At 67.9% G+C, this 56,540-nt stretch carries 50 protein-coding genes and 3 tRNA genes (2 of these 53 running past the window's edge); 27 read left to right on the forward strand and 26 right to left on the reverse strand.

Annotated features, from left to right (window positions below; genetic code table 11):
• Nucleotides 1-227: the beginning of an ABATE domain-containing protein gene (locus XAN126_RS28720; protein WP_024278683.1), read on the reverse strand. It extends 349 nt beyond the left edge of the window; the window shows 227 of its 576 coding nt (coding positions 1-227); its start codon is at nt 225-227; its stop codon lies beyond the left edge, outside the window.
• Between the two features lie 198 nt (nt 228-425).
• Here XAN126_RS28720 and XAN126_RS0111190 point away from each other — a divergent pair, with 198 nt between their 5' ends.
• Nucleotides 426-1,328 carry an alpha/beta hydrolase gene (locus XAN126_RS0111190; protein ID WP_024278684.1) on the forward strand — a complete coding sequence of 301 codons (903 nt, stop codon included), beginning with the start codon at nt 426-428 and terminating at the stop codon, nt 1,326-1,328.
• Nucleotides 1,329-1,446: 118 nt separating this feature from the next.
• On the forward strand, nt 1,447-2,433 hold the full coding sequence (locus tag XAN126_RS0111195; protein WP_051460590.1) for an alpha/beta hydrolase: 987 nt from the start codon (nt 1,447-1,449) through the stop codon (nt 2,431-2,433).
• 59 nt (nt 2,434-2,492) lie between these two features.
• Here the strand turns inward: XAN126_RS0111195 and XAN126_RS27140 are convergent, their stop codons facing one another.
• A complete protein-coding gene (locus XAN126_RS27140) occupies nt 2,493-3,131 on the reverse strand; it encodes a DUF1109 domain-containing protein (RefSeq protein ID WP_024278686.1) in 639 nt (212 codons plus the stop codon).
• Entirely contained in the window at nt 3,128-3,679 is a 552-nt protein-coding gene (locus XAN126_RS0111205; protein WP_024278687.1) for a sigma-70 family RNA polymerase sigma factor, read from the reverse strand. Before XAN126_RS0111205 ends, XAN126_RS27140 begins: the two co-directional genes overlap by 4 nt.
• Before the next feature lie 247 nt (nt 3,680-3,926).
• On the opposite strand from XAN126_RS0111205, the gene XAN126_RS0111210 reads away from it, so the two are divergent.
• Entirely contained in the window at nt 3,927-4,196 is a 270-nt protein-coding gene (locus XAN126_RS0111210) for a hypothetical protein (protein ID WP_024278688.1), read from the forward strand.
• Between the two features lie 74 nt (nt 4,197-4,270).
• Here the strand turns inward: XAN126_RS0111210 and XAN126_RS0111215 are convergent, their stop codons facing one another.
• From XAN126_RS0111215 to XAN126_RS0111225, 3 genes are read right to left on the reverse strand one after another with little or no spacing between them, the layout of a single operon-like run.
• Nucleotides 4,271-6,295, reverse strand: a complete 2,025-nt coding sequence (locus XAN126_RS0111215; protein ID WP_024278689.1) for a hypothetical protein — start codon at nt 6,293-6,295, stop codon at nt 4,271-4,273.
• Between the two features lie 19 nt (nt 6,296-6,314).
• Complete coding sequence (locus tag XAN126_RS0111220; RefSeq protein ID WP_024278690.1) at nt 6,315-7,106, reverse strand: molybdopterin-dependent oxidoreductase; 792 nt, start codon at nt 7,104-7,106, stop codon at nt 6,315-6,317.
• A gap of 15 nt (nt 7,107-7,121) precedes the next feature.
• Nucleotides 7,122-7,763, reverse strand: a complete 642-nt coding sequence (locus tag XAN126_RS0111225; RefSeq protein ID WP_245272242.1) for a cytochrome b/b6 domain-containing protein — start codon at nt 7,761-7,763, stop codon at nt 7,122-7,124.
• 140 nt (nt 7,764-7,903) lie between these two features.
• On the opposite strand from XAN126_RS0111225, the gene XAN126_RS0111230 reads away from it, so the two are divergent.
• Entirely contained in the window at nt 7,904-8,374 is a 471-nt protein-coding gene (locus tag XAN126_RS0111230; protein WP_024278692.1) for a PRC-barrel domain-containing protein, read from the forward strand.
• Nucleotides 8,375-8,390: 16 nt separating this feature from the next.
• Here the strand turns inward: XAN126_RS0111230 and mtnK are convergent, their stop codons facing one another.
• From mtnK to XAN126_RS0111265, 7 genes are all read right to left on the reverse strand, one after another.
• The gene (gene mtnK / locus XAN126_RS0111235) at nt 8,391-9,653 is read right to left on the reverse strand and encodes an S-methyl-5-thioribose kinase (protein ID WP_024278693.1); all 1,263 of its coding nucleotides are present in this window, start codon (nt 9,651-9,653) and stop codon (nt 8,391-8,393) included.
• Nucleotides 9,654-9,666: 13 nt separating this feature from the next.
• Nucleotides 9,667-10,557, reverse strand: a complete 891-nt coding sequence (locus XAN126_RS0111240) for a nucleoside phosphorylase (protein ID WP_081762827.1) — start codon at nt 10,555-10,557, stop codon at nt 9,667-9,669.
• 9 nt (nt 10,558-10,566) lie between these two features.
• The gene (locus XAN126_RS0111245) at nt 10,567-11,295 is read right to left on the reverse strand and encodes a glycosyltransferase family 2 protein (protein WP_024278695.1); all 729 of its coding nucleotides are present in this window, start codon (nt 11,293-11,295) and stop codon (nt 10,567-10,569) included.
• Nucleotides 11,296-12,363 carry a radical SAM protein gene (locus XAN126_RS0111250; protein WP_024278696.1) on the reverse strand — a complete coding sequence of 356 codons (1,068 nt, stop codon included), beginning with the start codon at nt 12,361-12,363 and terminating at the stop codon, nt 11,296-11,298.
• A gap of 38 nt (nt 12,364-12,401) precedes the next feature.
• The gene (locus XAN126_RS0111255) at nt 12,402-13,220 is read right to left on the reverse strand and encodes a TIGR04282 family arsenosugar biosynthesis glycosyltransferase (protein WP_051460591.1); all 819 of its coding nucleotides are present in this window, start codon (nt 13,218-13,220) and stop codon (nt 12,402-12,404) included.
• Between the two features lie 98 nt (nt 13,221-13,318).
• Nucleotides 13,319-13,966, reverse strand: coding sequence for a pyridoxamine 5'-phosphate oxidase family protein (locus XAN126_RS0111260; protein ID WP_024278698.1), 648 nt, complete (start codon nt 13,964-13,966; stop codon nt 13,319-13,321).
• Nucleotides 13,967-14,105: 139 nt separating this feature from the next.
• Entirely contained in the window at nt 14,106-14,669 is a 564-nt protein-coding gene (locus XAN126_RS0111265) for a carboxymuconolactone decarboxylase family protein (RefSeq protein WP_024278699.1), read from the reverse strand.
• Between the two features lie 131 nt (nt 14,670-14,800).
• Here XAN126_RS0111265 and XAN126_RS0111270 point away from each other — a divergent pair, with 131 nt between their 5' ends.
• The 5 genes from XAN126_RS0111270 (at nt 14,801) to XAN126_RS0111290 (ending at nt 18,877) form a co-directional block, all read left to right on the forward strand.
• On the forward strand, nt 14,801-15,748 hold the full coding sequence (locus XAN126_RS0111270) for a LysR family transcriptional regulator (RefSeq protein ID WP_024278700.1): 948 nt from the start codon (nt 14,801-14,803) through the stop codon (nt 15,746-15,748).
• Nucleotides 15,749-15,876: 128 nt separating this feature from the next.
• Nucleotides 15,877-16,845, forward strand: coding sequence for a metallophosphoesterase (locus tag XAN126_RS0111275; RefSeq protein ID WP_024278701.1), 969 nt, complete (start codon nt 15,877-15,879; stop codon nt 16,843-16,845).
• Nucleotides 16,846-16,909: 64 nt separating this feature from the next.
• Nucleotides 16,910-17,257: a cupredoxin family copper-binding protein gene (locus tag XAN126_RS0111280; protein WP_024278702.1), complete on the forward strand. Its 348-nt coding sequence runs from the start codon at nt 16,910-16,912 to the stop codon at nt 17,255-17,257.
• Nucleotides 17,258-17,414: 157 nt separating this feature from the next.
• A complete protein-coding gene (locus tag XAN126_RS0111285; protein ID WP_245272243.1) occupies nt 17,415-18,050 on the forward strand; it encodes a sigma-70 family RNA polymerase sigma factor in 636 nt (211 codons plus the stop codon).
• Nucleotides 18,047-18,877 carry an anti-sigma factor gene (locus XAN126_RS0111290; protein WP_024278704.1) on the forward strand — a complete coding sequence of 277 codons (831 nt, stop codon included), beginning with the start codon at nt 18,047-18,049 and terminating at the stop codon, nt 18,875-18,877. Before XAN126_RS0111285 ends, XAN126_RS0111290 begins: the two co-directional genes overlap by 4 nt.
• 12 nt (nt 18,878-18,889) lie before the next feature.
• On the opposite strand, the gene XAN126_RS0111295 is transcribed toward XAN126_RS0111290, so the two are convergent.
• Together XAN126_RS0111295 and XAN126_RS0111300 are read right to left on the reverse strand one after the other, a co-directional pair.
• Entirely contained in the window at nt 18,890-19,477 is a 588-nt protein-coding gene (locus XAN126_RS0111295; RefSeq protein ID WP_024278705.1) for a TetR/AcrR family transcriptional regulator, read from the reverse strand.
• A gap of 78 nt (nt 19,478-19,555) precedes the next feature.
• Nucleotides 19,556-20,245, reverse strand: a complete 690-nt coding sequence (locus XAN126_RS0111300) for a glutathione binding-like protein (protein ID WP_024278706.1) — start codon at nt 20,243-20,245, stop codon at nt 19,556-19,558.
• Between the two features lie 163 nt (nt 20,246-20,408).
• On the opposite strand from XAN126_RS0111300, the gene XAN126_RS0111305 reads away from it, so the two are divergent.
• The 6 genes from XAN126_RS0111305 (at nt 20,409) to XAN126_RS0111330 (ending at nt 29,339) form a co-directional block, all read left to right on the forward strand.
• Entirely contained in the window at nt 20,409-21,116 is a 708-nt protein-coding gene (locus tag XAN126_RS0111305; RefSeq protein ID WP_024278707.1) for a glutathione S-transferase N-terminal domain-containing protein, read from the forward strand.
• Between the two features lie 16 nt (nt 21,117-21,132).
• Entirely contained in the window at nt 21,133-21,939 is an 807-nt protein-coding gene (locus XAN126_RS0111310; protein WP_024278708.1) for an SDR family oxidoreductase, read from the forward strand.
• A gap of 277 nt (nt 21,940-22,216) precedes the next feature.
• Complete coding sequence (gene recA / locus XAN126_RS0111315) at nt 22,217-23,302, forward strand: recombinase RecA (RefSeq protein WP_029558818.1); 1,086 nt, start codon at nt 22,217-22,219, stop codon at nt 23,300-23,302.
• Nucleotides 23,303-23,566: 264 nt separating this feature from the next.
• Entirely contained in the window at nt 23,567-26,218 is a 2,652-nt protein-coding gene (gene alaS / locus XAN126_RS0111320; RefSeq protein ID WP_024278710.1) for an alanine--tRNA ligase, read from the forward strand.
• Between the two features lie 207 nt (nt 26,219-26,425).
• Entirely contained in the window at nt 26,426-28,168 is a 1,743-nt protein-coding gene (locus tag XAN126_RS0111325; RefSeq protein ID WP_024278711.1) for a cation:proton antiporter, read from the forward strand.
• A gap of 7 nt (nt 28,169-28,175) precedes the next feature.
• Nucleotides 28,176-29,339: a cyclic nucleotide-gated ion channel gene (locus XAN126_RS0111330; protein WP_038225140.1), complete on the forward strand. Its 1,164-nt coding sequence runs from the start codon at nt 28,176-28,178 to the stop codon at nt 29,337-29,339.
• 88 nt (nt 29,340-29,427) lie between these two features.
• Here the strand turns inward: XAN126_RS0111330 and XAN126_RS0111335 are convergent, their stop codons facing one another.
• The gene (locus XAN126_RS0111335; protein ID WP_024278713.1) at nt 29,428-30,642 is read right to left on the reverse strand and encodes an NADP-dependent isocitrate dehydrogenase; all 1,215 of its coding nucleotides are present in this window, start codon (nt 30,640-30,642) and stop codon (nt 29,428-29,430) included.
• Between the two features lie 267 nt (nt 30,643-30,909).
• Here XAN126_RS0111335 and XAN126_RS0111340 point away from each other — a divergent pair, with 267 nt between their 5' ends.
• Nucleotides 30,910-31,761, forward strand: a complete 852-nt coding sequence (locus XAN126_RS0111340) for an RNA methyltransferase (protein WP_024278714.1) — start codon at nt 30,910-30,912, stop codon at nt 31,759-31,761.
• 78 nt (nt 31,762-31,839) lie between these two features.
• On the opposite strand, the gene glnA is transcribed toward XAN126_RS0111340, so the two are convergent.
• Together glnA and XAN126_RS0111350 are read right to left on the reverse strand one after the other, a co-directional pair.
• Complete coding sequence (gene glnA / locus XAN126_RS0111345; RefSeq protein ID WP_024278715.1) at nt 31,840-33,255, reverse strand: type I glutamate--ammonia ligase; 1,416 nt, start codon at nt 33,253-33,255, stop codon at nt 31,840-31,842.
• 61 nt (nt 33,256-33,316) lie between these two features.
• Nucleotides 33,317-33,655 (reverse strand): P-II family nitrogen regulator, encoded by a 339-nt coding sequence (locus XAN126_RS0111350; RefSeq protein WP_012115561.1) that lies wholly within the window; start codon nt 33,653-33,655, stop codon nt 33,317-33,319.
• Nucleotides 33,656-33,904: 249 nt separating this feature from the next.
• On the opposite strand from XAN126_RS0111350, the gene XAN126_RS0111355 reads away from it, so the two are divergent.
• Nucleotides 33,905-35,368, forward strand: coding sequence for a bifunctional ADP-dependent NAD(P)H-hydrate dehydratase/NAD(P)H-hydrate epimerase (locus XAN126_RS0111355; RefSeq protein WP_029877063.1), 1,464 nt, complete (start codon nt 33,905-33,907; stop codon nt 35,366-35,368).
• A 132-nt stretch (nt 35,369-35,500) separates the two neighbouring features.
• Here the strand turns inward: XAN126_RS0111355 and XAN126_RS0111360 are convergent, their stop codons facing one another.
• Nucleotides 35,501-36,742: a multicopper oxidase family protein gene (locus XAN126_RS0111360; protein WP_197024025.1), complete on the reverse strand. Its 1,242-nt coding sequence runs from the start codon at nt 36,740-36,742 to the stop codon at nt 35,501-35,503.
• Between the two features lie 457 nt (nt 36,743-37,199).
• On the opposite strand from XAN126_RS0111360, the gene XAN126_RS0111365 reads away from it, so the two are divergent.
• From XAN126_RS0111365 to XAN126_RS0111400, 8 genes are all read left to right on the forward strand, one after another.
• Nucleotides 37,200-37,284, forward strand: a tRNA-Leu gene (locus tag XAN126_RS0111365).
• Nucleotides 37,285-37,440: 156 nt separating this feature from the next.
• On the forward strand, nt 37,441-38,793 hold the full coding sequence (tig, locus tag XAN126_RS0111370; RefSeq protein ID WP_024278718.1) for a trigger factor: 1,353 nt from the start codon (nt 37,441-37,443) through the stop codon (nt 38,791-38,793).
• Nucleotides 38,794-38,892: 99 nt separating this feature from the next.
• Nucleotides 38,893-39,528 (forward strand): ATP-dependent Clp endopeptidase proteolytic subunit ClpP, encoded by a 636-nt coding sequence (gene clpP, locus XAN126_RS0111375; RefSeq protein WP_024278719.1) that lies wholly within the window; start codon nt 38,893-38,895, stop codon nt 39,526-39,528.
• A gap of 477 nt (nt 39,529-40,005) precedes the next feature.
• Entirely contained in the window at nt 40,006-41,274 is a 1,269-nt protein-coding gene (clpX, locus tag XAN126_RS0111380; protein ID WP_024278720.1) for an ATP-dependent Clp protease ATP-binding subunit ClpX, read from the forward strand.
• A gap of 417 nt (nt 41,275-41,691) precedes the next feature.
• Entirely contained in the window at nt 41,692-44,112 is a 2,421-nt protein-coding gene (gene lon / locus XAN126_RS0111385; protein ID WP_024278721.1) for an endopeptidase La, read from the forward strand.
• 325 nt (nt 44,113-44,437) lie between these two features.
• Nucleotides 44,438-44,716, forward strand: coding sequence for an HU family DNA-binding protein (locus tag XAN126_RS0111390; RefSeq protein WP_024278722.1), 279 nt, complete (start codon nt 44,438-44,440; stop codon nt 44,714-44,716).
• Nucleotides 44,717-45,073: 357 nt separating this feature from the next.
• Nucleotides 45,074-45,149 (forward strand) — tRNA-Val (locus XAN126_RS0111395).
• A gap of 268 nt (nt 45,150-45,417) precedes the next feature.
• Nucleotides 45,418-45,494 (forward strand) — tRNA-Asp (locus XAN126_RS0111400).
• 319 nt (nt 45,495-45,813) lie between these two features.
• Here the strand turns inward: XAN126_RS0111400 and XAN126_RS0111405 are convergent.
• From XAN126_RS0111405 to XAN126_RS0111435, 7 genes are all read right to left on the reverse strand, one after another.
• Complete coding sequence (locus XAN126_RS0111405) at nt 45,814-47,886, reverse strand: EAL domain-containing protein (protein ID WP_024278723.1); 2,073 nt, start codon at nt 47,884-47,886, stop codon at nt 45,814-45,816.
• A gap of 103 nt (nt 47,887-47,989) precedes the next feature.
• Nucleotides 47,990-49,540 (reverse strand): glycosyltransferase family 39 protein, encoded by a 1,551-nt coding sequence (locus XAN126_RS27145; protein WP_024278724.1) that lies wholly within the window; start codon nt 49,538-49,540, stop codon nt 47,990-47,992.
• Between the two features lie 8 nt (nt 49,541-49,548).
• Complete coding sequence (locus XAN126_RS0111415; protein ID WP_051460592.1) at nt 49,549-50,751, reverse strand: glycosyltransferase family 2 protein; 1,203 nt, start codon at nt 50,749-50,751, stop codon at nt 49,549-49,551.
• Nucleotides 50,752-51,068: 317 nt separating this feature from the next.
• Nucleotides 51,069-52,676 carry an acyl-CoA synthetase gene (locus XAN126_RS0111420; RefSeq protein ID WP_024278726.1) on the reverse strand — a complete coding sequence of 536 codons (1,608 nt, stop codon included), beginning with the start codon at nt 52,674-52,676 and terminating at the stop codon, nt 51,069-51,071.
• Between the two features lie 117 nt (nt 52,677-52,793).
• Nucleotides 52,794-53,783: a class 1 fructose-bisphosphatase gene (locus tag XAN126_RS0111425; protein WP_024278727.1), complete on the reverse strand. Its 990-nt coding sequence runs from the start codon at nt 53,781-53,783 to the stop codon at nt 52,794-52,796.
• A 67-nt stretch (nt 53,784-53,850) separates the two neighbouring features.
• The gene (folB, locus tag XAN126_RS0111430) at nt 53,851-54,315 is read right to left on the reverse strand and encodes a dihydroneopterin aldolase (protein ID WP_024278728.1); all 465 of its coding nucleotides are present in this window, start codon (nt 54,313-54,315) and stop codon (nt 53,851-53,853) included.
• Between the two features lie 55 nt (nt 54,316-54,370).
• Nucleotides 54,371-55,336 carry an ATP-grasp domain-containing protein gene (locus XAN126_RS0111435; RefSeq protein ID WP_024278729.1) on the reverse strand — a complete coding sequence of 322 codons (966 nt, stop codon included), beginning with the start codon at nt 55,334-55,336 and terminating at the stop codon, nt 54,371-54,373.
• Nucleotides 55,337-55,372: 36 nt separating this feature from the next.
• Between XAN126_RS0111435 and XAN126_RS0111440 the strand changes: the two genes are divergently transcribed.
• Together XAN126_RS0111440 and XAN126_RS0111445 are read left to right on the forward strand one after the other, a co-directional pair.
• Nucleotides 55,373-56,077: a HisA/HisF-related TIM barrel protein gene (locus tag XAN126_RS0111440; RefSeq protein WP_024278730.1), complete on the forward strand. Its 705-nt coding sequence runs from the start codon at nt 55,373-55,375 to the stop codon at nt 56,075-56,077.
• Between the two features lie 184 nt (nt 56,078-56,261).
• Nucleotides 56,262-56,540 carry the 5' end (the start) of an autotransporter outer membrane beta-barrel domain-containing protein gene (locus XAN126_RS0111445; protein ID WP_024278731.1) on the forward strand. It continues 3,195 nt past the right edge of the window, so the window shows 279 of its 3,474 coding nt (coding positions 1-279); its start codon is at nt 56,262-56,264; its stop codon lies beyond the right edge, outside the window.

The following is a 56,540-nucleotide window of genomic DNA, read 5'->3' on the forward strand; positions in this document are numbered from 1 at the left end:
CATTCGAACAGGCGGGTGAGCGCCTCACGCAATGCGAGGGCCTGCGGCCGCAATGCGGGAGCGGCGTCGGCATCGAGCCCCGCCGCCTTGACCCAGCGTTGCCAGCCATCCTCCGTGGCCAGAAAATCCCCCAGCGCAGCGGGGGCGGAATTGACGAGATCGATCCACAGGCGACTGCCGAGGAAGGGCATCCCGTCGCGGAAGTCGCTCTCCTGCGGTGTGTTCACACGATCCTCTTCTCTGTCAGCCGCCTGATCCTGCCCGCTGCCAGCGCTGCGTCGGCTAGCGTGTAACCGGAAAGATAGGCGATTACCGGGCGGGCACAAGCGCACACCGCCGACGTAACCATTTAAAATTATATTGACAGGTTATTCGCGACATGTAACCCCATAATTGGCATTAAGCAAGTTACGTGGAGACATCCCATGCATGCCGTCAACACCGTCGCGCGCCCCGGCGCCGGGACCGAGGTCGCCTATCACCGTGCCGCCATTCGGGGGCTCGACATTTTCTACCGGGAGGCCGGCCCGGCCGACGCGCCGGTGGTCGTGCTGCTGCACGGCTTTCCCTCCTCCTCGCACATGTTCCGCAATCTCATTCCCGCCCTCGCTGATCGCTACCGCGTGATTGCGCCCGACTATCCGGGCTTCGGCCAGTCCAGCGCGCCGGCGCCGGAGGCGTTCGCCTACAGCTTCGACACGCTCGCCGACGTGGTTGAGGCGCTGCTCGAAGGCCTCGGCATCCGCCGCTATGCGCTATACATGCAGGATTACGGCGGTCCGGTAGGCTTCCGGCTCGCGGCCCGGCATCCCGAGCGGGTGACGGGGCTCATCGTGCAGAATGCGGTGGCGAACCTCGAAGGCTTCCACGCCAATGCCGCCGCCGCCTTCGGCCCCTACTGGACCGACCGCAACGCGGAGACTGAGATCCCCGTCCGCGGCTTCCTCGCCGCCGAGACCACGCGCTTCCAGTACGAGCACGGCTCGTCCACCCGCGCCGACCGCCTCTCGCCCGACACCTGGACCCACGACCAGGCGCTGCTCGACCGCCCCGGCAACGACCGCATCCAGCTGGAACTGCTCTATCGCTACCAAGACAACGTGGGCGCCTATCCCGCCTTCCAGGCCTATCTGAAGGACCGCCAGCCCAACATCCTGGTGGTGTGGGGCGACAACGACCCCTTCTTCACCGCCGAGGGCCGCGACCTGTTCAAGGCACTGGTGCCCGCGACCGAGGTGCATGCCTACGACGCCGGCCATTTCGCTCTGGAAACCCACCTGCCGGAGATCTCCGGCGCCATCCGCGGCTTCCTCGCCCACGTCGCCTGACATCGTTCCCGACAGCGCCGCGCCGGACCATCCGGCGCGGCCGCCCTCCAATGGAGCCAGCCTCGTGCCCTTGACGCTTTCCCCAACTTCGGTGTCGGGACGGATTTCGCTCGCCGCGATGGCCGTCCTCGTCGCCCTGTCGCTGCCGACCCCCACCTCTGCTGCTTCGTCGCCCGCGCCCGCCGCCACGGCCACGGTGCCGACCGTGCTCTCGCCCACGGTGCATTACCGCTCGAAGAGCATCGCCGGCGTCGAGATCTTCTATCGCGAGGCGGGGCCGGTGGATGCGCCGGTGCTCCTACTGTTGCACGGCTTTCCCTCGTCCTCGCACATGTTCCGAAACCTCATCCCACTGCTCGCCGACCGCTACCACGTGATTGCACCGGACTATCCGGGCTTCGGCCACAGCGGCGTGCCGGACCGCGCGCAGTTCACCTATGGGTTCGCCGCCTTCGCCGATCTCGTGGACAACCTCATGGGCACCCTCGGGGCCGAGCGCTACGCGCTCTACGTGATGGATTACGGCGCGCCGGTGGGCTACCGGCTGGTCCTCAAGCGCCCCGAGCGGGTGACGGCGCTGGTGGTTCAGAACGGCAATGCCTATGAAGACGGTCTGAGCCCCTTCTGGTCGCCGCTCAAGGCCTATTGGGCGGACGGATCACAGGCCAACCGCGAGGCGCTGCGCGCGGGCCTGACCCCTGAGGCAACCCGCTCGCAATATGTGAACGGCGTTGCCGACGTCTCCCGCATCGATCCCGACACCTGGCTGGTGGATCAGGCCCTGCTCGACCGGCCCGGCGTGGACGAGATCATGCTCGATCTTTTCAAGGATTATGCCAGCAACATCGCCCTCTACCCGCAGTTCCACGCCTTCTTCCGGGAGAAAAAGCCGCCGACGCTCATCGTCTGGGGCGCCAATGACGAGATCTTCCCGGCCGCCGGGGCGCGGGCCTATCTCAGGGATCTGCCGAAGGCGGAGCTTCACCTCCTGAACAGCGGCCACTTCGCCCTGGAAGACAGGGGCGCCGAGATCGCCGTGCTGATGCGCGACTTCCTCGCCCGCTCGCTCCCCGCAACGTCGCCCGGCAAGCCCGCCGCACGTTGAGGGGAGTACGCCCCGGCCGCCGTCCGCTTTTTCCGCGCGGGCAGCGGCCGGGGCCGGGATCACCACTTGAGGAAACGCGGTCCCGTCAGCCAGCCGAAGCCGGTGACGATGGCGAGGCCGGCCGCGTACCAGATGCCCACATAGACCGGCGCATCATTCACGCAGAAGGACGCATAGGCGAGGGCGCCGATGCCGCCGGCCACAAGGCCGAGCATCGCCCCGCAATAGTGCAGGTCCGTCGGCGCCGTCTCGCGCAGCACCAGCGCGAGCACCACGAGCGGAATGACCGACAGGAGCGGGATGGCGAGCACGCAGACGAACCAGTCGTTGAACATGGTCGCCATGCCGCTGGTCGCGGGCGTGGCAACGATCTGCATCACCGCGGCGAACCACACCAGCGCCAGCGGCAAAAGGGCGAGGCGGAGCAGCTTGCCGCTCGCCCGGCCGGCCCGCGCCGCCCGGCGCAGCCCGTGCGCGGCGATGGCGACCATCGCGGCGAGGAAGCCGACCTTGAGCACGAAATCGAATGTGCCCATCGCCCGCAACAGGTCCGGCCGCACCCCCAGCGCGAAGATGCAGGCGAGAGCCGCAAGGCAGAGCGAGCCGGCCATGGCGAGCGTCAGCAGGCGATCCTGCCGGCCCGGGTCCACCGCCTCGACGCGGGTGGCGAGGAAATCGATGAGGTCGTCGGTGTTCATGGGCGTGCCTCCGACAAAAGGGCAGCGAGCTTTTTCATGCCGCGGTGGATTCCGATTTTCACCGCGGCATCGGTCATGCCGATGCGGGCTGCGGCCTCGGCGATGCTGAGGCCCTCGATTTTCACGTATTCGATGGGGAGCCGGAAATGCCGGGGTAGCGTATCCAGCGCCCGGTGCAGTTCCCGCGATGTATCCACCGCTTCATATCTGTCCACGTCGGCAAGATCGTCCATCTCGTCGATCTGCACGTTGCGCAGCGCCCGCGCGTTGAGGCGCAGGTGGTCGATGAGCTTGTAGCGGGCGATGCCGTAGGTCCAGGCGAGGACGGGCGAGGAGCCATCATAAGTATGGCGCTTGGTGTGCAGCACCAGAAGGGTGTCCTGCACCAGATCCTCCGCATCGTCCGTCCCGGCACCGCTGCGGCGCAGGCGGTTGCGGAAATAGCTGCGCAGTCGCACGGACACATGTTGCAGAAGCGCCCGGTGCGCCTCGGCATCGCCGGACTGGCTCGCGCGCATTAGCGCTTCCAGGTCGGGTTCTCGGCTCATGAAATTCCCCCTCATGAGCACGAATTCGCGGGGCGGTGCTGAAAGGTTACACGCGGCGCGATCACGAGGATGCGAGGGTGCCGGGACGTGCCGCGGAGACCTTGGTCCCGGCAGCGTTTCGGCACCGTTGCGCGGAGGATTTTCGTGATCTCAAAATCTGTTGAACAGGTCTTCCGATCTGGCTGTAACCTGAGAGGCTCGACTTGCGGAATATCCAGCATCAACGCTTCGATACTGGAGAAAATACATGCGTAAGTCGATCCTCTCCCTCGCCGTCCTCGCCTCTGCTCTGGCCCTCGGCACTGCCGCCTTCGCGGACGAGACCGAGACCGCCGTGAACCGCGAGAGCGTGCGCGTCGCCGCCGGCATCACCCACACCGATCCCGCGCCGCTCGGCTATGGTGCGGATACCGGGGTGCACCACGGCTTTGCCGGGGCGCAGAAGCCCGAGCACACCCTTTCCGATGCCGACCGCTCGCTGTTCAAGCTCGGTGATCGCGGCCTCGGCAACAGCTGATCGGGCCTCACAAAGGCCGGCCGCGGTGGTTCTCCATCGCGGCCGGCTTTTTGCGTCTGAAAGGGGCAGGGAAATCAGCGGGCGGCCGCGCTCGCCACATAGATCCGCCACCGCCCGTCCTCTTCCTCCGCCAGCCGATAGAGTGCGCTGGACGCGAAGGGATCGGCACTCCAGGCGCCATCCTGCGCGGTGACGACGATGGCGCCGCAACCGAAGGTCCGGCGCAAGGTCGCCACGTCCTCCGCCGTTCCGGTGCCGGCAAATACCCGCTCGAAGAGCATTGCCGCGTCCACGCGCTCGGATGCGGAGAGGGGCGCGAAGGCGAGCGCCATCTCCTGCCCACCGAAGCAGGAGCGGCGGCGCGACAGGAGCGCCCATGACAGGTTGATGGGCCAGGGCGTCAGCTTCTCCAGCCGCGCCGGATTGCTGGCGATCCGCACCTCCGGCCCAACCGCCCGCCGCACCGCCCGCCACAGCGCCGGATCACCGGCGAAGACACGGCCGTCCACGCTCGGTTCGCCCGTCATGTTGCGGTGGGCGAGGGCGAGGGTGTCCGGCAGTCCGAGGGCGACAAGAGCGAGGCCGGCAGCGAGAAGGACGGGGCCCTTCCGAGCGCGCAGTGTCTGCATGGCCCAGAGCAGCGCCATCGACAGCGCCTCCGCGAGAGCCGCGCCCGCGAAGGCCGCCAGCACCAGAACGGCGGGGAGCACGGCGCGCCAGCCCAGATCGTTGTTCTCCCCCGCCGTGCTTTGCAGGGTGGCGCTCACCGCCAGCGCCACGACGGCCAGCGCCGCCAGCGGGCGCGCGATCTGCCGGGCCGACCGACCGCCCATGCGCCTGGCGAACACCAGCGCGAGCCCCGCGACGCCTGCGAAGACAATGCCCGGAAACTCCACCGGCAGCAGCACCAGCCAGTAGGCGAGCGGATCGAGCACCGCGCGTGCCGCATCCGGCCATCCCGGCCCCAACACGGACAGCGGCGTGAGCTGGATTGGAGTTCCACCGCCCCGCGTTGCCGCCGCATGGATTTGCGCCATAAGCAGTGGCGCGACGAGCGCCAGCGCCACCAGCGCCGCGCCGGCCAGCACCGCGAGGAACCACAGGCGGCCCTTCGCCGGGCGCGAGAATGCCAGCGCCAGCGCCGCCACCGTCCCAGCCAGCGCGAAGGTGATGCCGCCAACCCACAGGGAGCTGCCGAAGGCTGCCGCCGCGGTGAGTCCGATAAGTCCCGCGAGCACCGCCCCTTGCCCGGCACCGGGCCCCGCGCGCAACCGCGCCATCAGCAGCACCGCGATTACGCAGGCCATGGCCGAGGCGACATGATGCGGGCTCCAGCTCGTCTGGTAGAGGAGCCCGGCGAGGCCCGATGCGGGTTCGAGCACGAGGTCCACCCGCGCCCCACCGAACATCGCCGCCGCCACCGGTCGAAGCGAGCCGGCCGACACGGCAAGCAGCGCGAGGAGCGGGGCGGATGCGCCGGGGCGCAGGCGGAAGGCGAGCCCGGCTACGAGCGCGAGCGCCGCGAAGCCGGTGAACCAGGTGGCGGCTGCATCCGCCGCCCAGCCGTGCGCGCCGGAAAGGAGGGCGAGTTCCGCCGCGCCGAAGTGCCAGAGATAATAATAGGCCACCGTCCCCGCCGTGCCGTCCGCCCCGAACACCGGGTTGGCGGGCGGGATGGATCCGTTCTGCGCGATCTCGTCGATGAGGATGATCTTGGCGTGGTCGTAGATGGGCGAGGCGAGGGCGATGGCGCCGTCCGGCATCACCTTCGGCAGCACGCCCAGCATCGGCACCATCGCGAGTAGGCCGGCGAAGGCGAGCGCGAGAAGAGGAAAACGCGCTCCGGCCGAGGTGCGCGGCAAAGCGAGCGCGCACAGGCTCACCAGCGCCGCCGATCCGATGACCACGGCGGGCGACAGGCCGAAGAGATAAGCTAGGGCGAGGGCGGCGGCGGTCTGTGTTGCCAAGCCGAGCGCGGGCGCGAGCGCCAACGCCGCCGTTCGGCCCTGGCCCAGTCCGCGCGCCAGAAACCAGCCCGGCGTGCCCCACAGGAGCAGCGCCAGCGGAATGCACGAGAGAAGGCTCGGCAGGGACACCATCAGCGGGCGGCGCCGGCCGTCACAGGCCGGCGAACCAGTTGAAGCCCTGCTTCTCCCAGAAGCCGAGGGGGTAGGTGTTGGTCACCTCGATGGCGCGGATCCATTTGGGATTCTTGAAGCCGAGCTTCACCGCCGTGCGCAGCCGCATGGGCGCGCCGAACGGGTCCGTGATGGGCTCGCCGGCATAGTGCGTGGCGAGGATGGTCTGCGGGTGGAGCGCCGAGGCCATGTCGATGCTCTCCATGTAGTCGTCATTGCCGTAGAAGGCGATGTATTTCGCCATGAGGTCCGCGCCCACGCGGGTGAGGAAATCCCTGAGGTTCGGGCCGGACCACTGACCGATATAGTCCCAGCCTTCCACGCAGATGTGGCGGATGATCACTTCCTGCTGCGGCAGGGCATTGATGCGGTCCAGCGTCCACGGCCGCTTGTCCTTGACGAGGCCGGAGAGTTCCAGCTGCCAGGTGGAGAGGTCCACCGGCTTCACTTCGTCGATCTCGTAATAGGCGTTGAAGCGGGGCGGCTTCACCACGAGGTCGCGGGAATAGGTGGGGGCGAGCCGCTTCGGGTCGAATAGGGCGGCCTGCACGCCGTCGTTGAAGTCGGAGACGGTTCGAAGAACCCCTTGAACCTCTTCGCGATTGGAGATGTCGCAGCCGGCGAGGAGCGACATTGCGCCCAGACTCAGCGAACCGCGCAGCAATTTGCGGCGGTCGATGCGCTCGAGGAGGGCACGGTTCTCGACCATGAGGCTCTGGTCGGGCCGCGCGACGGAAGCCCGGTTTGGCCGGAAGAAGGAGCGGAGGGACATTGGCGTGGCCTCAGGTCAGCGCGAGGGATCGGGCGCGGGCGCGCCATCGGCGGGGAGGGTGTCGTGGTCGGCGAGGCGCGGGCCACCGGTGAATATGGCGAGCAGCGTCTTCGGCACCAGCAGCGCCAGGGCCACGTGCACCACCATGAACAGCACGATGGCCGCCATGCCGAGGAAGTGGATTAGCCGCGCCGACTGGAAGCCGCCGAACATCGAGACGAGCCCGGAGAACTGCACCGGCTTCCAGATGGCGAGGCCGGAGGCCACCTGCACCACGATGATGGTGATGACACCCACATAGAGCAGCTTCTGCACCGCGTTGTAGTGGGTGAGATCCTGGTGCTTCAGCCGAAAGGTCAAGGCGGCGACGGCCTCTGCGATCACTTCCCGGGGGCGGATGGGGAAGAGCAGGCGGGCGAAGCGGCCGGTCGCGATGCCATAGGCGAGATAGGCGAGGCCGTTCAGCACCAGCACCCACATGCCGAAGAAGTGCCATTGCAAGGCGTGCTGGGCCCACACGCCGAGCACGATCGGCTGCGGGAAGTGCAGGAAACCGAAGATCACCTCGTCATTGTAGATCTTCCAGCCGCTGCCGATCATGACGATCATGGCGATGGCGTTGGTCCAGTGCATGATCCGCAAGGCAAGCGGATGCATGCGTCTTGATGTGTGTTCTTTCATGTGCATCGCTTTCGTTTCGGATCTTGCGTATTAATTTTTGTGTATTGTAATAAATATTGGCAGAAATTCGTATATGACGATGTGTGTCGTCAGATAAAAACTCATGGAGTCTTTGCATGAACCCCATTCGTCCTGTTCTTGCGCTCACCCTTGTTCTCGGCGCGGCCGGTATCGGCGCGCCGGCCTTCGCGGGCGGTGCGCCCCACGCCAACACACAGACCGCGCCGGGGGAGGACGACCTCACCCCCGCCGAGCGCATGGCGGAGCGCTTTCCCCAGAAGGTGCGGGTGGGCGATCTCGTGGGCCTGCCGCTGCTCGATTTCGATGACCGCACGCTGGGCTTCGTCACCGAGGTGGCGCGCACGCCCGAGGGCGGCATCGTGCTCGTGGTGCCGGTGGGCGGCTGGTTCGGCCATGGCGGCCGGCCGGTGCCGGTGCCCCTCGAGACGGTGGCGATCCTTGGCCGGCAGATCGCGCTTCTGGACATCCCGCGCGACGACCTGCCGAAGCTCGCCTCCTGGACGCCTGCTGCCGGCCAGAGTGTGCCGGCGGACGACATCATCCGCATCGCCATCACCCGGCGCTGACGGGCAAAGGGTGCGGTCATGGCCGCGCCCTTTGCGTTTCCGCCAGCAGGTTCGCCGCCTCGATGGACGGGATCAGCCGCCGGTTCAGCGCCAAATGCCGGCCGAAGGCGAGGGCGCGCCGCTCCAGCCGCGCGCGCAGGCCGATGTCCGTGATGGTCTCGAACTCGGCGATATGGGCAAGGCCCAGAATACGGCGGCTGATTTCCATGCCGGCGAAGCCCAGAGCATCCTGCCAGACGGAAGTCAGATAGGTCGCAAGCGCCACCTTCGCGCCGGCCTCGTCCCCCTGAGCCTCGAACAGGTCGGAGCCGCCGAGGATGCCGGTGCGCTCGTGCGCCCAGAGGCGGGAGAATTCCGCCTCGAAGGTCCGCCACAGGATGCCGGCAGTGGCCAGCAGGAATTCGCAATAGGCGCCCGCCGCCCGCGCATCGGCGCGGTGGCCCTCCTGCGCGAAGGCGGCCATCCAGAGGTTGGCGAGGCACACGCCCACATCGAAGCCCATGGGGCCGTAGAGGGCGAACTCGGCGTCGATCACCCGCGTGTCGGTGGGCGTCGCCATCACCGATCCGGTGTGCAGGTCGCCGTGCAGCAGGGTCTCGGCGCAGGTCGCAAAACGCGCCTTCATCTCCACAGCCGCGAGCTTCAGCGGGCGGTCGGCGCGGAAGGCGCTCGCGATGTCATCGAGCCCCGGCGTGTGCCGATTGAGGGGGGCGGCCTTGAACGGGTCGGAGAAGACCAGTTCCTCGGTGATGCCGGCAAGCTCCGCATTGCCCGCGAACAGGGCAAGGTCGGCCTTGCGCGCCGTCGTGGGCATGGACCAGTCCGAGCCCCGGAAGAGCGTGCGGGCGAGGTAGAGCCCGAGGTGGGTGCCGAGCAGCGGCAGTTCCTCCCCCGCCATGAAGGCGCGGCGGGCCACCTTGTGCGGGGTCAGGTGCTCAATGGCGAGCATCGCCTGGGCGAGGTCGAAGAAGAGGAGTTCCGGCGTCCGGCCGGGATCGCGCGCGCCGAGACGCGACAGCGCTTCATGCTCGAAGAAGGCGCGGTCGAGGGACATGGGCCAGCTCTCGCCCACCACGCGGGCATAGGGCAGCGCCTGCTTCACCACGACGGAGCCCTGCGGCCCCGCGACGATGAAGACGAGGTTGAGGTTGCCGTCCCCCACTTCCCTCACCTGCCAGGCCTCGGCCGGGCCGAGCCGGTCCAGAAGCTCCGGCCGTCCGCCGAGGCGGCGGGGCAGGCTTTCGGCGTCGAGGGCGAGATAGGCGGTGCGGTCGAGCATCGGGGCCGGCCTCTCAGCGGGGGTGAACGGTTTCGGCGCAGTGCGCCATCCAGGCGGTGGCGAAGCCGGCGGCGAGGGCGATGGAGCGGGAGGCGCCGTTGTGGTCGCCCTTCTCGAAGTCGCCATGTACCCGCCCGAGCTGGTTGGTGACGTGGGCGAGGCACAGCACCGGCTTTCCTTGCGCGTGGGCGAAGGCGTAGAGCGCGGCCGCCTCCATCTCCACCGCCAGCAGGCCCTCGGCCTTGCGACGGGCGATGGCCGCCTCGGTCTCGCGGAAGGGGGCGTCGGTGGTCCAGGTGGCGCCGGTTAGCACCGGTCCCACCGCCTCGCTGCAGGCGGCGCGGGCGATGGTGATCACCTCCGGGTTCGCCGGGGCGAAGGGCGCGGGCGGCAGATAGTGGTAGCTCGTGCCCTCGTCGCGCAGCGCCCGGTCGATGATGATGTGGTAGGAGGGCGGCGCGTGCTCGGCGATCTGCCCGGCGGAGGCCACCGAGATCAAAAGCTCGCAGCCGCAGACGAATGCCTGCTCCGCCACCAGCACGGAGAAGGACGCCCCCACCGCATAGCCGACGATGCCGAAGGAGAGGCCCTCCGCCTCCCAGGTCCACATGTCCGTGTGGTAGCAGGCCCAGTAGGGTGAGCGGACGGCGCCGAAATGCGCGCGCACATAGTCCACCATGTCACCGTCGGGATCGAGCAGCACCACGCGCGGCACCGGGCCGGCGTCGAGCCCTTTCTGGCGGCGCGCCTCGCGCATCATGTTCTCGGGCCGGAACACCGATGGCGCGCGATGGTCCGCCCGCTCGATCAGCGGCAGGAAACCGGAGGGCAGGAAGCCGGAAGGAACAGGCACGGCGCGCATGCGCGAGATGTCGTCGGCTTCGTCGAGGGGCTGCAGCAGCATGGCGATCACTCACATCTTGTTCGGCGCGACGGTGGGCGCGGCGCTCTGGGTCGCGACCCGCAGGAAGGTGGAGACGATGCGGGTGCCGGCGGTCAGGGTGGTGGAGAGGTTGCCGGCGACCTTGGAGACGCCGCCCCTGCGGCGGCGGTAGGCGACGGGAATCTCGACGATGGCGAGCCCCGCGCGGGCGGCGCGCATCTGCATCTCGATGTTCCAGCCGTAGGTGAGTTCGCGCATGCCGAGCCCGACCAGCGCCTCACGGCGGATGGCGCGGAAGGTGCACATGTCCGAATAGGCGACGCCGTAGAGCGCGCGGATGCCGAGGCCCGCCGCGCGCCCCGCCGCCACCTGATGCCAGGCCATGGCGCCGGGCTCGCGCACGCCGCGGGTGCGGGAGGCAATGGCGAAGTCGGCCTTGCCCTCGGCGAGCGGCCTGAGCAGCGCGGGAAGGAAAGCCGGATCATCCGCACCGTCCGCATCCATGAAGACGATGATGTCGGCGTCGCGGGCCTCGCACACGCCTTCAAGGCAGGCGCGGCCGAAGCCGCGGCCGGAGGCGAGCACGGTGGCCCCCGCCGCCGCCGCAATCTCCTGCGTGCCGTCGGTTGAGCCGCCATCGGCGACCACCACGAGATCAACGACGCCGGTGGGAATCTCCGCGAGCGTCGCGGCGATGGCCTCGGCCTCGTTCAGCGTCGGGATGACGAGGGCGACCCTCGGAGCGCCTGCGCGGGCCATCTACAGGCTCCAGCGCAGGCCGCAATTGGCACAGGCGGCAGGCGGCGTTTCGGAGAGGAGGCCGGCGCGGAACGCCTTGTAGGCATCGCCGTGCCAGATGTCGGAGAGGGACTGGGTCGTCGCGTCGCCCAGCGTGTAATTCTCGTAGCCGCGCTGGGAAAAGGGCGCGATGCAGCAGGGCAGGGCCCGTCCGTTGGCGGTGAAATACATCACCGTCCAGGGCCGCCGGCACATGGACCAGGGCGAGCCTTCCTCCGGCCGCTTCAGGCTCATGCCCGGCTCGGAGGCCGCGCCGGAGGCGGAGAAGACCATCCCCAGCTCCGCCGCCACCCGTGCCGCCTCGGCGATATAGGCGGCTTCATCGGTATTGATCTGCTCGTAGAGCGCCTGATCCGGGCGGGCGCGGCCGATGGCTTCCTGTTCGAAGAAGACGAGGCGCTGGAGATAGACTTCCCGCACCCCCAGCTCCGCCGCCACACGCACGAAGTCCGGCAGTTCGGAGATGGTCTCCTTGAGGCCCGTCAGCCAGGCCGAGACGCGGGGATTGGTGTGGCCCTCGCGCTCCTGAAGGTCGCGGAAGGCGCGCACGTTCTTCAGGATGCGATCGAAATAGTTCTTGCCGCGAATGGCGCGGTAGGAATGGGCGTTGGCGGCGTCGAGGGAGACGCGAAGCTCGTCGAGGCCGGCGGCGATCATGGCGCGGCCGTTCTTCTCGGTCAGCACCGTGCCGTTGGTGTTGAACAGCACATAGGTTCCGCGGTCCTTCAAATAGCGGACCATGCGGTCGAGGTCGGGCACCAGCATGGGCTCGCCGACGCCATGCAGTACGCAGCGATCGAGATCGGGGATCTGGTCCACGATGGAGGTGAATAGCTCCCAGCTCATGTCCGCCGGCGGCTCAAGCTCCTCATAGGTGCGCGGGCAGGTGGTGCAGAGCAGGTTGCAGCGGTTCGTGGTCTCCAGATAGAGGCAAACCGGCTTTCGGACCGGCACGCTGGTGCGGTCCGTTTCCGCCCGCTCGAAATAGCGGCGGGAGACGGCGGGCGCGCCGGGGGTGAGAGCGTTCATCGTCAAGATCCGTTGCTGGAAGGGGGAGGCGGCCGCGATCAGGACGCGCGGAGGCAGGGAGGATCGATGTCGGCGACGGGCAGGCCGAGCCGTTCGGCGAGGCGTCCCTGGGCAAGAAGGCGCCGGAGCAGGTCCGTGCTGTTGCGTGCCGCGCCGCGGGCGAGGGGGGCGGTCCCGAAGGGCACGCCGGCGATCAGTTCGCCATGGAGCAGGCGCAGCGCGTGCGCATCGTCCACGTCGTACCAGGGCGGCAGCACATGGACGGGAAGGTCGATCTCGGCGGCGCGCGCCAGCGTCTGCTCGAAGACGCGCTCGGTGCTCCAGTCGATGTCCGCAAACAGGTGCCAGTGCGGCGTCTTCAGGCCGAGCACGTAATAGCCACCGTCCGTGGACGGGCCGAGCACGGCGCGGTCGCCGGGCTGGGCGAGCACGTCGGCAAGTTCCGCGAGCAGGGCAGGGGGCAGCGTCGGGCTGTCAGCATTCAGCACCGCTGCCGCCGGATGTCCGAGGGCGAAGAGGTGGGCGAGGGTCATCGTGAGGCAGGCGCCGAAGCCGGGGGCCACCGCCTCCATCCGCCCGACGCCCGGCGGCAGCACGGCATCGAAGAAATGCGCGGCTCCTGCGGGCCCATAGGCGACATACGCAGAGACCGGCGCCATTCGACCGGCGGCGAGGATGTTGCCCACGATGTCCTGGATGAAGGCGGTGTTGAACGCCGCCGCCTCCGTGGGATCGAGCGGCGGGCAGAGCCGCGTCTTGGTGCGTCCGGGCGCCGACGCCTTCGCCATCACGGCGATGGCGCACAGGTCTCCAGACCCCGGGGCGCGTGTGCGCACGCCCTCGCGCAGGTCGATCATGGCTCGTCCCCGTTCTGGTTTTGCTTGTCTGTGAGTGAATTCGCGGCGGAAGCGGCCCCCGTTACGCCGTTCACGAACGAGTGAACGGAGGATTTGCTTCACACGCCTGCGGCGTCGTCCGCGCCGACCAGGCCGCGCAGGCGCGCGACCTCCATCTCCAGCGCGGCGATGCGCGCCTCACGCTCCTGCAAGGCGGCGGCGACGAGCGCGGCGTCGATCTTCTGCGGGATGTGCTGCGGGCAGTTGATGTCCCAGGCCGAGACCTTGAAAAGCAAGGCACGCTCGGGAATGGCGCCGTAGTCCTCCGGCATCAGGCGCGCCACGAGGTCCGCATCGCCCTCCACCACGGAGAGCTCGCCCCACACCTTGATGCGGCGGCGGTGGGTGTAGTCCATCAGGAAGAGGAAGGCCTTCGGGTTTTCCGAGACATTGCCGACCGTAATGTACTGCCGGTTGCCGCTGAAATCCGCCATGCCGAGGGTGCGCGCGTCCAGCACGCGGATGAAGCCCTTCGGCCCGCCGCGATGCTGCACATAGGGCTGGCCGGCCGCGTTCGCGGTGGCGAGGAAGGCGGTGTCGATCCCGCCGAGGAACTGCACGAAATCCGGCGTCAGCTCCGTGCGGAAACCGCCGCGCGCCTCGACGCGGGCATAGGCCTGGCGCGAGCCGCGCGCCTGCTGCGCCGCCTTCACCGCCGGCGTGAAGGCGACATCGCTGGAGGGCGTGATTGCAAGGGGTTCGGACATGGCAGCCTCCTTCGGAAAACACGAGGTGCCGGGTCCCCGGAGGGGCCCGGCTGTGAGGCTTCGGCTGGCACTCGCCTGCGCTCCGCCGTTTGAGGGGCGGTTCGTCCGGCGGAGCGCGTTCGGATGCCGGCCGCAGGCCTCAGGCGGCCCGCGGCGTGCCGGAGCGCACCACGGGAAAGTCGATCTCGGTGCCGGCGACATTGTTGAGGTAGTTGGTGAAGATGTTCACGGCGACATGCGCGACCACTTCCACCAGCGCGCCGTCATCGAGGCCGGCGGCGCGGGCGGCGGCAAGGTCCGCATCGCTCACCTGGCCACGCTTGGCGACCACTGCGCGGGCGAAGGCGAGGGCGCCTTCCGCCTTGCTGTCCGCCGCGCGACCGGCGCGGGCGAGGGTGATATCGGCGTCGGAGAGGCCGGCGCCCTTGCCGATAAGGCTGTGGGCGGAGAGGCAATAGTCGCAGCCGTTCACCTCGGCGACGGCGATGGCGAGGCTTTCGCGCGTCTTTGCCGGCAGTGCGCCAGAGCCCAGCGCGCCCGACAGGCCGATGAGGCCTTCCAGAGCGGCGGGCGCGTTGGCGGCGACCTTGAACAGGTTCGGCGTGGCGCCGAACTTCGCCTGGACGGCGGAGAGCAGGTCCTTCGCTTTGCCGGTGGTGGTGGCGGGGTCGAGGGCCGGGATGCGGCTGGAAGAGTGGTTCACGGGGGCGCCTTTCGCGTTTCGCTTCGGGCCGGCGTTTGTTCGCGGCTCGGTGAGGAATAGCTAGGGCTTCCCGCTCTTGTGCAGAATGGCTATAATCTGAAAGCTATTGTTTCACTTTATGAAATTGAGCGATGGACCGCATCGACGCCATGACCGCCTTCGTCGCCGCGCTGGACGAAGGGAGCCTTGCCGGCGCGGCGCGGCGGCTCGGGCGCTCGCCGGCGGCTATCACGCGCGCGGTGGCGCTGCTGGAGGAGCGGCTGGGCACGCGCCTCCTTAACCGCACCACGCGCGCGCTGCACCTCACCAAGGCGGGCGAGCGCTATCTCGCCGCCTGCCGCGCCATCCTCGCCGAGCTCGCCGAGGCGGATCAGCTCGCGGCGGGCGAGCGCACCGACCCGCGCGGCCTGCTCTCCTTGACTGCGCCCGTCACCTTCGGCCGGCTGCATGTGGCGCCGCTGGTGGAGGACCTCCTGGAGGCGAACCCGAAGCTGGAAGCGCGCCTGCTGCTGGTGGATCGTGTGGTGAGCCTGATCGACGAAGGCCACGACGCGGCGGTGCGCATCGGCCATCTGCCGGATTCCAGCCTCGTCGCGACACGGGTGGGGGAGGTGCGCCGAGTGGTCTGCGCCAGCCCCGCCTATCTCGCCGCCAATGGCGTGCCGCTCGTGCCGGCGGACCTCGCTAGCCACCGGATCGTCTCCTTCTCCCAGATCACCGACAATTCCATCTGGAGCTTCGCGCCCGGTCCCGGCGGCGGCTCGCGCAAGCAGGTGACGGTGCGCCCGCATTATGTGGTCAACGGCGCCGAGGCGGCCATCGATGCCGCCGTGCGCGGCCGCGGCATTACGCGGGTGCTCTCCTATCAGGTGGAGGAGGCGGTGGCCGCCGGGCGCCTCGCCTTGCTGCTGGAGGAGTATGAAGGCCCGCCCTTGCCGGTGGCCATCGTCTATCCCGAGGCGCGCCTGCCGGCCGCGAAGCTGCGGGCCTTCGTGACGTTCACCGTGCCCCGCCTGCGAAACCGGCTCGCCGCCTTGCCGGTGTCATCCGCCGCAAAAAATCTCTCCGGTCGGGAATAAACCGGCGCGCTCCCCGGTCTTGGCCCATGTGGGACGCCCTGAGACGACGCCCACGCCTCGGCCGGCGCCGCCCCATGCGGGCGCGCGGTCGCAGCGCCGGCAGCACCCGGCGCCATGCGGAGAGATCCATGAGTAGACACGAACGGCCGTCTTCCGAGACCGCTCCCCGGCCTGACGCCGACGGCATCGACCGGCGCGGCTTCCTTGAATGCATGACCTGGGCCGGAACCGGCATCCTGTGGTCCATGTCCGGCGGCGTCGCGAGCGGTGTCGGCCTCGGGCGCGCGCTTGCGGCCGAGCCGCCGAAGGCCCTGACCTTCCTGCAGATTTCCGACAGCCATGTGGGCTTCGACAAGGCCGCCAATCCGGACGCGCTCGGCACCCTGCGGGAGGCGGTGGCCCGTATCCGGACGCTGAAGGAGAAGCCCGCCTTCATGATCCACACCGGCGATATCAGCCACCTGTCCAAGGACAAGGAATTCGACGACGCCGACCAGATCATCAAGGAGGCCGGCATCCCCGTCTTCTACGTGCCGGGCGAGCACGACCTGCTCGACGATGGCCAGGGCAAGGCCTATCTCGACCGCTACGGCAAGGGCGCGAAGGGCGCCGGCTGGTACAGCTACGACCATGGCGGCGTGCATTTCATCGCGCTGGTGAACGTGGTGAACCTGAAGGCCGGCGGCCTCGGCAATCTCGGGGCCGAGCAGCTGGAATGGCTGGAGAACGACGTCGCCGGCCTGCCGTCCTCGACCCCCCTGGTGGTGTTCGCCCACATCCCGCTCTGGACCGTCTATCCCGAATGGGGCTGGGGCACAGCCGATGGGCTGGAAGCGCTGTCCTATCTGAAAAGGTTCGGCTCGGTGACGGTGCTCAACGGGCACATCCATCAGGTGATGCAGAAGGTGGAGGGCAACGTCTCTTTCCACACCGCACGGTCCACGGCCTTCCCGCAGCCCGCCCCTGGCACCGCGCCTTCGCCTGGGCCGCTGAAGCTGCCGGCGGGCGAGCTGAGGAAGAATCTCGGCATCGCGACGGTCAATTTCGTCCGCGGCTCCGAGCCGCTCGCCATCATCGACACGCCGCTCGAAGGCTGAGGCGTCGTTCGCCCGCCTCGTTACGGCCGGCTGCGGCCGGCGCCGTCCCACAAGGAGCTTTCCCGTGAATCCGCTCGGTCTTCTCATCCCGCCGCAGGCCGCGGCGCTCGCCCTCTGCCTCGCCCTCGGCGCTCTCGCGACGCCCGCCGCCGCCGAGGAAGTGACGGTCAGCATCGACAATTTTACCTTCACGCCGGCCGAAGTCACCGTGACGCCGGGCACCACTGTGACCTGGATCAACAATGACGATATTCCCCACACGGTGGTGGACAAGAAGCAGGCATTCCGGTCAAAGGCTCTCGATACGGAAGGCAAATTCTCCTTCACCTTCACGAATGCGGGAGATTACTCGTATTTCTGTTCCCTTCACCCGCATATGGTCGGAAAGGTCATCGTGAAAGCGGGCGGCTGATGCTCGGTCCGGGGCGGCTGCGGCCGCCTCCTCCATCCGGAACGGACATGGAATGATCTCGATTGCGCTCTTCCCGCAGGCATACGCGCGTTCTTGGCGGGTCCCCGCCGCGGGCGGCAGGCGCGGCGTCTTCGCCGCCGTCGCGGATGCGATGCGCGTGCTCTTCGCCGTGGCCGCGGCATCGCTGGAGGGCGCTGCTCGAACCGAGGAGGCGCGGCCCGGTCGGCGGCTGACCGCGACGGAGGCGGCGCACTTCCGCGCCAGCATGCTGCCCCATCTCGACGCCGCCTATACCCTTGCCCGCTATCTCACCCGCGATGCGGATGCCGCGCAGGATATCGTGCAGGACGCCTATCTGCGCGCTTATCGCGCCTTCGCCGATTTCAAGGGCGGCAGCGCGCGGGCATGGCTGCTCGCCATCGTGCGCAATTGCCATCTCACCTGGCGCGATCTGAGGCGTCGCGAGATGCAGCGCCGCGCGCCGGACGCGGTGGCCGCAGAAGACGGCGGCGACGCGGACGACGCGCTAGATCTGCTGGTGGACGGCGAGACGCCGGAAACCATCCTGCTGCGCCGTTCGCAGGCCGACCGGGTGCGAGGCACGCTCGAACTGTTGCCTGAGCCCCTGCGCGAGGTGCTGGTGCTGCGCGAGCTGGATGAACTCTCCTATCGCGAGATCGCCGAAGTTGCCGGCGTGCCGGTGGGCACGGTCATGTCGCGCCTGTCCCGCGCGCGGCGTCATTTCGCTGATCTGTGGGAGCGCGTTGCCGCCGGTCCGGAGGCGGTGCGATGAGCGAAGGTACGGATCGCACACCGGAGCCCTGCGCCGACTGGGACACGCGGCTCAATTCCTACCTCGACGGAGAACTCGACGCCGTTCACGTCCTGGAGGTGGAGCGGCATCTGGCATCCTGTCCGGGCTGCGCCGCGCACCTGCGGCGGCTGGAAAACACGCACATGCTTCTCGCCTCCGGGGAGGCACGCTGGCCGGTGCCGGAGGGGCTGCGCGAGAGCGTGGTCGCCGCCCTCGCGGCGGAGGCGGCCTATGCCGCGCCGGCGGCGGCCTGGAGCCCGGCGACGCTGTGGCGCCGCCTGTGGGGCGACGCGGGGCGCACCGTGATGCGCGAACGGTTCGCGCGGTGGAGCCTCGTGCCCTCCCTCGCGGTGCTCGCAGTGGCTCTCTTCATCGCCGTGCTGCCGCCGCGCGGGGGCGCCCTGGAGGACGAACTGGTTGCCGGCCATGTCCGATCCCTGCTCGCCGATCATCTCACCGACGTGGCGTCGTCCAAACAGCACACGGTGAAGCCGTGGTTCGGCGGCCGGATCGATTTCTCCCCGCCGGTGGTGGACCTCGCCGCACGCGGCTTTCCGCTCGTGGGCGGGCGCCTCGATTATGTGGGGGGACGGGTGGTCGCTGCGCTCGTCTATCGCCGCAATGGCCATGTCATCAACGTCTTCGTCTGGCCGGGCGCATCCGGCGCGCACACGGTGAAGGGCCGCGACGGCTACACGCTCATGGGCTGGAGCGAGGCGGGGCTGTCCTATTGGGCGGTGTCCGACCTCAATCCGGTGGAGCTGAAGGAGTTTCAGGAAGATTTCACCGAGGCACTGCCGAAGTAGCGCGGCTCACCCTCACGGATCGAGGGCTGCAAGAGCCGGCTTCACCACCCCTTCCAGCAGCTCACGACCGGGCTGCAGGCGCGCCAGCACCCGGAGGCCAAGGTGGACGCCGAGGAGCATGCGCGCCAGTTCCTGCGCGGTCTCCCGGTTCTGGATCGTGCCGTCCGTGCGGCCGGCCTCGATGCGGCGGGTGAGGAAGGCCTCCACCTCGCCGAGGGAGGCGAGCGCGGCGGCGCGCAGTTCGGGGTCGTGCGGCCCCATCTCCACCGCCGCGTTCACCACGAAACAGCCCTTCATCTCGGGGTCGTCCAAGGCGCGCTCCAGCGTCTCCCGGAAGAAGGAGGATATGGCGTCGCGCGGGGCTATGTCCGGTGCCTCCAGCCGGCGGATGCGTTCCGCCATGCTGTGGCTGGCGTAGCGCTCCAGCGCTTTCTCATAGAGCGTGCGCTTGTCGCCGAAGGCGTTGTAGAGGCTGGCGCCGGTCAGGCCCATGGAGGAGGCGAGATCGCGCACTGAGGTCGCCTCGTAGCCGCGGGTCCAGAAGCAGCGCAGCGCAGCGTCCAATACCTCGCCCTCGTCGAACGCCCTCGGCCGCGCCATGGTCCCCTGTCTTTCCCGCTTATTTCCGCCTCGACACCCGGCGCAGCGTAACCTGCGCCGGGGGAGGCGTCATCCGGCCTAGCGTGCGGTCTGGCCGAACAGGATCTTCTTGCCTTCCTCGGTCACCGTCGGTCGCTTGGTGAAGGGCTCGCCCTTCGCATAGGCCGCGATGGTCGCCGGGCGCGCCGCCACCGCCTCGAACCAGCGCTTCAGGTTCGGGAAGGTGTCGAGATCCTGCTGCTGGCGCTGATGCGGCACGATCCAGGGGTAGATGGCCATGTCGGCGATGGAATACTCCTCGCCCGCCACATTCGCGCTCTTGCCGAGGCGCGTGTTGAGCACGCCGTAGAGACGGTTCGTCTCCTTCACGTAGCGCTCCATGGCATAGGGGATGCGCTCCGGCGCGTACTGGACGAAATGGTGGTTCTGCCCGGCCATGGGACCCAGCCCGCCCACCTGCCAGAACAGCCATTCCAGCACGCTCTTGCGGCCGCGCACGTCGGTGGGAACGAAGCGGCCGGTCTTCTCCGCGAGATAGAGCAGGATGGCGCCGGATTCGAACACCGAGATGGCCGCGCCACCATCGGTGGGGGCATGGTCGACGATGGCCGGCATGCGGTTGTTGGGGGCGATGGCCAGAAAATCCGGTTTGAATTGATCGCCTGCGCTGATGTCGACTGGGATAATGGTGTAGTCGATGCCCGTTTCTTCGAGAAACATCGTGATCTTGTGACCGTTCGGGGTCGGCCAATAATGCAGGTCGATCATTCTGGATCATCCATGACATGTGATGCCGCTGCCGAGATCTGGCATGCAGCAGTATTTTGCGATTTGGACAGCTTGCGCAGGTGCCCGATGCGTGCATTCTATATCAGTCGTTCTAAAACGCAAACGTGCCCGCTTCGGCGGCTGCCAGCGAAGGGTGATCCCGTTGATCCGCTTCTATTTCCATCCCACGCCCAACCCGGCCAAGGTCGCGCTCTTCCTGGAAGAGACGGGCCTTCCCTACGAGGTCGTCCCGGTGGACACCGCCAAGGGCGAGCAGCACCTGCCGGCGTTCCGCGCCATCAATCCCAACGGCAAGGTGCCGGCCATCGTCGATACGGACGGGCCGGGCGGCGGCGAGGCGCGGGTGTTTGATTCCACCGCGATCCTAATTTATCTCGCGGAGAAGACCGGCCGTTTTGGCGGAGATCCCAAGGACCGGCCGGAGTTGCTCTCCTGGCTGCTGTTCCTCGCCAGCGGCCTCGGGCCGTTCTCCGGTCAGGCGGTGCATTTCCAGGACGCCGCGCCCGAGGGGCTCGGCTATGCCGTGAACCGTTACCGGCGCGAGGCGGAGCGGCACTATCAGGTGCTCGACGACCTGCTCGCCACCCGCCCCTACATCACAGGCAAGGACTACACCATCGCCGACATGTCGGCCTGGGGGTGGATCCTTCGTGCGGCGCGTGTGCTGAAGGGCGAGGACGATCCCCTGGCGCGCTTCCCGCACATCAAGCGCTGGTTCGCCGAGATCGACGCCCGCCCCGCCGCCGCCCGCGCCCGCGCGGTGGGCACCGATCATGCCTTCAAACCCATGGGCGATGGGGAATCCCGCAAGGCGCTCTTCCCCTCCAACTATCCGCCGGCAGCGGAGTGAAGGGGCAGGCAACGCCATGAAGATCAAGGGAAAGCGAATCCTCCTCACCGGCGGATCGAGCGGCATCGGCCGCGCCATCGCCACCGCTCTGGCGGTAGACGGCGCGCGCCTCGCGCTCACCGGCCGCCGGCCGGACGTGTTGGCGGAGGCGGTCGGCTCACTCAAGGCGTCCGGAGCCGAGGTCCACGGCATCTCCGGCGATGTGACCGATCCCGCGGACCGTGCCGCCATGCTAAACGGCGCGGTGGCGGCCCTGGGCGGCCTCGACATCCTCATCAACAATGCCGGCGGCGTGCGCGCCGGCCGGCTGGAGGAGACGAGCGAGGCCGACATCCGCGCCATGATCGAGGTGGACCTGATCGCGCCCATCCTCCTCACCCGCGCCGCGCTGCCGGCGCTGCGAGCGAGCGGGGAGGGACTGATCGTGGACATCACCTCCGCCATCGCGCTCATCGGCATGCCGTTCTACGCCACCTATGCGGCGGCGAAGGCTGGCCTCGCGCGCTTCGACGAGGCGCTCAGGCGGGAACTGGCGGGAGAAGGCGTGCGCGTCCTCACCGTCTATCCCGGCGCCACCGACACGCCGATGATGCGCAGCAGCCGGGCCGGTCCGGGGGGCGGCTTCAGCCGCGAGCCGGCCGAGGCGGTGGCTGAAGCGGTCGTGGCTGGCATCGCGGCCGATGCCTTCGAGGTGGTGCGCGGCGGGGAGGCGCGGGCGCAGATGATCGCCCTCAACCGCACCGACCCGCTCGCCCTAGATGCCCGCTTCGCCACCCTGAAGGATGCCCTCGGCGAAGCCGTGCGCGACCACGCCGCCCTCTAGGCGCTCACGCCTCCACGCCGATGCCACGTCGCTCTGCCGGTCGATCCCCGACAGGGCGGCGGTGGTGCCGACCCGCTCCGGTTATCAGCGCATTGAGGTCGTCCACCGTCCGACATCAGCGACATTTATTCCGGCATCCTGTTGGTGCTCCAGCGACAAAGAGCGACCGCGCTTCCACCACATGCCGGGACCAAAGAGAACATATTGCGAACTGAGAACAAAAAGGGTACAAACACAGCGTTCTTAATTCCCCTTGCACCCGCACCGGAGCGCGGCGATGACTCAGGCGACACTCCGACTCGTCGAAGGTTCTTCCATGGACAAGACCAAGGCGCTGGATGCCGCGCTCTCGCAGATCGAGCGGCATTTCGGCAAGGGCTCCATCATGCGGCTCGGCAAGGGCGGGAAAGCCCTTGAGATCGAGAGCATTCCCACCGGTTCGCTGGGGCTCGACATCGCACTGGGCATCGGCGGCCTGCCCAAGGGACGCGTCGTGGAGATCTACGGGCCCGAATCCTCGGGCAAGACCACGCTCGCGCTTCACACGATCGCCGAATCGCAGAAGCGCGGGGGCACCTGCGCCTTCATCGACGCCGAGCACGCGCTGGACCCGATCTATGCCCGCAAGCTGGGCGTGAACCTTGACGACCTGCTTATCTCCCAGCCCGACGCCGGCGAGCAGGCGCTGGAGATCGCCGACACGCTGGTGCGCTCTGGCGCGGTCGACGTGCTGGTGGTCGATTCGGTGGCGGCCCTCACCCCCCGGGCCGAACTCGACGGCGAGATGGGCGACAACCAGCCGGGCCTTCAGGCCCGCCTCATGAGCCAGGCGCTGCGCAAGCTCACGGCCTCCATCTCCAAGTCCAACACCATGGTCATCTTCATCAACCAGATCCGGATGAAGATTGGCGTGATGTATGGCTCGCCGGAGACCACCACAGGTGGCAACGCGCTGAAGTTCTATGCCTCGATCCGCCTCGACATCCGCCGCATCGGCGCCATCAAGGAACGCGACGAGGTGGTGGGCAACCAGACCCGCGTGAAGGTGGTGAAGAACAAGCTGGCGCCGCCGTTCAAGCAGGTCGAGTTCGACATCATGTATGGCGAGGGTGTCTCCAAGACGGGCGAGTTGCTCGATCTCGGCGTCAAGGCCGGCGTGGTGGAGAAGTCCGGAGCCTGGTTCTCCCACGACAGCCAGCGCCTGGGGCAGGGTCGCGAGAACGCCAAGACCTTCCTGAAGCAGAACCAGGAGATCGCCGGGCGTATCGAGGCCGCTATCCGCCAGAATGCCGGCCTCATCGCCGAGAAGATCCTCGCCGGCGATCCGGAGGAGGACGCCGAGGGGTCCGCCGCCGACGCCTGATGCGCCGGGCGCGGACGTCGCCTTGACGGATTTCGGTGCGGGCGGGGGCCGGATGGTCTCCGCCCGTTTCGTCTTGCGCCCTCGCGTTTCTGGACAAGCGGCGGGCCCATCGTTAAACGAACCCGGTTCCGCCGGCCGCATCGGTCGAGGGAACCGCGCGACACCCGAGGGATGGCCCCAAGCTCGGCCCGAGGCGCTGGCGCGCGCAGCGATCACCAGAGCCGGCCGCCGCAAGGCCCGGCCTCCGAGGGACAGTGCCGGCACATGAGCGGCGTCAACGAGATCCGGTCGAGCTTCATCGACTACTTCGTCAAGGAGGGCCACGAGGCCGTCGCCTCGTCGCCCCTCGTGCCGCATAACGACCCCACGCTCATGTTCACCAATGCGGGCATGGTGCAGTTCAAAAACGTCTTCACCGGCGTCGAGAAGCGGCCCTATTCGCGGGCTGCGACGTCGCAGAAGTGCGTCAGGGCCGGCGGCAAGCACAACGACCTCGACAATGTGGGCTACACCGCGCGGCACCACACCTTCTTCGAGATGCTCGGCAATTTCTCGTTCGGCGACTATTTCAAGGATCGCGCGATCGAGCTCGCCTGGAACCTCGTTACCCGCACCTTCGATTTGCCGAAGGACCGCCTGCTCGTCACCGTCTACAGCGAGGACGAGGAAGCCTACGGCCTGTGGAAGAAGATCGCCGGCCTGTCCGACGAGCGCATCATCCGCATCGCGTCTTCGGACAATTTCTGGTCCATGGGCGACACCGGCCCCTGCGGCCCCTGCTCGGAAATCTTCTTCGACCACGGCCCGCACATCTTCGGTGGCCCGCCCGGCTCGGCGGACCAGGACGGCGACCGCTTCATCGAGATCTGGAATCTCGTGTTCATGCAGTACGAGCAGCTGCCGGGCGGCGAGCGCGTCGGCCTACCGCGGCCGTCCATCGACACCGGCATGGGCCTCGAGCGCATCTCGGCCGTGCTGCAGGGCACGCACGACAATTACGAGACCGATCTCATGCGTGCCCTCATCGCCGAGGTCGCGGAATTCACGGGCGTCGATCCCGAAGGGCCACAGAAGGCCAGCCACCGGGTGATCGCCGATCACCTGCGCGCGTCGGTCTTCCTCACCGCCGACGGCGTACTGCCCTCCAACGAGGGGCGCGGCTATGTCCTGCGCCGCATCATGCGCCGCGCCATGCGCCACGCGCAGCTGCTCGGCGCCAAGGACCCACTGATGCACCGCCTCGTGCCTATCCTGGTGCGCGAGATGGGCCGGGCCTATCCCGAGATCGTGCGCGCCGAGCCGCTGGCCGAAGAGACGCTGCTGCTCGAGGAGACGCGCTTCCGCCGCACGCTGGAGCGCGGCCTCTCCATCCTCGAGGAAGAGAGCCAGGGCCTCGTCGCCGGCGCGAGCTTCCCGGGCGAGGTGGCGTTCAAGCTCTACGACACCTACGGCTTCCCGCTCGATCTGACCCAGGACGCCCTGCGCGCCCGCGGCATCAGCGTCGACACCGACGCGTTCGACGCCGCCATGGCCCGCCAGAAGGCGGAAGCCCGTGCCAACTGGGCCGGCTCCGGCGAGGCGGCGACCGATACGCTGTGGTTCTCTGTTCGCGACAAGGTGGGCGCCACCGACTTCCTCGGCTACGATACCGAGAAGGCCGAAGGCGTGGTCACCGCCCTCGTGCGCGACGGCGCTGAGGTCGCGGCCCTCAATGTCGGCGAGACCGGCCTCGTGGTGCTCAACCAGACCCCCTTCTATGCCGAATCCGGCGGCCAGGTGGGCGACACCGGCCGCATGACCGGCGAGGGCGGCATCGTCGTGGAGGTCCGGGCCACCCAGAAGAAGCTGGGCGACCTGTTCCTGCACGATGTTAAGGTCGAGAGCGGCACGCTCAAGCCGGGCACCGCTCTCGTGCTGGAGGTCAATCACGACCGCCGCGCCGCCGTGCGTGCCAACCATTCCGCCACCCATCTCCTGCACGAGGCGCTCCGCCGGGTGCTCGGCGAGCATGTGGCGCAGAAGGGATCGCTGGTCGCTCCCGATCGCCTGCGCTTCGATTTCTCCCACCCCAAGCCCCTCAGCGAGGCCGAGGTGGCGGAAGTTGAGGAGATCGCCAACCGCTTCGTGCTGCGCAACGAGCCGGTGGAGACCCGCATCCTCGCGGTGGACGACGCCATCAAGTCCGGCGCCCGCGCGCTGTTCGGCGAGAAGTATGGCGATGAGGTGCGTGTCGTCTCCATGGGCACCGACGACGGCAACGGCGCGCCCTATTCGGTGGAGCTGTGCGGCGGCACCCATGTGAAGCGCACCGGCGACATCGGCCTCATCTCGGTGGTCTCCGAGGGCGCAGTGGCGTCCGGCGTCCGCCGCATCGAGGCGCTCACCGCCCGCTCGGCCCGCAAGCACCTCAACGGCGCCAACGCCGCGCTCATCGCCACCGCCTCCGCGCTCAAGGCGCCGGTGGCGGAGGTCGAGGCGCGTGTCGCTGCGCTGGTGGAGGAGCGGCGCAAGCTGGAGCGCGAGCTGGCCGAGACCCGCAAGAAGCTCGCCATGGGTGGCAACCAGGGCGCGGCCGACGCCGTGCGCACGGTCGGCGACATCAAGCTTCTGGCGCGGCAGGTGGAAGGCATCGAGATCAAGGATCTCAAGGGCCTCGTGGACGAGGGCAAGAAGCAGATCGGCTCGGGCGTGGTGGCCATCGTCGGCGTCACGTCCGACGGCAAGGCTGGTATCGTGGTGGGCGTCACCGCCGACCTCACCGCCCGCGTCGATGCCGTCGCGCTGGTGCGGCGGGGCGCCGAGGCGCTCGGCGGCAAGGGCGGCGGTGGCCGGCCTGACATGGCCCAGGCCGGCGGACCCGACGGCGACAAGGCGGACGCGGCCCTCTCCGCCATCGAGGCGGCCCTCGCGGGCTGAACGGCCGGGCGGTTCGCCGCCCCGCCGTAACTGCGGCATCGGAGGACATGACTGTCGCTGGGCCGGGCCGGGTCCGGCAAGGGCTGGGTTCGGAGACCATTCTCTGACGTATTGGGGGGTGATTTGATCCAGGCCCCTTGCGCAGCGTCAGTTATTCTTGCCACACAGGGAAGGGGCGCGGGCGAACGGTAGCGGAGTGGCGGGGCATTGAACGACAGCTTCCTCAAGGATGCGTTCGTCTATCTCCTCGCCGCCGGGGTGCTGGTGCCGCTCTTCCACCGCGCCCGGATCGGCGCCGTGGTGGGCTTCATCGCCGTGGGTGCGCTCGTCGGCCCGCACGGGCTCGGCCGCCTCGCCGAAACGCTGCCGCTGGTGCGCTTCGTCACCATTTCCAGTCCCGAACGGGCGGCGCCGTTCGGCGAACTCGGCATCGTCTTCCTGCTGTTTCTGCTGGGGCTTGAATTCTCCACCGCGCGCCTGTGGGCGCTGCGGCGCGAGGTGTTCGGCGTCGGCTGCCTGCAGGTCGTGTTCTGCGGTGTCCCGCTGGCGCTGGGTGCGGTGCTTGTCGGATACCCGCCGGCCGTGGCGCTGGTGCTGGGCTCGGCGCTCGCACTTTCGTCTACGGCGGTCGTGAGCCAGCTGCTCATCGACCAGCACCGCGCCCTTGCTCCGCTCGGCCAGCTCGTCATCGCGGTCCTGCTGTTTCAGGACCTGATGGTGGTGCCCATCCTGCTGGCGGCGGAGCTTCTCACCGGCAGTGCGCCGGATGTGCTGACGCTGGCTGCCCTCGCGCTCGCCAAGGCGGTGGGCGCCGTGGCGCTGATCCTCGTGGCGGGCCGCTTCGTGCTGGCGCCGCTCGTGGCCGCGGCGGCCTCCACGCGGTCGCGCGATCTCATCATGGCGATCACGCTGGTGGTGGTGGTGGGCTCGGCCGCGATCACCCACCGGGCGGGCCTGTCCAGCGCGCTCGGCGCCTTCCTCGCCGGGATGCTGCTGTCGGAGACGGCCTACCGCCACCAGATCGAGGTGGATCTGGAGCCGTTCAAGGGCCTGCTCATCGGCGTGTTCTTCGTCACCGTGGGCATGAGCGTCGATTTCGCCGTGGTGCTGCCCCGGCTCGGCTGGGTGCTGGGCGGCGTGGCCTGCATCCTCGCCGTGAAGATCGTCTTCACCTACGCCGCCGGCCGCCTGATGAAAGTCGCGCCACCGGCCGCGGCGGAGGCGGCCGTGTTGCTGGCGCAGACCGGGGAATTCGCCCTCGTGGTGCTGGCGCTTCTGGCGGCGAGCGGCGCGCTGCCGCGGGCGGATGCCGGCGTCCTCATCGCCATGGTGGGCCTCAGCCTCGCGGCAACGCCGTTCCTCGCGCGCCTGGGCCGGCGCCTGGGGCGGACGCTGGATGCCCGCCTCAACGACAACCTCGCCGCTCCGGCGCAGAGCAGCGCGGCGGGCCATGTGGTCATCGGCGGCTTCGGGCGGGTGGGCCGCATGGTGGCGGACGCGCTGGAGGAAGAGGGCGTCGCCTATGTGGCGCTCGACAACGATCCCCGCCGCGTGGCCGAGGCGCGGGTCGAAGGCCTGCCGGTCTATTTCGGCGATGCCGGCCGTGCGGAGATGCTGGCGCGCCTGGGCGCAGAGCGCGCGACCGTGTTCGTGGTGACCCTCGATGCGCCCAACGCCGCCGAACGCATGGCGGGTGCCGTGCGCCAGCACTGGCCGGACGCGGCGATCATCGCCCGTGCCAAGGATACCGAGCATGCCCACCGGCTGTCGGCGCTCGGGGTGTCAGGCGTGATACCGGAGGCGCAGGAAGCGAGCCTGCAGCTCGCCGCCCGCCTCTTGACGCAGCTCGGTCTGCCGGACGAGGTGGTGGCGGCGCGCACCGAGCGCGCCCGAGCCCGCATCGAGACGGCGCTCGGTGGCGCGCGAGGCCAAAGCGGGCAGGGGATTTGAGGACGAGATGAAGGAGCAATCGGCCCGGCGACGTGTGTTCGACATACTGGAGCGAGACCTTCCCGGCGACCGCACGGCGGACTTCGTCCATTATTTCCTGATCGGAATGGTGCTGCTGTCGGTGACCGGCGCGGTGCTGGCGACCGTGCAGTCCCTGGAAATCCGCGACGCGTGGTGGTTCAGGATCGGCGAATTCATCGCGCTGCTGATCTTCACGGTGGAATACGGATTCCGCCTCTGGGTGGCACCGGAGCATCCGCTCAGGCGCAGCATGTCGAACGCCCGTGCGCGCCTCAGCTACGCTCTGACCGTTCCGGCGCTGATCGACCTCATCGCCATCCTGCCGTGGTTCGTGGCGCTGGCCACCGATTTCGACCCCCACGCTTTGCTGGTCCTGCGCCTCGTGCGCTTCCTCAAGCTCGCGCGCTACTCCTCCGGCTTCAACGCGCTCTATCTCGCCATCCGGCGCGAGCGCTATGCGCTGCTCTCCTGCCTCATCATCCTGTGCTCGGGCGTGCTCATGTCGGCCACCGCCATGTACCTCACGGAGCGCAATGTCCAGCCGGACAAGTTCGGCTCCATCCCGCTCGCCATGTGGTGGTCCATCACCACCCTCACCACGGTGGGTTATGGCGACGTGGTGCCGGTGACCAATCTCGGCCGTGTGATCGGCGGCATCACCATGATTTCCGGCCTGATGATGCTGGCACTGCCCATCGCCATCATCGCCGGCTCCTTTGCCGAGGTGATCTCGAAGCACAATTTCGTCGTCACCTTCTCCATGATCGCGCGGCTGCCGCCCTTTTCCGACCTCGATGCGCCCGTGCTGGGCGACATCCTGCCGGTTCTGCATTCCCGCAGCTATGATCGCGGCCACCACGTGGTGCGGCGCGGTGAGGAGGCGGCCCACCTGTTCGTGGTGCTGGAGGGCAGGGTGGAGATGGAGAGCCCCGACGGTATCCGCTCTCTGGGGCCGGGCGAGGTGTTCGGGCTCCTGCCCGGTCACACGAAGCCCGATCCGGCGACGGTGCGGGCAGTGGCGAAGACCAAGATCCTCTCCATCGAGGAAAACGAGCTGTACATGCTCGCCTTGCGCCATCCCGATGTGATCGGCCGGCTTTCGGAACTCCATCCGGACGTGAGGCCCGAGGGCGATACGCCGGCCGCCTGACCTCTCCCGCCAAAAGAAAAGGGGCCGCGCGTGGCGACCCCTTCGGGATTGCGGCGGCAGCCTGGGCTGCCGCCAAATGTCATCTGCCTCAGGCCGCCATGGCCTTGGTGAGGTTCTCCGACACCTTGTCCAGGAAGCCGGTGGTGGAGAGCCACTTCTGGTCGGCGCCGACGAGGAGCGCGAGGTCCTTGGTCATGTCGCCGGCCTCGACCGTGTCCACGCACACCTTCTCCAGCGTGTCGGCGAACTTGGCGAGGTCCTCGTTGCCGTCGAGCTTGGCGCGATGGGCAAGGCCCCGGGTCCAGGCGAAGATGGAGGCGATGGAGTTGGTGGAGGTCTCTTTGCCCTTCTGGTGCTCGCGATAGTGGCGGGTGACGGTGCCGTGGGCGGCTTCCGCCTCCACCGTCTTGCCGTCGGGCGTCATCAGCACGGAGGTCATCAGGCCGAGCGAGCCGAAGCCCTGGGCCACGATGTCGGACTGCACGTCGCCGTCGTAGTTCTTGCAGGCCCACACATAGCCCCCGGACCACTTGAGGGCCGAGGCCACCATGTCGTCGATGAGGCGGTGCTCGTAGGTGAGGCCGCGCTTCTCGAACTCCGCCTTGAACTCGGCCTCGTAGACTTCCTGGAAGATGTCCTTGAAGCGGCCGTCATAGGCCTTGAGGATCGTGTTCTTGGTGGAGAGGTAGACGGGATAGTTGCGCAGCAGGCCGTAGTTGAGCGAGGCGCGGGCGAATTCGCGGATCGACTCATCCAGGTTGTACATGGCCATGGCCACGCCGGCGCCAGGGAAGCTGTAGACTTCCTTCTCGATCTTCGTGCCGTCCTCGCCCACGAAGGAGATGGTCAGCTTGCCCTTGCCGGGCACCTTGAAGTCCGTGGCGCGATACTGGTCACCGAAGGCGTGGCGGCCGACGATGATCGGCTGCGTCCAGCCCGGCACCAGGCGCGGCACGTTCTTGCAGATGATGGGCTCGCGGAAGATCACGCCGCCGAGGATGTTGCGGATGGTGCCGTTGGGCGACTTCCACATTTCCTTGAGGTTGAATTCCTTCACGCGGGCCTCATCCGGCGTGATGGTGGCGCACTTCACGCCCACGCCGTGCTTCTTGATGGCCTCGGCGGCGGCGATCGTGACCTGATCGTTGGTGGCGTCGCGGTTCTCGACCGAAAGGTCGTAATACTCGAGGTCGAGGTCGAGATAGGGGTGGATCAGCTTGTCCTTGATGTACTGCCAGATGATCCGGGTCATCTCGTCGCCGTCGAGCTCGACGACCGGATTTGCCACCTTGATCTTCGCCATGGGACGGCCTTTCGCGACTGCTCAATGAGCCTTGGTAAATCGGGGGAGGCGATGGCGCTGCATTGCGGCGCCACCGGCCTCCGGCACGGGCCGCTATAGCACCGGTGCAGTGCGGCGCAAGACGGAAACCCGGCTAATGCCGTGAGATCGTTTCCCACGCCCGGCCGCCCTGACGGTCGGGCCATCCGCATCTCCCGGCCCGCCTTTGGTCCGGGTATCGACACGTCCGGCCGCCGTGTGCGACCAAGGCGCCGACAAGGAGATCACATGCCGGGTTCGGGTACCGACAGCACCAAGCCGTGGACGGCCGGAGGGCCGCTTGTCATCCTGGTGGAGCCGCAGCTCGGGGACAATATCGGCTCGGCGGCGCGCGCCATGGGCAATTTCGGCCTGTCGCGCCTGCGCATCGTGAACCCGCGCCAGGGCTGGCCGAACGACCGGGCGCGCACCTTCGCCGCCGGAGCCGACCGCATCCTCGACGAGGCGCAGCTCTTCCCGGACCTGCGCGCGGCGCTCCATGACGTGAAGTTCGCCTTCGCCACCACCGCCCGCGAGCGCGGCATGGCGAAGCGGGTGCTCGGAGCGGATGAAGCCGTGGCCGAGGCTCGCAGCCGCATGGCCGCCGGCGAGGAGGTGGCGCTGGTGTTCGGCCGCGAGCGCACCGGTCTCTACACGGAGGAGGTATCTTTGTGCGATGCCATCCTCACCCTTCCGGTGAACCCGGCGTTCGCCTCGCTGAACCTCGCCACCTGCGTGGCGGTGGCGGGATATGAATGGTCGAAGGCGGAAAGCGGCGGCGCCCTGCCATTCGCCCCGCCGGACCGCTCGCCGCTTGCCGACAAGGGCGACCTCTTCGCTTTCTTCGACCATCTGGAGACGGCGCTCCAGACCTCGGGCTTCTTTCGCTCGCCGGAGAAGGCGCCTTCCACCATCCGCAACCTGCGCAACATCTTCCACCGGCTGGGTCTCACCCGGCAGGATCTCGCCACCCTGCATGGCGCGGTGACGGCACTGGAGGAGGGTAGGGAAGGGCGCGAGGCCCGCAAGGCCGAGAACAACGCCCGCGCCGCCGCCCGCAAGGCCGGTAGCGGGACCACGGGGAGCGGCGAAGCGGACTGAGCCGGGCTGACTCACAGACACCACAAACGAAAACGGGCGCCCCGAAGGGCGCCCGTTCTGCTTTGGGATGAAGGTCGATCAGACCGAGTAGTACATCTCGAACTCGACCGGGTGCGGCGTCATCTCGAAGCGCATCACCTCGGCCATCTTCAGGTCGATGTAGGACTCGATGAAGTCCTTCTGGAACACGTCGCCCTTCAGCAGGTACTCGTGGTCCGCCTCGAGGGAGGCGAGCGCCTCGCGGAGCGAGCCGCAGACGGTCGGGATCTGCTTCAGCTCGGCCGGGGGCAGGTCGTAGAGATCCTTGTCCATGGCCTGGCCGGGGTCGATCCGGTTCAGGATGCCGTCCATGCCCGCCATGAAAAGCGCCGCGAAGGCGAGGTAGGGGTTCGCGCCGGGATCGGGGAAGCGAACCTCGACGCGCTTGGCCTTCGGGTTGTTGGTGTAGGGGATGCGGCAGGACGCCGAACGGTTGCGCGCCGAATAGGCGAGCAGCACGGGGGCCTCATAGCCCGGGACCAGACGCTTGTAGGAGTTGGTCAGCGGGTTGGTGAAGGCGTTCAGCGACTTGGCGTGCTTGATGATGCCGCCGATGTACCACAGGCAGTACTCGGAGAGATCGGCATACTTGTCGCCGGCGAAGAGGGGCTTGCCCTCCTTCCAGATCGACTGGTGCACGTGCATGCCCGAGCCGTTGTCGCCGAACACCGGCTTCGGCATGAAGGTCGCCGTCTTGCCGTAGATGTTGGCCACCTGGTGGATGCAGTACTTGTAGACCTGCAGGTGGTCGGCCATCGTCACGAGCGAGCCGAACTTGAGGCCGAGCTCGTGCTGGGCGGAGGCCACCTCGTGGTGGTGCTTCTCCACCTTGGCGCCCATCTTGGCCATGGCGGCCAGCATCTCGGAGCGCATGTCCTGCGCCGAGTCGATGGGGGGCACGGGGAAGTAGCCGCCCTTGGTCTTCACGCGGTGGCCGAGGTTGCCGCCCTCATACTCGGTGTCGCCGTTCGTCGGCAGCTCGATGGAGTCGAGCTTGAAGCCGGTGTTGTACGGGTCCGCCTTGAAGCGCACGTCGTCGAAGATGAAGAACTCGGCCTCGGGGCCGAAATACACCGCGTCGCCCACGCCGGTGGACTTGGCATAGGCCTCGGCCTTCCGGGCGATGGAGCGGGGGTCGCGGCCGTAGGGCTGGCCCGTGGTGGGCTCCAGCACGTCGCAGACGATGGAGAGCGTGGTCTCCGAGAAGAAGGGGTCGATGCAGGTGGTCGTCGGATCCGGCATGAGCAGCATGTCGGACTCGTTGATGGCCTTCCAGCCGGCGATGGACGAACCGTCGAAGGCGGTGCCTTCGGTCAGGAATTCCTCGTCGACCATGCTGATGTCGAACGTGACATGCTGCCACTTGCCGCGCGGATCGGTGAAGCGCAGGTCGACATATTTCACGTCCTCGCTCTTGATGAGGTCGAGGACGTCCTTGGCCGTCTTGGTCGTCATGGGGATTGCTACCTTTCTGCTGGCCTGCAGTTCGTTTCTTGGACGGTTTGTTTTGGACGCGTCAGATCGCGTCGAGGCCGGATTCGCCGGTCCGGATACGGATCGCCTCTTCGATGGACGACACGAAGATCTTCCCGTCTCCGATCCGCCCGGTCTGGGCCGCGCGGCGAATGGCATCGACGGCTCGATCTACCATATCGTCGGAGAGGACAACCTCGATTTTCACCTTAGGCAGGAAATCGACCACATATTCGGCACCGCGGTAGAGTTCCGTATGGCCCTTCTGGCGGCCGAATCCCTTGGCCTCCGTAACGGTAATGCCTTGCAGGCCGACGTCCTGGAGGGCTTCCTTCACCTCATCGAGCTTGAAGGGCTTGATGATTGCCTCGATCTTCTTCATCCGCTCCGTCTCCCTGACCCGATCCGCCGCCGTACGGTCGAGACGCCATTTGTAAGCATGATATGTGCCATGCCTTGCGTCATTTGCCCATGCAGAAGACAGGCGGCGTTGGTGGGATGATGTGCATATTTCTTAGTCGTTATGATGAAATATTGGGCTTACTTGCGGGTTTTCAGTTCGCCGCCGTGAGCATGATCTGAGCATCTGAGGACGGGGGCATCGGTGTACGCACTGCTTGATCCACACGAAATGGCGCGCGCGGACAAGTTCGCCGTCGAAATGGGCACGCCGTCCATGACGCTGATGGACCGCGCGGGCACCGCCGTGGCCGATGCGGTCGCGCGCTACCCCTATCCCACGCGCATCCTCGTGCTCTGCGGGCCGGGGAACAACGGCGGCGACGGATTCGTCGCGGCGCGGGTGCTGGCGCAGCGGGGCTTCAAGGTGCGCCTCGCCCTGCTGGGGGACCGCGACAAGCTCACCGGCGACGCGCGCCGCGCCGCCGAGCGCTGGCGGGGCGCGGTGGAGGAGCCGGCCGCCGTCGATCTCGACGAGGCGGGCGTCATCGTGGATGCCCTGTTCGGCGCCGGCCTCGCCCGCGACCTCGATGGCGCGGCGCGGGCGCTGGTGGAGCGCATGGTGCAGTCCGGCAAGCCCATCGTCGCCGTGGACCTGCCGTCGGGTCTCGATGGCGCCACCGGCAAGGTGCGCGGCGCAGCGGCGCAGGCGGTGGAGACGGTCACCTTCTTTCGCCGCAAGCCGGGGCATCTGCTGGAGCCGGGGCGCAGCCTGTGCGGTCGGGTGCGGGTGGCGGACATCGGCATTCCCGACGAGGCGCTGGACGCGATTCGCCCGCAGACGTTCGTCGACATGCCGGCCCTCTGGCGCGATGCCTTCCCCGTTCCCGCCGCCGGCGGACACAAATATTCCCGCGGCCACGCCGTCGTGGTGAGCGGACCGGCCTGGACCTCCGGCGCCGCACGCCTCTCCGCCCGCGGGGCGCTGCGGGCCGGTGCCGGGCTCGTCACCATTGCCCTGCCGCGGGATGCCCTGCCGCTGCAGGCCGCCTCCTATGCCGCCATCATGCCCCGCCCGGTGGACGGGGCAGGGGAGCTGGCGGAGCTGCTGGCCGACCAGCGCCTGAACGCGGTGGTGCTCGGGCCGGGCCTCGGCGGTGGGGAGCAGGCGCGGGCCAAGATCGACGTGGCCGCCCCGGGGCGGCGCCTCGTGCTCGATGCCGATGCATTGACCAGCTACGAGGGTGTCCCCTGGGCGCTGACGGCTGTGGCCGCGTGCAGCGACGCCCTCATCGTCACGCCGCACGAGGGGGAGTTTGCCCGCATGTTCCGTGGCGACGGGGAGTTGCTGGAGGCACCCTCCAAGCTCGTCCGCACCCGTGCCGCCGCGCGCAGGCTCGGGGCCGTTGTGGTGCTGAAGGGTGCCGACACGGTGATCGCCAATCCCGACGGCCGTGCCGCCATCGCCGAGAATGCGCCGGCCTATCTGGCGACCGCCGGGGCAGGGGATGTGCTGGCCGGCATCGCCGGCGGCCTGCTGGCGCAGGGCATGCCGCCCTTCGAGGCGGCGTGCGCTGCCGTGTGGCTTCACGGAGAGGCCGCCCGCGAGGCGGGTCCGGGACTCATCGCCGACGATCTGCCCGAGGCTCTGCGCGGGGTCTATAGCCGGCTATATGACGCCATCGAAAAAGCTTGACGTCCGAAAACGAATCGGAACCGGCACCCCTGTCTCGCCCGTGACGTCCTCGCGCGGCCGCAGCCGAGCGCATGCGCCCGGCCGCCGGGTGGTCCCGGCGGGATAGATCTGTGATTCGACAGGGAAAACCGGTCAGGCCGTGACCTGATAGGTGGCCGAGGCGACCACCTCGCCATCGCCGCCCCGCTGCGCCGTGACGCCCCAGGTTCCGGTCGCCTGGGCTAGAAGGGCCACCCTTACTGTCGATTTAGCCGGCACAGGAACTGTGTCGTGCCACCACGGCTTCCAGCCATCGTCGAGGCTATCAAGCAGTCGGACCGCATGGCCGGCGACATAGACTGAAACCGGAGCGTCGAGGCTGTTGGCAAGGGTCAGAACCATTGCCTTGCCAGACTTCACGGTGCCGAGCGAGGCAGGGGCGCTACTCTTCCCCCCGATGGGCAGTTCCACGCGAACGGCGTCCTTGAGGGGAATATCAGCTGGCAAATCATTCGGCGGGAGCGGCGCGGGCGGGCCGGACGGCATCGGGCCGGCGGGGCCGACGGGCGTGACCACCGCGAGCCGGATCGGCTCCTGAGCGGTCTCGACCTCGATGATGGTGGCATCCGCATCGTCGATGGTGGCGGCAACGTCCATCCGCCCGCCCGGCGGCATCTGGAGGCGGCCATCCTTCAATTCGAACGGCTGGGCGACCGGCTGCCCGTCGATGGCGATGGCGTAGGCGGCCGGGCCCTTCAGCCGCAGGCGCAGGAACAGGGGCGTTGCGTTCACGAGCCGCAGCCGGCTGCGGCCGCTGGCGGGGCCCTGAAAGGTCGGCGAGAACTCGCCGTTCACCGGGAAAATCGGCACCCCGCTCTCGGGCGGAAACGACTGGATGAACAGGAGATTGTCCGAAGCGTAGGCCGGGGTTCCGGGCTCGGCCACGATGAGTGCGCCGGAGAGCGCGCGGCGGGCGAGGGCCGGGGACGTGGCATGGTACCAGAAGGTGCCGGCATCCTTGGGCGTGAGCCGGATCAGCTTGTTCTGCCCGCCCGCGACGGCAGCGGAGGCGGCAGCCGCGGCATCCGCCGGCATCCGCACGCCCTGCCACGTGAGGGCGACGCTCTCCTTGAGCGCATTGGCGAACTGGACCTGAAGCTCGCTCCCCTTCGTCACGCGAAGGACAGGACCCGGCAGAGAATCGTTGAAGAGCGCAAGGTTGCCCTGACCGGCGATCTCCGGCCGGCTGCCTTCCGCGGCCGCGAGCGCCACGGGGCTAGCGCCCAGGCCCTGCGCCAACGCCCAGTCCGGCAACAGGGCACCGGCAGCGCCGGCGAACGACAGGGCCGCAGCCCCCTTGAGAACGTTGCGACGAGAGGGAATCGACGGGCTCACGCTGCATCTCCTGGCGGGGTGGGTGGACCATGTTACGCGGCCGGAAAAAGGGCAAGCGGCTTTGCTCGCGCTCTCCCCAGCGCCGCGGCACGAACCGCGCCGTCGGGTCCACTTGTCGGTTGATGGTGTCTGCGAGCGGGAGCTTGGCAGCTCTCAATCTTCCGTCCGCTGGGCCATACTCTCCGCCGGCCTGCTTCGCGGGCGGAGATGCGGCGTCGTGCCGTGAGGCGAGCGCCATGGGGAGCGTGCGGTTGCGGGCGCCATTTTCTTGCTGCGCGGCCGCACGGGCATGATATAAGCCGCGACCCGAACGGCGCGTGCGGCCTCGTGCGCGAGCGGTGGAGCTGTGTCCGGAGGCGTCGTGCGCTCAAGCGCTTCGGTGCCGTTCCCGTGCCCGGCGACACCTCGCAGGCATGACGGGCCTTTGGGCGCGACGGGCCTTTGGCGAGACGGGGCCGCGGGCGTGGCGGAACTGGTAGACGCGCGGGATTTAGGTTCCCGTGACGCAAGTCGTGGGGGTTCGAAACCCTCCGCCCGCACCAATGCCGCCGCAAGCCCGTGCGTCGGTCGCCGCAAGGCGGTCCGGTCGGGGCAGGTCCACCGTGCCGCGCGGCCTCCGGCGATTGCCGCGGGATGCCGGTGACAGCGCTGAATTCAAGTTAACGCGCCTGGCGCGATGAGGATGTGAAGGCAAGACGATGCAGGTGACCGAGACCGGGGCCGAGGGCCTCAAGCGCGCTTTCCGTGTGGTGGTGTCCGCCGCCGACCTCGACGCCCGGGCCGACGCCCGGCTCAACGAGCTCAAGGGCCAGGTGAAGCTGAACGGCTTCCGCCCCGGCAAGGTGCCCGTGGCCCATCTCAAGCGCGTCTACGGCAAGTCCGTGATGTCCGAGATCATCGAGCAGACCGTCAACGAGACCAACGGCAAGATCGTCGAGGAGCACGGCTTCAAGCTCGCGCTCCAGCCCCGGATCAAGGGTCCCGAGGAGGACCCGCAGTTCCAGACCCTGCTCGATGGCGGCAAGGACCTCGCCTACGATGTGGAGCTGGAGATCCTGCCGAAGATCGAGCTGGGCAACTTCAAGGACATCTCCGTCGAGAAGCCGGTGGTCGAAGTGACCGAGGCCGAGGTGGACGAGGCGGTGCAGCGCATCGCCGACGCCAACCGCCCCTTCGCCACGAAGGAAGGCCCGGCCGCCGACGGCGACCGCCTGACCATCGACTTCACCGGCTATGTGGACGGCGAGAAGTTCCAGGGCGGCGAGGGCCAGGACATCGACGTCCTGCTCGGCTCCAAGGGCTTCATTCCCGGCTTCGAGGAGCAGCTCGTCGGCGCCTCCGCCGGTGAGAACCGCACCCTCAACGTGACCTTCCCGGAGGGCTACGCCGCCAAGGAACTCGCCGGCAAGGCCGCGACCTTCGAAGTCACCGTGAAGTCCGTCGACGCGCCCGGCGCCATCGCGCTCGATGACGCCTTCGCCGCGACCCTCGGCCAGGAGAGCCTTGAGAAGCTCCGCGAGACCGTGAAGGCCCGCATCGCGCAGGAATATGCCGGCGCCGCCCGCCAGAAGGTGAAGCGCGCTTTGCTCGACGGCCTCGACGCGACTCACAAGTTCGACGTGCCGGAAGGCCTCGTGGAGCAGGAATTCTACGGCGTGTGGAGCCGGGTGAACGAGGATCTCGCCGCCCAGGGCCGCACCTTCGTCGATGAAGGCACCACCGAGGACGAAGCCCGCCAGGACTACCGTCGCATCGCCGAGCGTCGCGTGCGCCTCGGCCTGGTGCTTGCGGAAATCGGGGAGCGCAACAATATCCAGGTTTCCGACGACGAGGTGACGCGCGCGGTGGTCGAACGGGCCCGCCAGTTCCCCGGCCAGGAGCAGCAGGTGTGGGACTATTACCGCCGCACCCCCGAGGCTCTGGCGTCCGTGCGCGCCCCCCTGTTCGAGGAGAAGGTCGTCGACTTCCTTCTGGAGCTTGCCAACGTGACCGAGAAGACGGTCACCAAGGAAGAGCTCTTCAAGGATGACGAGGACGAGAAGGCGGCCTGAGGCTCGGGTCGCGATCCGTCCTGCGACGAATTCGCGCGGCACGCCGGCAGCGGCGTGCCTCTACCCGCGCCCTCCCTATGCGCCCCCGGGGGTCTTAAGATGCGTGATCCAGTTGATACTTATATGAATTACCTGATCCCCATGGTGGTCGAGCAGACCAACCGTGGCGAGCGGTCCTACGACATCTTTTCCCGCCTCCTGAAGGAGCGCATCCTTTTCCTTACCGGCCCGGTCGAGGACGGCATGGCCACCCTCGCGGTGGCGCAGCTGCTGTTCCTCGAGGCGGACAATCCGAAGAAGGAAATCTCGATGTACATCAACTCCCCCGGGGGAGTGGTGACGTCGGGCCTCGCCATCTACGACACCATGCAGTTCATCAAGCCGGCGGTGTCGACGCTCTGCATCGGACAGGCGGCCTCCATGGGCTCGCTGCTGCTGACCGCGGGCGAGAAGGGGATGCGATTCGCGCTGCCGAACGCCCGAATCATGGTCCACCAGCCGTCCGGCGGCTTCCAGGGCCAAGTGACGGACATCATGCTTCACGCGCAGGAAATCCTCAGCCTCAAGAAGCGGCTGAATGAAATCTATGTGAAGCACACCGGTCAGCCCTTCGAGGCCATCGAGAACGCCCTCGAGCGCGACAACTTCATGACCTCCGAGGCCGCCAAGGAGTTCGGGCTCATCGATTCCGTGATCGACAAGCGCCCGACCGACGAGGCCGCCAAGGCCGCCTGAGGTCGAGCACGAGCTTGGCCGTAAGGCCGGGCGGGGCGATAGCGATAGTTGGGCAACACGTCCGGCGTTCTCGCATTGCCCCACTTGCGTGCGGTGCAAGATCGCGCTTGCATGTCGTTAAGCCGGCATCGGATGCCGCGTTGTCGGCCCCCGCCTGATGGTGGGGGCCTTCGCGTTTCAGGGCCATGAACCATCGGGGTCCGGAGTTCGTAATGAGTTCCGGGTTCAGATTTGCGAAAGGTCGTGGGCAGACGATCGGCGGACGGCGCGACCCCAGGGTCGGCGGCGGTGCATCCCTTGGTCTGGGGAATGTCGCCAGCCTGCCTTGATCGCGTCGCCTCAGGGTGATTGGCTTTTGCAAAGTCGATCACCACATTCGGGTTTGGCGAGGTTTTTGCTTCGTGCAAAACCCATAAGAGGCCCTGACGGGACGGCCGGTCCAAATGTCCGGTTCGTGAGGGCGTTAGGAGACGTGAGATGAGCAAGACCGGCGGCAGCGACAGCAAGAACACGCTTTATTGCTCGTTCTGCGGCAAAAGCCAGCATGAGGTCAGGAAGCTCATCGCCGGACCCACCGTGTTCATCTGCGACGAATGCGTCGAGTTGTGCATGGACATCATCCGGGAAGAGTCGAAGTCCTCTCTGGTGAAGTCGCGGGATGGCATCCCGACCCCGAAGGAGATCCGCAAGGTCCTCGATGACTATGTCATCGGCCAGGACCACGCGAAGAAGGTCCTCTCCGTCGCGGTGCACAACCACTACAAGCGCCTCAACCACGCCACCAAGCACGGCGACGTGGAGCTCGCGAAGTCTAACATCCTGCTGATCGGGCCCACCGGCTCCGGCAAGACCCTGCTCGCGCAGACGCTGGCGCGTATCCTCGACGTGCCCTTCACCATGGCCGACGCCACCACGCTGACCGAAGCCGGCTACGTGGGCGAGGACGTGGAGAACATCATCCTCAAGCTGCTCCAGGCCGCCGACTACAATGTCGAGCGGGCGCAGCGCGGCATCGTCTACATCGACGAGATCGACAAGATCAGTCGCAAATCCGACAATCCGTCCATCACCCGCGATGTCTCGGGCGAGGGCGTGCAGCAGGCCCTGCTGAAGATCATGGAAGGCACAGTCGCGTCCGTTCCTCCCCAGGGCGGCCGCAAGCATCCCCAGCAGGAATTCCTGCAGGTGGACACCACCAACATCCTCTTCATCTGCGGCGGCGCCTTCGCCGGCCTCGACAAGATCATCTCGTCCCGCTCCAAGGGCTCCACCTCCATCGGCTTCCAGGCCAAGGTGGCGCCGCCCGAGGATCGTCGGCCCGGCGAGGTGTTCCGCGAGGTCGAGCCCGAGGATCTGCTGAAGTACGGCCTCATCCCCGAGTTCATCGGCCGCCTGCCCGTGCTGGCGACGCTGGGTGATCTCGACGAGGAGGCGCTGAAGAAGATCCTCTCCGAGCCGAAGAACGCTCTGGTCAAGCAGTACCAGCGGCTGTTCGAGATGGAGAGCGTCGACCTCACCATCCATGAGGAGGCCCTCGGCGCCATCGCCCGCAAGGCGATCGAGCGCAAGACCGGCGCCCGTGGCCTCAGGTCCATCATGGAAGGCATCCTGCTGGACACCATGTTCGATCTCCCCGGTCTGGAGGGGGTCGAGGAAGTGGTGATCAGCCGGGAAGTCGTCGAGCAGAATGCGCGCCCGCTCTACATCTACGCCGATCGCGTCGGCGACGCAGGCGCCAGTGCGTGACGTGTCGGGCCCCGCGCCTCTCCCCAGACCTCGCGGTTTCGGGAGAGGGCGGGACGCGACCGGAGTTCAACCGGCCCGGACCCTTTCCGGCCGGCGGATGGTCCCGGTTCGGGTCAGGGCCCGGGGCATGAGGCGGGAGATGACGGCCGGAGCCGTGGCGCCGGTCCGCCCTCTTCTCGGGGCGTTTGCCCGGAAGGGCCAATCCTCCACAGAGGTCAATGGTGTGCCCTTGAAACGGGCAGGTTGCGTGTCCATCTACTTTTCGAAAGTTCCGGTCTCGGGGGTCGGACCTCGTGCCTCCTGCGGCGAAAGCCGCTTCAGCATTGAAAATCCACACCCGTCTCCGGCCGCGTGCACGCGCGGCAACGCATTTCTGCGCCCAAATCCAGCGCGTGCACTTCTTGAAAGGATTGCGTCATGACGAGCCAGAAGCCGCGCCCGCCGCTCGTTGCCGGAGTGTCCCAGACCTTCCCGGTCCTCCCGCTTCGCGACATCGTGGTGTTTCCCCACATGATCGTCCCCCTGTTCGTGGGTCGCGAGAAGTCCATTCGCGCCCTCGAAGAGGTCATGCGCGGCGATACCTATATCCTGCTCGCCACCCAGGAAAATGCGTCGGATGACGATCCGGCCCCTGAGGCCATTTTCCCGGTGGGCACGCTCGCGACCGTGCTGCAGCTGCTGAAGCTGCCCGACGGCACCGTGAAGGTGCTGGTCGAGGGCGTCAGCCGCGCCCAGGTGACCCGCTACACCGAGCGGACCGACCTATACGAGGCCGAGGCCATCACGCTCGACGACGAGGTCGGTGATCGCGTCGAAGGCGAGGCGCTCGCGCGCTCGGTGGTCACCGAGTTCGAGAACTATGTGAAGCTCAACAAGAAGGTGTCGCCCGAGGTGGTCGGCGTCGTCAGCCAGATCGACGACCATTCCAAGCTCGCCGACACGGTGGCCTCGCATCTCGCGGTGAAGATTCCCGAGAAGCAGGGCGTGCTCGAAACCCTGAAGGTGCCAGATCGCCTTGAGAAGGTGCTCGGGCTGATGGAGAGCGAGATCTCCGTGCTCCAGGTGGAGAAGCGCATCCGGACCCGCGTGAAGCGGCAGATGGAGAAGACCCAGCGCGAGTACTACCTGAACGAGCAGATGAAGGCGATCCAGAAGGAGCTGGGCGACGAGGACGGCAAGGACGACCTGCAGGAGCTGGAGGACCGCATCAAGCGGACCAAGCTCACCAAGGAAGCCCGCGAGAAGGCGACGCACGAGCTGAAGAAGCTCCGCCAGATGTCGCCCATGTCGGCCGAAGCCACCGTCGTGCGCAACTATCTGGACTGGCTGCTCTCCATCCCGTGGGGCGTGAAGAGCAAGGTCAAGAAGGATCTGAACTACGCCCAGGAGATCCTCGACAGCGACCACCACGGCCTCGACAAGGTCAAGGAGCGCATCGTCGAGTACCTGGCGGTCCAGAGCCGCGCCAACAAGCTCACCGGGCCCATCCTGTGCCTTGTCGGCCCTCCGGGCGTCGGCAAGACCTCGCTCGGCAAGTCCATCGCCAAGGCGACGGGCCGTGAGTTCGTGCGCGTGGCCCTCGGCGGCGTGCGCGACGAGGCGGAGATCCGTGGCCACCGGCGGACCTATATCGGGTCCATGCCGGGCAAGATCATCCAGTCCATGCGCAAGGCCAAGAAGTCCAACCCGCTGTTCCTGCTGGACGAGATCGACAAGATGGGCGCCGACTTCCGCGGCGATCCTTCCTCGGCCCTGCTTGAGGTTCTCGACCCCGAGCAGAACCACACCTTCAACGACCACTATCTTGAGGTGGATTACGACCTCTCGAACGTCATGTTCGTGACCACGGCGAACACGCTGAACATCCCGCCGGCCCTTCTGGACCGCATGGAGGTGATCCGCATCGCCGGCTACACGGAAGACGAGAAGGTGGAGATCGCGCGCAAGCACCTGATCCCCAACTCGCTCCAGAAGCACGGCATGACCGAGAAGGAGTGGACCATCGACAACGAGGCCCTGCTCCTGCTCATCCGCCGCTACACGCGGGAAGCGGGCGTGCGCAACCTTGAGCGTGAGATCTCCACCCTCGCCCGCAAGGCGGTGAAGGAGCTCATGCTCTCCAAGAAGAAGTCGGTGAAGGTCACGGGCAAGAATCTCGAGGACTTCATCGGCGCCCCGCGCTTCCGCTACGGTGAGGTGGAGAGCGAGGACCAGGTGGGTGTCGTCACGGGCCTCGCTTGGACCGAGGTGGGCGGCGAGCTGCTGACCATCGAGGGCCTCATGATGCCCGGCAAGGGCAAGATGACGGTCACGGGCAACCTGCGTGACGTGATGAAGGAGAGCATCTCCGCGGCGGCCTCCTACGTCCGCTCGCGGGCGGTGGACTTCGGCATCGAGCCGCCCCTGTTCGAGCGGCGCGACATCCACGTCCACGTTCCCGAGGGGGCGACCCCGAAGGACGGCCCGTCCGCCGGCGTCGCGATGGCCACGGCCATCGTGTCGGTCATCACCGGCATCCCCGTCCGTCGCGACGTGGCGATGACCGGCGAGATCACCCTGCGCGGCCGGGTGCTGCCCATCGGCGGTCTCAAGGAGAAGCTCCTTGCGGCGCTCCGCGGCGGCATCAAGAAGGTCCTGATCCCCGAGGAGAACGCCAAGGATCTGGCGGACATCCCGGCCAACGTGAAGAACGCGCTGGAGATTGTGCCGGTGTCGCGCATGGACGAGGTGCTGGCCAACGCGCTGGTTCGCCCGCCCGAGCCCATCACCTGGGAAGAGCGTCCGGTGAACAACCCGCCGGTCGCTGACGAGGACAACGCGGGCGTGGTCGCCCACTGACGCGAAAAACAGGCCGGATTGTCCGCAACCCGGCCTGTTTCAACAGTTTCTGAAACTTTTTCAGAGGGCGTGTCGCCGCCATCCCCGGACGTTCGGGGAGCGCGGGGCGCGCCCTCAGTCTTTTCAATGACTTAAACGGGATTCCGGCGTGTCGCCGCGTGTCGCCCGCACGCCGGCTCTTCGCAGGCGCACAGCGCAAAATCGTGCATTGGTGCGGGTTTGGCGCCAATCGCGCTTGCAAAAGCCTTATTTTCCGTGATGCTCGCGCCGTTCGTCAGGGCTAGCCCTGCACGATTCGCGTTCTGACAACGGAAGGAAAGGTCAGATGACCACCAAGAACGAACTGATCGCCGCCGTGGCCGAAGAGGCGAAGCTGACGAAGACCGCTGCGGCTGCGGCTGTGGACGCGACCTTCGACATCATCGCCAAGGCGCTCAAGGATGGCGAGGAAGTCAAGCTGATCGGTTTCGGCAGCTTCTCCGTGGTGACGCGCGCTGCCCGTGAAGGCCGCAACCCGCGCACCGGCAAGCCGGTGAAGATCAAGGCTTCCAAGGCGCCGAAGTTCACCCCCGGCAAGGGTCTCAAGGAAGCCGTCAACGACTGATCCGGCCCTCTCGGCCCGGGCGCACGCTGCGCCGGCCGTGATGCCGCTGCATGTGCCTCTCCGGATCGATGTCCGGGGGGCTATCCGGACGCTCCCGGCCCGGCCGTACCGGGCGGAGCGTCCCCGATCCGCCGAGCCCCGGCCTCGCGGATTCAGGGCGCACGAAGCGCCAGCGCGCCACGCGCGAGATCCGGCCATCGCGCCGATGTTTCTCAAAGCCATTTTTCCCGAAGGCGCCCGGCGGACGGGCACGCGCGCCATGCCGGCGCGCAGCCGCTGTTCCACGCCCCAGCCGCATTCCCACCCTTGCCGCTGCGGCCTGGGCGGATTATAGCGCCGGAAGGTCCTGCGACGACCGGGCGGTTAGCTCAGTTGGTAGAGCATCTCGTTTACACCGAGAGGGTCGGCGGTTCGAGCCCGTCACCGCCCACCATGTCCAGCTCTATCCTCTCCCGACTTCGGCATCCGCGATTCCACCCACGCGTACGTGGGCCGTTCGCGCCTCCGCGCGCCTCGCGAATCCCCGCAAACATCCGTCAGAACCCGCAATGCCAGCAGCGCCGCAAAGCGTTGCCAGCGCTCAATATTAAGGGGGCTGTGGACAACTTCCCGGCAAAAAATGCGCGGCTTGCTTGACTTGGGCGGAGGGGTGCCGTACCACGCCGCTCTCCTCGGCGGTCGGCAAGACCTTCCGCCGGTCCGGGGGTGTAGCTCAGTTGGTTAGAGCGCCGGCCTGTCACGCCGGAGGTCGCGGGTTCGAGCCCCGTCACTCCCGCCATTTATCATCCCAAAACAATCGGTTCTTTGTTCCGCTCACGATGTGAGTGCGAGGGCAGTTGCCGTCTCGAATTATCGACAGGACAGACGTTTTCTGGCCTGTCGCCGTCGGCTGCCTGTGATCGGCCTGCGCAGCCCGCTCTCGGACTTTATCTGGTCAAGCGTTGGATCTGCCCACGAGCCCCTAACGAGGGCCTCTGAGGCCGGGAATGCGTTCCCGTGGCTCCCAGAGGGGGCCGCTTTTCGCCCGGCCGCCCACGGGCGGTTTGTGTTGGCTGCGGGACAGCGAGCCCAGAGTTGTCTCGCCCGTCTTTCCCGCCTCAGCCGCGCTGTGCGGCCCCGCGGAGATAGGCGGCGAAGGCATCGGCGGGCAGGGGGCGGGAAAACAGGAAGCCCTGGCCGAGCCGGCAACCCGCCGTGTCCAGCAGCGCGCGCTGGTCTTCGGTCTCGATGCCTTCGGCGACCACTTCGATGCCGAGCTTCTGCGCCATCACGATGATGGCCTCGCACAAGGCGAGATCGTCGGAGCCGCGCTCGACGCCCTGCACGAAGGCGCGGTCGATCTTGAGGAAGTCGACGTCGAACTTCCTGAGATAGGCGAGGGATGAGTACCCGGTGCCGAAATCGTCGAGGGAGAGGGCGATCCCCATTCCCTGCAGCCGCTCGAACTGGTCGCGTACCGTGTCGCTCAGTTCCACCAGCAGCCCCTCGGTGATCTCCACCAGGACGCGCCGGCCGGACAGTCCATGTTCCGCGAGGCGCTCGGCCCAGGCGTCCAGCACGTCAGCGGACTGGCGGAACTCCACCGGGGAGCGGTTGACGCCGATGCGGATGGGCGGCAGGCCGGCGGCGTCCCAGGCGGTGATCTGGCGCAGCACGTCCTCGAACACCCACTGGCCGATGGCGATGATCTCGCCGGTCTGCTCGGCCACCGGGATGAACTCTGCGGGGCTGACAAGCCCCATCTGCGGATGCTGCCAGCGCAGCAGCGCCTCCGCCTTCACCACCTCGCCCGTCCCAAGGTCGATGATGGGCTGGTAGAATAGGCGGAACTGGCCGCCGGCGATGGCGCCGCGCAATTCGTTGGCGATGCGGCTGCGCCGTGTCGCCTCCTCTTGCAGCGCTCTGCGGAAGAACCGGCAGCGGTTGCGGCCCAGCCCTTTGGCCTCGTACATGGCCTGGTCGGCATGGCGGACCAGCGCTTCGGCGCTCTCGCCATCCTGTGGGAACACGGCGATGCCGATGCTGACCGAGGAATAAGCGAGGTCCGCCCCTAGACGGTAGGGCGCGCCGAGTGCCAGCCTCAGGTCGTCCGCCAGTTCGCCCAGCCGCCGGATGTCGTCTTCGGCGGCGACGACGATCATGAATTCGTCCCCGTTCAGCCGGCCGACCGTATCGCCCTCGCTCAGGCGCTCGCCGAGACGCCGCGCGGCTTCCTTCAACAGCATGTCGCCCTTGTCGTGGCCGAAGGCGTCGTTGATCTCCTTGAAGCGGTCGAAGTCGACGAACAGCAGCGCCATGCGCCGGCCGCCCCCGCGCGCCCGCGCGATCTCCTCATCCAGCCGCTGGTAGAAGAGGCGCCGATTGGGGAGCGCGGTGATGTCGTCGAAGTTGGCGTGATACCAGACCGCCTCCTGCGCCTTCTTCTGGGCGGAGATGTCCTCGACGATGGACCAGATGTAGGACCCGCCGTCGCTGGCATGGAGCCGCACGCCGGTGAGGCGCAGCGGCACGAGACTGCCATCCTTGCGGATGGATTCCTTCTCGTAGGGCCCGTAATGGCCTCGGGTCAGCAGGGCATCGAGCTGCTCGCGCTCCTGCGCGGCGTATTTCGTCGGCGTCAGTGTCCAATAGTCCAGGCGCCGCAGCTCGTCCGGGCTGTAGCCGCAGATGGCGCAGAATGCGGAATTGAACTCGAGGTAGCTGCCGTCCATTCCGTTCAGGACGATGCCGAGGGGCGAACGCTCGAACAGGCCGCGCAGCTTCTCCTCGCTGTCGCGCAGGGCAAGCTCGGTACGCCTGATGTCGGTGATGTCGACGGACACGCCCACGAGGGAACGCGTCCGCCCGACCTGATCACGGATGGCGCGCCGCAGCGTGTGCAGGGTGCGGTCCTGGCCGAGGGCGACGTTGCGCATCACCTCGTCGCACGCGACGGCAGAACCCTCCAGCGCGCGGCGATCGTTCTCCATGAGGCGCATCACCTGCTCCGGCGGGAAGATGCCTTCCCCCGTGCCGCCCACCACCTGGGTGCGCGGGATGCCCCACTGTTCCTCGCAACGCTGGTTGATGAGGATGAACCGGCTGTCCGGGTCCTTGACGAACACCGGCACGGGGATGGCGTCGAGCACCGCCGGCATTCCCTTTTCGAGCCAGTCGAAAATCCCGGACATGCCGATTCCCGCCCCCACTCGCGACGCTCAAGGTCAAGCTATCATGGACCGGGTCTGTGAACAGGAGGTACCGGGGCGGCCAAAAAAAGTTGCCCTCGCAGTCCTATCGCGTCGAGGGATCGCCGAGATAGCCGCGCCCGGTCGCGAGCACCACCAGCGCGACCATCGTGCCGGCGTGGCGGATTTCCACCGTCTCCAGCGGTTCGACGCTCTGGAAGCGCCGGCGCATGGCGTTCATCTGGGCTTCCGATCCGGCGACATCGAGCACGAGCACTGCATCGGCGCCTTGGCGGCCGTGCTGGATGTCGCTCATGAGGAAGCCGCGGCAGTCGTCGCCCATGCAGGCGACAGGCCAGGACGGGCCGAGCGCGTAGCCCACCTTTCCACCCATATGCCAGACGGGCGTCGCCACGAAGGCATAGGGGCCGGGTGTCAGGCCGTGGCGCCGCACGGCGGCGTCGAGGTCGCTCCAGGTCGCGAGTTCCCGCAGCGGGTCGCCCCCGGTGCCGGAGACCGCCGTGCCGAGGGAAGGCACCATGGAGACCGTGGCGATCACGGCCACGCCCGCCGCCGTGAAGCCCGCGGACCAGACCGTCCAGCCCCGGATCGCGGCGTTGGCGGCCCAGCGCTGCGCGGTGGCCCGGCCGAGCAGGGGGAAGAGCATGAGATAGCCCGGCGCCGCCCAGTGGAAGAAGGGCTTGGCGCCCGACCAGGCCGCCACCATCGGAAACACCAGCACCGGCCCGGCCGCGAGGCATAGGAGCAGGAGGGCGCGCGGGTTGACGGGCCGGGCCCTGAGCGCACGCACCGCCGCCGCCACGAGGCCGACCCAGATCCACGGCGTCAGGAACAGGGCGATGCCGCCCACCACCATCAGCGCCATCAACGGGTGGAAGCCCGCCGCCGACGCCCGCGCGCTCTGGAAGGCGAGGGAGGCAAAGTCGTTGCCGACGTTCCAGGCAATCACCGGCGAGAACAGGACGAGGGCCACGCCGCCGCCCGCATAGGGCCACACGGTGCCGAGCCATTTCCGCTGCCGCGGGCACAGCAGCAGGAACAGGAAGGTTCCGGCGAACAGGAACACGCCGTGATACTTGGAGAGCAGCGCCAGCCCGCCCAGGGCGCCGGCCAGAAGCCACAGGGCAGGATGGGCCCGCTCGTCGAACAGGACGTGGGCGATCACCAGCGTTCCCGCGAGCAGGAAGGCAATAAGCGGCCCGTCCGGCAGCACCCAGGTGGCGCTGGTCAGGCCCAGCACGGGCGCGCAGGCCATCAGCAGCGCCGCCCACACCCCGGCCCAGCGGCCGAACAGCCGGGCCGTGAGCAGATACATGAGCAGGGTCGAGAGGGTGGAGAGCAGCAGGAACGGCGCGCGCACCGCGAGCGGCGCCTCCGAGCCGAAGAGAACGGCGGAATAATGCGCCAGCCACCAGGCCATGGGCGGATGGTCGAAATAGCTTAGCGCCGGGATGCGGCTGGTGACGACGGTGTAGGATTCGTCGTTGCCGAGGCCGGTGGTGGCCGCGAACAGGAGTCGCACGGCCAGCGCGAAAACGAGCACGGCGGCAAGGGCCGAGGCGGGGGAAATCCGGTCCTGCAGCGTCTTGAGGCCTGCAGGCCGGTCGCCGACGCCAGGCCTTGCGAGACCTGGCATGGAGACGCTCACTTGGACGGTCCCCAGACGAACAGGGAGGTCATGGCGAAGTTCCACACCGCGCCGATCACGGAGCCCGCAACGCCCGCGAGCCACCAGCGCCATCCGCCCTCGAACACCCAGCTGGCGACGCCCACGTTGGCCACCGCGCCGGCGCCGCAGATCAGGTAGAACTTGAGCAGGGCCGGCAGCATGGCGAGGCCGCTCACCCGCCGGTCGCGATAGGTGAAGACGTTGTTCATGGCGAAGTTCGACGTCATGGCGCCGATGGTCGCGATGGACTGGGCCACGGCGAAGCCGAGCCCGACGAGCAGCGCGCCCTTCAGCATCAGCAGGTGCAGCACCAGCCCCGCGCCGCCCACGGCCGAGAACCAGACGAAACGAGGCGAGATGGCGCCGCCGCTGACCTTGAAGATCAGGAGGGTGACGAAATCGAGCATCGTGCGGCTGTCGAGCTTGCTGTCACCCTCGTCACGGGCGGCGAAGGCCATGGGCACTTCCACGACCCGCATTGGTTCCTTGCTTGCTGTCATGATGTCCAGGAGGATCTTGAAGCCGTTGGGCGAGAGGGCGGGCGCAAGGCGTTCCACCAGCGCACGGCGGATGAGGAAGCAGCCGCTCATGGGGTCGGACGTCTTGATGCCGAGGATGCGGCGCGCCATGCCGGTGGCCGTGCGGCTCATGGCGCCGCGGCGGCGGTTCAGCCCGTCGGCGCTGCCGCCATCCACATAGCGGCTGGCAACCACGAGGTCTGCATCGGGGGACCGATCGAGCATGGTCCGCAGCACGTTCACATCGTGCTGGAGATCGCCATCGATGACGGCGACGAGCGGCGCCTGGGCGGCCAGCATCCCCTCGATGCAGGCGCCGGCGAGGCCGCGCCGGCCGACCCTGCGGATGCAGCGGACGCGGGGATCCCGCTCGCCGATCTGCCGCACGGTGTCTGCCGTACCGTCAGGCGAATCGTCGTCGACGAAGATCACCTCGTAGGGGACGCCCTTCAGCGCGCCGTCGATGCCGGCGAGCATCCGCTCGACGTTGCCGCGTTCGTTGAAGGTGGGGACGATGACGGACAGCCGCGGCACCGCGGGCAGCGCACCGGCGGTCACGCCGTCCGTCGCATCGGATTCGGGCTCGGCGCTGCCCGGCCGGATGGCGCCGGAGCTGCGGGGAGACGAGGAACCGAAGGGAGCAGGCGCGGAATCCGGCATTCTTTGTGCGTTATCCTACGGCCTTGCGAAACGACGGGTCGAAGGTACGGTCGCGCTGGGGCCGCCGGCGCAGATCCTTCCGGGAACGTGGGGGAGAGTGCCGCAAGCCTCCCCCATGTCGAATGTCACTACCTGTCCGGCTGACCAGCCAGCCTAAGGATGTCAGGCAGCTTCTCCCGTAAGCGATGGGGGCGCGCACCGCAAGCCTCCCCCCTCGTTTGGCAAGGACACTAGGAAGCCAAGCTTACAGCCGGCTTACGGCTTTGAGGCGCGATCCGCCGCAGTCTTTCCGGGGAATGCGGGTCTCGCTCCCCGGGCTACCCTCGGGCGCGCAGCTCACGGCGGAGAATCTTGCCGGTGGCGGTCATGGGCAGGGCATCGGTGAAGGCGACGAGGCGAGGATATTCGTGGGCGGAGAGGCGGGTCTTCACGAAGTCCTGGATGTTCTTCGCCAGCGCCTCGGAGGGAGCGACGCCCGGCTTCGGCACGATCCACGCCTTCACGGCCTCCGTGCGGAGCGCATCCGGAACGCCCACCACCGCCACCAGCGCCACCGCCGGGTGCTTGAGGATGCAGTCCTCGATCTCACCGGGGCCGATGCGGTAGCCGGCTGACGTAATCACGTCGTCGGCGCGGCCGACATACCAGAGATAGCCCTCCTCATCCTGCTGGCCCATGTCGCCGGTGAGGAGGAAGTCGCCGGCATATTTCTGCGCGGTGGCCTCGGGATTCTTCCAGTATTCCAGCATCATCACCGGATCGCCCCGACGAATGGCGATGTGGCCTTCCGTGCCGCGGGGAAGCTCAACACCCGCGTCGTCCACGATGCGCACGTCGTGGCCGGGGATGGCCTTGCCCATGGAGCCGGGGCGGATGGGGAAAAAGCTGGAGTTGGAGCCGACCACCAGATTGCATTCGGTCTGCCCGTAGATCTCCCGCGCCTCGACACCCAGCCGCTCCTCGACGAAGGCGCCCAGCTCGGCCCCCAGCGTCTCCCCGCCGGTGAGGAGGGAGCGCAGCTTCAGGCCGCTGTGCTTCACGTCCGCCTGCCGTAGCAGCTTCAGCGCGGTGGGGGGCAGAAAGACGTTGCGCACATGATGGTCCGCCAGCAGCGCCATGGCCGCGTCGGGATCGAACTTCTTGGCCCGGTGAGCGAGCACCGGCACCCCGAGATAGAGCGAGGGGAAAAGTACGTCGAACAGCCCACCGATCCAGGCCCAGTCGGCTGGCGTCCAGTGCAGGTCGCCCGGCTGCGGCATGTATTGGTGGACGAACTCGATGCAGGGCAGGTGCCCCAGCAGCACCCGGTGGCCGTGCAGCGCACCCTTCGGGTTTCCGGTGGTGCCAGAGGTGAAGATGATGATGCCGGGATCGTCCGGCCCCGTATCCACCGGCGTGAAGCGGTCCGAGCCCTGCGCCAGCGCCGCGTCGAAGGAGAGGGCGCCGCCTGCGTCGGGGCCGATGACGAAGACATAAGCGAGGTCGGGCAGGTGGTCCCGCACCCGCATGAGCTTGGCGAGGCCGCCCAGATCCGTCACCAGCACCTTCGCGCCGGAGGCCGCGAGGCGGAATTCCAGCGCTTCGTCGCCGAACAGGGTGAACAGCGGCACGGAGACCATCCCCGCCTTGAAGGCGGCGATGTGGGCGATGGCCGTCTCCGGCGCCTGCGGCAGGAACACCGCCACGCGGTCGCCGCGCTGGAGGCCCTTGGCGACCAGCACATTGGCGAAACGGTTGGTGAGGGCTTTCAACTCGTCGAAGCTGTAGGACCGGGCAGCGCCCGTCTCCTCCACAAAGATCAGCGCCGGCTTGCCCGAGCCATTTGCATGGGCGTCGGCACAGGCGACGCCCATGTTGAAACGGGCCGGCACCTGCCAGGAAAAGGCGCGCAGCAGCCCCGCATAATCATCGGCCGGAACGAGCATCGTCACCTCCCTCGGCGCCGCTCTGCCGGCGGCTGCGCTCTAAGGAAACGATCGAACGTTTTTTTCCGGGAGAGGTCAAGGCTCTCCCGCGCGCCACAGGCGCGCGGGACGCACGCGTCAATAATAGGAGGCGATGGCCTCAACTTCGGCCTTGGAGCCGAACACCAGCGGGATGCGCTGGTGGATGTGGTGGGGGGTGATGTCGAGGATGCGCGTCGTGCCGTCGGTGGCGGCGCCCTTGGCCTGCTCCACCAGAAAGGCGAGGGGGAAGGCCTCGTAGATCAGGCGCAGGCGGCCGTTGTCGTAGCCCTTGCGCTTGTCGCGCGGGTACACGTAGACGCCGCCGCGGGTGAAGATGCGGAAGGCGTCGGCCACCATGGAGCCGACCCAGCGCATGTTGAAGTCCTTGCCCCGCGGGCCTTCCTTGCCGGCGAGGCAATCGGCGAGATAGCGCTGCATGGGCGCGTCCCAGTGCCGGACGTTGGACTGGTTGATCCCGTATTCCTTAGTCTCGGCGGGGATTTCCACATCGCTGCGGGCCAGCAGGAACTCGCCGGTGCGGCGGTCGTGCACGAACACCTGCGTGCCTTCGCCGAAGGTGGCGACGAGGATGGTCGCCGGGCCATAGGCGAGGAAACCGGCCGCGACCTGCGCCGAGCCCGGCCGCATCACCGCGTCCTCGGGCTTGGCGAACGCTGAGGCGTCATAGGGCATGATGGAATAGATGGTGCCCACCGACACGTTGGTGTCGATGTTGGACGAGCCGTCCAGCGGGTCCACCGCCACCACGAGGCGGCCTTCGGGATTGAGCGGGATCAGCTCCTCACTCTCCTCGGAGGCGAGGAAGGCGGTGGGGGTCGGCAGGAGCTTCTCGCGGATCAGCTCCTCGGCCACCACGTCGAGTTCCTTCTGGGCGTCGCCGCCGGCATTGGGATCGACGCCGCGGATGTTGGCCAGCCCCTCTTCCAGCGGGCCGCGCGCCACGAGGTCGGCGATGCCGAGCCCGGCCTCGGCGATGGCGGTCACGGTGGCCGCCACGGCCTGCCGCGACGCGTCGCTCCCTGCCCAGTCCGCGAGATAGGTCTTGAGGCTCACCGCAACGCTCACCTTGTGCTCTCCTTCGATCCGCCGGCAGGGCCGACGGCAGTCCGATCAGGTTTCGTCTTGCCCCGTCTCAGCGGGTGCGGACGATCTCTATACCGACATCGCCAAACACGCCGGTGACAGGCGCGCCCGGCTTGTGCACCACCACGCGCACCTGCTCGACCATCTCGAAATGGTCCAGAAGGCGCGTGGAGATGCGCTCCGCCAGCGTCTCGATAAGGTGGACGGGATCGTCCCCCACCACCGCGGCGACCTGCTCGTAGATGCCCTGGTAGGACACCGTGAGGGCCGCATCATCCGCCCAGGCGGCGGGGCGGGTGTCGAGCCAGCAGTCCACGTCGATGATGAAGCGCTGACCCAGCTCCCGCTCCGCATCGTACACGCCGTGACGCGCATAGAAGGGCAGTTGCCGCAGGAACAGCCGGTCCGTGTTGTGGGGCCGGGTACGGGGCGCGGGGTTCGCGTCGGCCTGCGTGTCCGCAAGGGCGGTGGGATCTTCGGAGGTCATCTCATCCTCGCGCGGAGGCGCCGCCATGGGCGCGCTCCCTGCCTCAAACTCTATGCCTTCCTATTGGTTTCGCCGGCTGCTTTCAACGGATCTTCACCTCGACCGGAGTCGGACGCGGCAGCCGCGGCATGGAGGGCGGCACGCCCTCGCGGATCAGTTCGGGCACGAAGGCGAGCGGATTGACGCCGAGTGCGGCGTGAAGTCCGGCATAGGAAGCGGTGACACGCGGGTTGACCTCCGCCACGACAGGGCCATCCGGCGTCAGGATCACGTCGATGCAGACGATGCCGGAGAGGCCGGGAATGGCTTCCACCACCCGTCTCGCCGTCTCGGCAAGGCGTCCGTCCTCATCCGCGATGCCGCCGACCTGCACGCCCTCGAAGGCGAACACGCCCACAAGGTGGCTGATGCTGAGACGGTTCGCCGCGAGCAATGTCACCCCGTCCGGCCGCACCAGCACGCTGAGGCTGGCGAGGTTTCCGTTGAGGAATGGCTGGACGACGAGGCCACCGGCGCGGGGCAGGGCAGCCCTGTTCGGCCAGGCGCGGGCGGCCGACCAGCCCGTGCCGTCCTCAGGCCGTGTCACCAGATCGCCGTCGAGCCCGGAGGGCAGGGCATCGAGCGGGTAGGTCGGGACGTGCGGAATGCCGTACTCCGCGAGGCGGCGGGCCAGCGCCAGCCGGTTTGAGGTGAGGATGACGGCCTCGCCGGAGCTCGCGAGCGTGCGGGCCCCGCCCTCGCGCATCAGGCGGGCGAGGCGCGCCAGCAGGCCGCCGGCCTCGGGGGCGATGGGCCACACCACGTCGGCGTCCTGGGCGAGGCCGGACCAGGTGATCCAGGGATCGTCGCCCTTGCGCACCGGCACCGCCTCCTCGTTGGGCGGCGGCAGGCGGTCGTCATAGGCCAGCACCACGTTGATGCCGACGAGCTCCTGGAGGTCGGTGACGATGGCGTCGCGGATCAGGCGACCCTCCGCCAGGGCCGCCTCCGGCAGGGGCTTGTCGCGCATGCCGCCGGATGTCACGTACTCGCAGATGAAGACGCGCATGGGGCTCCTCTCGCAAACGCTCAGCCGGACCTCGACATGCAGCTTATCCCCGTCGTTGACCTGAAGGGAGGGGTGGTCGTGCGTGCCCACAGGGGCGAACGCGAGGCCTATCGTCCCATCGTCACGCCGCTTTCCCCCTCGGCCCGGCCGCGGGACGTGGTGGCGGGGCTGCTCTCGCTCGCCCCGTTCCGCACCCTCTATGTGGCTGATATCGATGCCATAACCGGGGCAGGCCGCAACGATGACGCGATCGCGGAACTCGTCCGCGACTTCCCCGGCCTCGACCTGTGGGTGGATGCCGGGGAGCGCGATCCGGCCCAGATCGTCGCCCGCACCAGATCCCGGCTCGGCACGAGCATCGTCGGCACCGAAGTCCTCGGCGAGGCCGACGTGGAGGCCACGCTCGCCGTGGACGGGGTGATTCTCTCCCTGGACCACGATGCTGCGGGGCCGCGCGGGCCGGAGCGTGCGCACCGCGATGCGCGCCTCTGGCCGACGCGCGTGATCGTCATGACGCTCGCCCGCGTCGGCAGCGGCGAGGGGCCGGACATGGCCGCGCTGGAGCACACCGGCCGGCTGGCCAAGGGGCAGGGGGCGGCGCCCGCGCTCTATGCCGCCGGCGGCGTGCGGGGGCCAGCGGATCTCGAAGCCCTCGCCCGGGCCGGCGTTGCCGGCGCGCTGGTGGCGAGCGCCCTTCACGACGGGCGGATCGATCCTGAGACCGCGTGCCGGTGGGCCTGAGGCGCAGGCCGCCATTGGGCTTGCCTGCCGGGGCGTGTGCTCAGCCTTGAGCCTGGTTCACTGTTACCTTCTCGCCACACTTGCAAATGGAGATGCCGCAAGGGTGCCCCGTGTCACGGAACTGTAGCGCGGCCCCCCTAGGCAGGGCTGAGCCTCACGATCCTCGCGCCCGGAATTGCCCTCCATGATGATCCGTCTGCCGCTGCTCCATTCGTCCGCGAGCCGCATCGTCCTGGCCCTCGTCTGCACCGGCTCTGCGGTGCCCGCCCTTGCCGGATCGTTCACCGTGCCGCCAGCCACGGGCCAGCAGACCGTCTCCGGCAGCGACACCGGCAAGATCGACGCTGATGCGATCCTGAGCACGGGCTCGTCCGCCTCCATCGTGTGGAACGGCAACGCCACCGCCTCCCCGGGCGTGGTCATCACCAATTCCGGCACCATCACCTCCACCAACCGGACCATC

The organism is Xanthobacter sp. 126 (assembly GCF_000526175.1).
In the GTDB taxonomy this organism is placed as follows: domain Bacteria; phylum Pseudomonadota; class Alphaproteobacteria; order Rhizobiales; family Xanthobacteraceae; genus Xanthobacter; species Xanthobacter aminoxidans.

Bases quoted from the DNA above. Each gene is read 5' to 3' on its own strand.
- XAN126_RS0111240 (WP_081762827.1), bottom strand. From the start codon at position 10,557: ATGCTGCTGCAGCCCCTCGACGAAGCCGACGACATCTCGCGCATGCGC.
- XAN126_RS0111300 (WP_024278706.1), bottom strand. From the start codon at position 20,245: ATGATCGACCTGCATTATTGGCCGACCCCGAACGGTCACAAGATCACG.
- XAN126_RS0111255 (WP_051460591.1), bottom strand. From the start codon at position 13,220: ATGATCGACCTGCGCGAGGGCGTGCGCACACGCGCCCCGGGGTCTGGA.
- XAN126_RS0111220 (WP_024278690.1), bottom strand. From the start codon at position 7,106: ATGTCCCTCCGCTCCTTCTTCCGGCCAAACCGGGCTTCCGTCGCGCGG.
- folB (WP_024278728.1), bottom strand. From the start codon at position 54,315: ATGGCGGCGCCTCCGCGCGAGGATGAGATGACCTCCGAAGATCCCACC.
- XAN126_RS0111250 (WP_024278696.1), bottom strand. From the start codon at position 12,363: ATGAACGCTCTCACCCCCGGCGCGCCCGCCGTCTCCCGCCGCTATTTC.
- XAN126_RS0111350 (WP_012115561.1), bottom strand. From the start codon at position 33,655: ATGAAGAAGATCGAGGCAATCATCAAGCCCTTCAAGCTCGATGAGGTG.
- clpX (WP_024278720.1), top strand. From the start codon at position 40,006: ATGAGCAAGACCGGCGGCAGCGACAGCAAGAACACGCTTTATTGCTCG.
- XAN126_RS0111420 (WP_024278726.1), bottom strand. From the start codon at position 52,676: ATGCTCGTTCCGGCCGATGATTATGCGGGGCTGCTGCGCGCCTTTTCC.
- mtnK (WP_024278693.1), bottom strand. From the start codon at position 9,653: ATGCTCGACCGCACCGCCTATCTCGCCCTCGACGCCGAAAGCCTGCCC.
- XAN126_RS0111275 (WP_024278701.1), top strand. From the start codon at position 15,877: ATGAGTAGACACGAACGGCCGTCTTCCGAGACCGCTCCCCGGCCTGAC.
- tig (WP_024278718.1), top strand. From the start codon at position 37,441: ATGCAGGTGACCGAGACCGGGGCCGAGGGCCTCAAGCGCGCTTTCCGT.
- XAN126_RS0111295 (WP_024278705.1), bottom strand. From the start codon at position 19,477: ATGGCGCGGCCGAGGGCGTTCGACGAGGGCGAGGTATTGGACGCTGCG.
- recA (WP_029558818.1), top strand. From the start codon at position 22,217: ATGACTCAGGCGACACTCCGACTCGTCGAAGGTTCTTCCATGGACAAG.
- XAN126_RS0111290 (WP_024278704.1), top strand. From the start codon at position 18,047: ATGAGCGAAGGTACGGATCGCACACCGGAGCCCTGCGCCGACTGGGAC.
- XAN126_RS0111215 (WP_024278689.1), bottom strand. From the start codon at position 6,295: ATGGTGTCCCTGCCGAGCCTTCTCTCGTGCATTCCGCTGGCGCTGCTC.
- XAN126_RS0111335 (WP_024278713.1), bottom strand. From the start codon at position 30,642: ATGGCGAAGATCAAGGTGGCAAATCCGGTCGTCGAGCTCGACGGCGAC.
- XAN126_RS27145 (WP_024278724.1), bottom strand. From the start codon at position 49,540: ATGCCAGGTCTCGCAAGGCCTGGCGTCGGCGACCGGCCTGCAGGCCTC.
- XAN126_RS0111260 (WP_024278698.1), bottom strand. From the start codon at position 13,966: ATGTCCGAACCCCTTGCAATCACGCCCTCCAGCGATGTCGCCTTCACG.
- XAN126_RS0111270 (WP_024278700.1), top strand. From the start codon at position 14,801: ATGGACCGCATCGACGCCATGACCGCCTTCGTCGCCGCGCTGGACGAA.
- clpP (WP_024278719.1), top strand. From the start codon at position 38,893: ATGCGTGATCCAGTTGATACTTATATGAATTACCTGATCCCCATGGTG.
- XAN126_RS0111225 (WP_245272242.1), bottom strand. From the start codon at position 7,763: ATGCATCCGCTTGCCTTGCGGATCATGCACTGGACCAACGCCATCGCC.
- XAN126_RS0111230 (WP_024278692.1), top strand. From the start codon at position 7,904: ATGAACCCCATTCGTCCTGTTCTTGCGCTCACCCTTGTTCTCGGCGCG.
- XAN126_RS0111440 (WP_024278730.1), top strand. From the start codon at position 55,373: ATGCAGCTTATCCCCGTCGTTGACCTGAAGGGAGGGGTGGTCGTGCGT.
- glnA (WP_024278715.1), bottom strand. From the start codon at position 33,255: ATGACGACCAAGACGGCCAAGGACGTCCTCGACCTCATCAAGAGCGAG.
- XAN126_RS0111245 (WP_024278695.1), bottom strand. From the start codon at position 11,295: ATGGCCCGCGCAGGCGCTCCGAGGGTCGCCCTCGTCATCCCGACGCTG.
- XAN126_RS0111310 (WP_024278708.1), top strand. From the start codon at position 21,133: ATGAAGATCAAGGGAAAGCGAATCCTCCTCACCGGCGGATCGAGCGGC.
- XAN126_RS0111190 (WP_024278684.1), top strand. From the start codon at position 426: ATGCATGCCGTCAACACCGTCGCGCGCCCCGGCGCCGGGACCGAGGTC.
- XAN126_RS0111415 (WP_051460592.1), bottom strand. From the start codon at position 50,751: ATGCCGGATTCCGCGCCTGCTCCCTTCGGTTCCTCGTCTCCCCGCAGC.
- XAN126_RS0111355 (WP_029877063.1), top strand. From the start codon at position 33,905: ATGGCGCGCGCGGACAAGTTCGCCGTCGAAATGGGCACGCCGTCCATG.
- XAN126_RS27140 (WP_024278686.1), bottom strand. From the start codon at position 3,131: ATGAACACCGACGACCTCATCGATTTCCTCGCCACCCGCGTCGAGGCG.
- XAN126_RS0111405 (WP_024278723.1), bottom strand. From the start codon at position 47,886: ATGTCCGGGATTTTCGACTGGCTCGAAAAGGGAATGCCGGCGGTGCTC.
- XAN126_RS0111205 (WP_024278687.1), bottom strand. From the start codon at position 3,679: ATGAGCCGAGAACCCGACCTGGAAGCGCTAATGCGCGCGAGCCAGTCC.
- XAN126_RS0111210 (WP_024278688.1), top strand. From the start codon at position 3,927: ATGCGTAAGTCGATCCTCTCCCTCGCCGTCCTCGCCTCTGCTCTGGCC.
- XAN126_RS0111330 (WP_038225140.1), top strand. From the start codon at position 28,176: ATGAAGGAGCAATCGGCCCGGCGACGTGTGTTCGACATACTGGAGCGA.
- alaS (WP_024278710.1), top strand. From the start codon at position 23,567: ATGAGCGGCGTCAACGAGATCCGGTCGAGCTTCATCGACTACTTCGTC.
- XAN126_RS0111195 (WP_051460590.1), top strand. From the start codon at position 1,447: ATGGCCGTCCTCGTCGCCCTGTCGCTGCCGACCCCCACCTCTGCTGCT.
- XAN126_RS0111390 (WP_024278722.1), top strand. From the start codon at position 44,438: ATGACCACCAAGAACGAACTGATCGCCGCCGTGGCCGAAGAGGCGAAG.
- XAN126_RS0111435 (WP_024278729.1), bottom strand. From the start codon at position 55,336: ATGCGCGTCTTCATCTGCGAGTACGTGACATCCGGCGGCATGCGCGAC.
- lon (WP_024278721.1), top strand. From the start codon at position 41,692: ATGACGAGCCAGAAGCCGCGCCCGCCGCTCGTTGCCGGAGTGTCCCAG.
- XAN126_RS0111340 (WP_024278714.1), top strand. From the start codon at position 30,910: ATGCCGGGTTCGGGTACCGACAGCACCAAGCCGTGGACGGCCGGAGGG.